The sequence below is a fragment of the Parabacteroides sp. AM58-2XD genome (assembly GCF_003463685.1).
GTDB lineage: Bacteria > Bacteroidota > Bacteroidia > Bacteroidales > Tannerellaceae > Parabacteroides > Parabacteroides segnis.
In genome coordinates, this window is record NZ_QSDP01000011.1 from 1 (window position 1) to 56,635 (window position 56,635).

The 56,635-nt window shown below is 42.8% G+C and carries 67 protein-coding genes, 1 tRNA gene and 4 pseudogenes (1 of these 72 cut by a window edge); 15 read left to right on the forward strand and 57 right to left on the reverse strand.

The genetic code is table 11. The features are described from left to right. Nucleotides 1-410 precede the first annotated feature (410 nt). On the reverse strand, nt 411-1,043 hold the full coding sequence (locus tag DXA15_RS04090; protein ID WP_128133220.1) for a hypothetical protein: 633 nt from the start codon (nt 1,041-1,043) through the stop codon (nt 411-413). Between the two features lie 130 nt (nt 1,044-1,173). Here DXA15_RS04090 and DXA15_RS04095 point away from each other — a divergent pair, with 130 nt between their 5' ends. Beyond that, complete coding sequence (locus tag DXA15_RS04095) at nt 1,174-2,607, forward strand: sensor histidine kinase KdpD (protein WP_233566794.1); 1,434 nt, start codon at nt 1,174-1,176, stop codon at nt 2,605-2,607. Next, entirely contained in the window at nt 2,604-3,287 is a 684-nt protein-coding gene (locus DXA15_RS04100) for a response regulator transcription factor (protein WP_128133221.1), read from the forward strand. Before DXA15_RS04095 ends, DXA15_RS04100 begins: the two co-directional genes overlap by 4 nt. Before the next feature lie 5 nt (nt 3,288-3,292). Here DXA15_RS04100 and DXA15_RS04105 read toward each other — a convergent pair whose 3' ends face one another. From DXA15_RS04105 to mltG, 5 genes are all read right to left on the reverse strand, one after another. Beyond that, a complete protein-coding gene (locus tag DXA15_RS04105; RefSeq protein WP_128133222.1) occupies nt 3,293-4,081 on the reverse strand; it encodes a 4Fe-4S binding protein in 789 nt (262 codons plus the stop codon). A gap of 5 nt (nt 4,082-4,086) precedes the next feature. Next, entirely contained in the window at nt 4,087-4,593 is a 507-nt protein-coding gene (locus tag DXA15_RS04110) for a peroxiredoxin (RefSeq protein ID WP_128133223.1), read from the reverse strand. 5 nt (nt 4,594-4,598) lie between these two features. Continuing rightward, complete coding sequence (locus tag DXA15_RS04115; protein WP_048314590.1) at nt 4,599-5,180, reverse strand: indolepyruvate oxidoreductase subunit beta; 582 nt, start codon at nt 5,178-5,180, stop codon at nt 4,599-4,601. After that, complete coding sequence (locus DXA15_RS04120; RefSeq protein ID WP_128133224.1) at nt 5,177-6,775, reverse strand: thiamine pyrophosphate-dependent enzyme; 1,599 nt, start codon at nt 6,773-6,775, stop codon at nt 5,177-5,179. Before DXA15_RS04120 ends, DXA15_RS04115 begins: the two co-directional genes overlap by 4 nt. Before the next feature lie 83 nt (nt 6,776-6,858). Next, a complete protein-coding gene (gene mltG / locus DXA15_RS04125) occupies nt 6,859-7,902 on the reverse strand; it encodes an endolytic transglycosylase MltG (protein WP_128133225.1) in 1,044 nt (347 codons plus the stop codon). 145 nt (nt 7,903-8,047) lie between these two features. On the opposite strand from mltG, the gene DXA15_RS04130 reads away from it, so the two are divergent. After that, nucleotides 8,048-8,134: transfer RNA gene (locus DXA15_RS04130), tRNA-Ser, on the forward strand. A gap of 250 nt (nt 8,135-8,384) precedes the next feature. Continuing rightward, nucleotides 8,385-8,693, forward strand: coding sequence for a hypothetical protein (locus DXA15_RS04135; protein ID WP_128133226.1), 309 nt, complete (start codon nt 8,385-8,387; stop codon nt 8,691-8,693). A gap of 76 nt (nt 8,694-8,769) precedes the next feature. Here DXA15_RS04135 and DXA15_RS04140 read toward each other — a convergent pair whose 3' ends face one another. The 10 genes and pseudogenes from DXA15_RS04140 to DXA15_RS04180 form a co-directional block, all read right to left on the reverse strand. Then, on the reverse strand, nt 8,770-9,027 hold the full coding sequence (locus DXA15_RS04140) for a hypothetical protein (protein WP_128133227.1): 258 nt from the start codon (nt 9,025-9,027) through the stop codon (nt 8,770-8,772). A gap of 96 nt (nt 9,028-9,123) precedes the next feature. Further along, a complete protein-coding gene (locus tag DXA15_RS04145) occupies nt 9,124-9,867 on the reverse strand; it encodes an alpha/beta hydrolase (protein ID WP_128133228.1) in 744 nt (247 codons plus the stop codon). A 49-nt stretch (nt 9,868-9,916) separates the two neighbouring features. Then, nucleotides 9,917-10,774, reverse strand: a complete 858-nt coding sequence (locus DXA15_RS04150; protein WP_233566795.1) for an AraC family transcriptional regulator — start codon at nt 10,772-10,774, stop codon at nt 9,917-9,919. Between the two features lie 292 nt (nt 10,775-11,066). Further along, the gene (gene fumC / locus DXA15_RS04155; RefSeq protein WP_128133230.1) at nt 11,067-12,467 is read right to left on the reverse strand and encodes a class II fumarate hydratase; all 1,401 of its coding nucleotides are present in this window, start codon (nt 12,465-12,467) and stop codon (nt 11,067-11,069) included. A 56-nt stretch (nt 12,468-12,523) separates the two neighbouring features. Next, the gene (locus DXA15_RS04160; protein ID WP_128133231.1) at nt 12,524-13,843 is read right to left on the reverse strand and encodes an MATE family efflux transporter; all 1,320 of its coding nucleotides are present in this window, start codon (nt 13,841-13,843) and stop codon (nt 12,524-12,526) included. A 380-nt stretch (nt 13,844-14,223) separates the two neighbouring features. After that, on the reverse strand, nt 14,224-14,592 hold the full coding sequence (locus DXA15_RS04165) for a VOC family protein (RefSeq protein WP_010800538.1): 369 nt from the start codon (nt 14,590-14,592) through the stop codon (nt 14,224-14,226). Nucleotides 14,593-14,681: 89 nt separating this feature from the next. Beyond that, on the reverse strand, nt 14,682-14,924 hold the full coding sequence (locus DXA15_RS25910; protein ID WP_233566796.1) for a helix-turn-helix domain-containing protein: 243 nt from the start codon (nt 14,922-14,924) through the stop codon (nt 14,682-14,684). A 20-nt stretch (nt 14,925-14,944) separates the two neighbouring features. Beyond that, nucleotides 14,945-15,520, reverse strand: a complete 576-nt coding sequence (locus tag DXA15_RS04170) for a DUF6597 domain-containing transcriptional factor (RefSeq protein ID WP_233566797.1) — start codon at nt 15,518-15,520, stop codon at nt 14,945-14,947. A gap of 42 nt (nt 15,521-15,562) precedes the next feature. Beyond that, complete coding sequence (locus tag DXA15_RS04175) at nt 15,563-15,934, reverse strand: DUF4907 domain-containing protein (RefSeq protein ID WP_128133232.1); 372 nt, start codon at nt 15,932-15,934, stop codon at nt 15,563-15,565. Then, a pseudogene (locus DXA15_RS04180) lies at nt 15,909-16,909 on the reverse strand (Kelch repeat-containing protein). The gene DXA15_RS04175 and the pseudogene DXA15_RS04180 overlap by 26 nt, the downstream one beginning before the upstream one ends. Nucleotides 16,910-17,327: 418 nt before the next feature. Between DXA15_RS04180 and DXA15_RS04185 the strand changes: the two are divergent. Together DXA15_RS04185 and DXA15_RS04190 are read left to right on the forward strand one after the other, a co-directional pair. Continuing rightward, a complete protein-coding gene (locus DXA15_RS04185) occupies nt 17,328-18,650 on the forward strand; it encodes a DUF4270 family protein (protein ID WP_128133233.1) in 1,323 nt (440 codons plus the stop codon). Further along, nucleotides 18,637-19,839, forward strand: a complete 1,203-nt coding sequence (locus DXA15_RS04190; RefSeq protein WP_128133234.1) for a hypothetical protein — start codon at nt 18,637-18,639, stop codon at nt 19,837-19,839. Before DXA15_RS04185 ends, DXA15_RS04190 begins: the two co-directional genes overlap by 14 nt. Nucleotides 19,840-19,850: 11 nt before the next feature. On the opposite strand, the gene DXA15_RS04195 is transcribed toward DXA15_RS04190, so the two are convergent. The 6 genes and pseudogenes from DXA15_RS04195 to DXA15_RS25440 form a co-directional block, all read right to left on the reverse strand. Continuing rightward, on the reverse strand, nt 19,851-20,897 hold the full coding sequence (locus tag DXA15_RS04195) for a DUF2776 domain-containing protein (RefSeq protein ID WP_128133235.1): 1,047 nt from the start codon (nt 20,895-20,897) through the stop codon (nt 19,851-19,853). A 102-nt stretch (nt 20,898-20,999) separates the two neighbouring features. Beyond that, nucleotides 21,000-21,436 (reverse strand): annotated as a pseudogene (locus DXA15_RS27875) (LytR/AlgR family response regulator transcription factor). 150 nt (nt 21,437-21,586) lie between these two features. Then, entirely contained in the window at nt 21,587-22,345 is a 759-nt protein-coding gene (locus DXA15_RS04205) for a LytTR family DNA-binding domain-containing protein (protein ID WP_128133236.1), read from the reverse strand. 18 nt (nt 22,346-22,363) lie between these two features. Continuing rightward, nucleotides 22,364-23,548 (reverse strand): sensor histidine kinase, encoded by a 1,185-nt coding sequence (locus DXA15_RS04210; RefSeq protein WP_128133237.1) that lies wholly within the window; start codon nt 23,546-23,548, stop codon nt 22,364-22,366. Between the two features lie 185 nt (nt 23,549-23,733). Then, nucleotides 23,734-24,081, reverse strand: a complete 348-nt coding sequence (gene rplS / locus DXA15_RS04215; RefSeq protein ID WP_009859510.1) for a 50S ribosomal protein L19 — start codon at nt 24,079-24,081, stop codon at nt 23,734-23,736. Nucleotides 24,082-24,385: 304 nt separating this feature from the next. After that, entirely contained in the window at nt 24,386-24,748 is a 363-nt protein-coding gene (locus DXA15_RS25440; protein ID WP_199676215.1) for a DUF1016 N-terminal domain-containing protein, read from the reverse strand. Between the two features lie 254 nt (nt 24,749-25,002). Between DXA15_RS25440 and DXA15_RS04225 the strand changes: the two are divergent. Together DXA15_RS04225 and DXA15_RS04230 are read left to right on the forward strand one after the other, a co-directional pair. Next, nucleotides 25,003-28,001, forward strand: a pseudogene (locus tag DXA15_RS04225) (glycoside hydrolase family 3 N-terminal domain-containing protein). A gap of 52 nt (nt 28,002-28,053) precedes the next feature. Continuing rightward, nucleotides 28,054-29,082, forward strand: coding sequence for an aminotransferase class I/II-fold pyridoxal phosphate-dependent enzyme (locus DXA15_RS04230; RefSeq protein ID WP_128133238.1), 1,029 nt, complete (start codon nt 28,054-28,056; stop codon nt 29,080-29,082). A gap of 512 nt (nt 29,083-29,594) precedes the next feature. On the opposite strand, the gene eno is transcribed toward DXA15_RS04230, so the two are convergent. Beyond that, nucleotides 29,595-30,881: a phosphopyruvate hydratase gene (gene eno, locus DXA15_RS04235; RefSeq protein ID WP_128133239.1), complete on the reverse strand. Its 1,287-nt coding sequence runs from the start codon at nt 30,879-30,881 to the stop codon at nt 29,595-29,597. A 235-nt stretch (nt 30,882-31,116) separates the two neighbouring features. Here eno and DXA15_RS04240 point away from each other — a divergent pair, with 235 nt between their 5' ends. The 7 genes and pseudogenes from DXA15_RS04240 to DXA15_RS04275 all read left to right on the forward strand — a co-directional run bounded on the left by DXA15_RS04240 (nt 31,117) and on the right by DXA15_RS04275 (nt 36,919). Next, nucleotides 31,117-31,515 (forward strand): hypothetical protein, encoded by a 399-nt coding sequence (locus tag DXA15_RS04240; RefSeq protein WP_128133240.1) that lies wholly within the window; start codon nt 31,117-31,119, stop codon nt 31,513-31,515. Nucleotides 31,516-31,643: 128 nt separating this feature from the next. Next, a complete protein-coding gene (locus tag DXA15_RS04245; protein WP_128133241.1) occupies nt 31,644-32,453 on the forward strand; it encodes a MotA/TolQ/ExbB proton channel family protein in 810 nt (269 codons plus the stop codon). 5 nt (nt 32,454-32,458) lie between these two features. Next, the gene (locus tag DXA15_RS04250) at nt 32,459-33,067 is read left to right on the forward strand and encodes a biopolymer transporter ExbD (protein WP_128133242.1); all 609 of its coding nucleotides are present in this window, start codon (nt 32,459-32,461) and stop codon (nt 33,065-33,067) included. Nucleotides 33,068-33,079: 12 nt separating this feature from the next. After that, on the forward strand, nt 33,080-33,754 hold the full coding sequence (locus DXA15_RS04255) for a biopolymer transporter ExbD (protein WP_009859519.1): 675 nt from the start codon (nt 33,080-33,082) through the stop codon (nt 33,752-33,754). 37 nt (nt 33,755-33,791) lie between these two features. Further along, nucleotides 33,792-34,606, forward strand: a pseudogene (locus tag DXA15_RS04260) (energy transducer TonB). Nucleotides 34,607-34,804: 198 nt separating this feature from the next. Next, complete coding sequence (locus DXA15_RS04270; RefSeq protein ID WP_128133244.1) at nt 34,805-35,743, forward strand: PstS family phosphate ABC transporter substrate-binding protein; 939 nt, start codon at nt 34,805-34,807, stop codon at nt 35,741-35,743. Between the two features lie 21 nt (nt 35,744-35,764). Beyond that, nucleotides 35,765-36,919 carry a tetratricopeptide repeat protein gene (locus tag DXA15_RS04275; protein WP_233566804.1) on the forward strand — a complete coding sequence of 385 codons (1,155 nt, stop codon included), beginning with the start codon at nt 35,765-35,767 and terminating at the stop codon, nt 36,917-36,919. 512 nt (nt 36,920-37,431) lie between these two features. Here DXA15_RS04275 and rplQ read toward each other — a convergent pair. The 34 genes from rplQ to DXA15_RS04445 form a co-directional block, all read right to left on the reverse strand. Further along, a complete protein-coding gene (gene rplQ / locus DXA15_RS04280) occupies nt 37,432-37,929 on the reverse strand; it encodes a 50S ribosomal protein L17 (protein WP_010800551.1) in 498 nt (165 codons plus the stop codon). Nucleotides 37,930-37,937: 8 nt separating this feature from the next. Then, nucleotides 37,938-38,930, reverse strand: a complete 993-nt coding sequence (locus DXA15_RS04285) for a DNA-directed RNA polymerase subunit alpha (protein ID WP_009859525.1) — start codon at nt 38,928-38,930, stop codon at nt 37,938-37,940. Nucleotides 38,931-38,942: 12 nt separating this feature from the next. Further along, on the reverse strand, nt 38,943-39,548 hold the full coding sequence (gene rpsD, locus DXA15_RS04290) for a 30S ribosomal protein S4 (RefSeq protein ID WP_009859526.1): 606 nt from the start codon (nt 39,546-39,548) through the stop codon (nt 38,943-38,945). 123 nt (nt 39,549-39,671) lie between these two features. Then, on the reverse strand, nt 39,672-40,061 hold the full coding sequence (gene rpsK / locus DXA15_RS04295) for a 30S ribosomal protein S11 (RefSeq protein WP_005634781.1): 390 nt from the start codon (nt 40,059-40,061) through the stop codon (nt 39,672-39,674). Nucleotides 40,062-40,072: 11 nt separating this feature from the next. Continuing rightward, nucleotides 40,073-40,453 (reverse strand): 30S ribosomal protein S13, encoded by a 381-nt coding sequence (rpsM, locus tag DXA15_RS04300; protein ID WP_009859527.1) that lies wholly within the window; start codon nt 40,451-40,453, stop codon nt 40,073-40,075. A gap of 34 nt (nt 40,454-40,487) precedes the next feature. Further along, entirely contained in the window at nt 40,488-40,604 is a 117-nt protein-coding gene (gene ykgO / locus DXA15_RS04305) for a type B 50S ribosomal protein L36 (RefSeq protein WP_005645768.1), read from the reverse strand. A 12-nt stretch (nt 40,605-40,616) separates the two neighbouring features. After that, nucleotides 40,617-40,835, reverse strand: coding sequence for a translation initiation factor IF-1 (gene infA, locus DXA15_RS04310; protein ID WP_009318521.1), 219 nt, complete (start codon nt 40,833-40,835; stop codon nt 40,617-40,619). Nucleotides 40,836-40,845: 10 nt separating this feature from the next. Next, nucleotides 40,846-41,631 carry a type I methionyl aminopeptidase gene (gene map, locus DXA15_RS04315; protein WP_128133245.1) on the reverse strand — a complete coding sequence of 262 codons (786 nt, stop codon included), beginning with the start codon at nt 41,629-41,631 and terminating at the stop codon, nt 40,846-40,848. 4 nt (nt 41,632-41,635) lie between these two features. Further along, a complete protein-coding gene (secY, locus tag DXA15_RS04320; RefSeq protein ID WP_122357143.1) occupies nt 41,636-42,976 on the reverse strand; it encodes a preprotein translocase subunit SecY in 1,341 nt (446 codons plus the stop codon). A 3-nt stretch (nt 42,977-42,979) separates the two neighbouring features. Further along, nucleotides 42,980-43,426 carry a 50S ribosomal protein L15 gene (gene rplO / locus DXA15_RS04325; RefSeq protein ID WP_128133246.1) on the reverse strand — a complete coding sequence of 149 codons (447 nt, stop codon included), beginning with the start codon at nt 43,424-43,426 and terminating at the stop codon, nt 42,980-42,982. Between the two features lie 29 nt (nt 43,427-43,455). Beyond that, entirely contained in the window at nt 43,456-43,632 is a 177-nt protein-coding gene (gene rpmD, locus DXA15_RS04330) for a 50S ribosomal protein L30 (RefSeq protein WP_009859531.1), read from the reverse strand. 16 nt (nt 43,633-43,648) lie between these two features. After that, on the reverse strand, nt 43,649-44,167 hold the full coding sequence (gene rpsE, locus DXA15_RS04335) for a 30S ribosomal protein S5 (protein WP_128133247.1): 519 nt from the start codon (nt 44,165-44,167) through the stop codon (nt 43,649-43,651). A gap of 5 nt (nt 44,168-44,172) precedes the next feature. Beyond that, entirely contained in the window at nt 44,173-44,517 is a 345-nt protein-coding gene (gene rplR, locus DXA15_RS04340; protein WP_009859533.1) for a 50S ribosomal protein L18, read from the reverse strand. A 21-nt stretch (nt 44,518-44,538) separates the two neighbouring features. Next, complete coding sequence (rplF, locus tag DXA15_RS04345; protein ID WP_128133248.1) at nt 44,539-45,090, reverse strand: 50S ribosomal protein L6; 552 nt, start codon at nt 45,088-45,090, stop codon at nt 44,539-44,541. 16 nt (nt 45,091-45,106) lie between these two features. Continuing rightward, nucleotides 45,107-45,502 carry a 30S ribosomal protein S8 gene (rpsH, locus tag DXA15_RS04350; protein ID WP_009859535.1) on the reverse strand — a complete coding sequence of 132 codons (396 nt, stop codon included), beginning with the start codon at nt 45,500-45,502 and terminating at the stop codon, nt 45,107-45,109. A gap of 54 nt (nt 45,503-45,556) precedes the next feature. After that, nucleotides 45,557-45,826, reverse strand: coding sequence for a 30S ribosomal protein S14 (rpsN, locus tag DXA15_RS04355; protein ID WP_009859536.1), 270 nt, complete (start codon nt 45,824-45,826; stop codon nt 45,557-45,559). 3 nt (nt 45,827-45,829) lie between these two features. Continuing rightward, on the reverse strand, nt 45,830-46,387 hold the full coding sequence (rplE, locus tag DXA15_RS04360; RefSeq protein ID WP_046146312.1) for a 50S ribosomal protein L5: 558 nt from the start codon (nt 46,385-46,387) through the stop codon (nt 45,830-45,832). Further along, a complete protein-coding gene (gene rplX / locus DXA15_RS04365; RefSeq protein WP_009859538.1) occupies nt 46,387-46,707 on the reverse strand; it encodes a 50S ribosomal protein L24 in 321 nt (106 codons plus the stop codon). Before rplX ends, rplE begins: the two co-directional genes overlap by 1 nt. Before the next feature lie 18 nt (nt 46,708-46,725). Then, nucleotides 46,726-47,091: a 50S ribosomal protein L14 gene (rplN, locus tag DXA15_RS04370; RefSeq protein ID WP_010800553.1), complete on the reverse strand. Its 366-nt coding sequence runs from the start codon at nt 47,089-47,091 to the stop codon at nt 46,726-46,728. Between the two features lies 1 nt (nt 47,092). After that, nucleotides 47,093-47,350, reverse strand: coding sequence for a 30S ribosomal protein S17 (gene rpsQ / locus DXA15_RS04375; RefSeq protein ID WP_009859539.1), 258 nt, complete (start codon nt 47,348-47,350; stop codon nt 47,093-47,095). A gap of 9 nt (nt 47,351-47,359) precedes the next feature. Continuing rightward, entirely contained in the window at nt 47,360-47,557 is a 198-nt protein-coding gene (rpmC, locus tag DXA15_RS04380) for a 50S ribosomal protein L29 (RefSeq protein WP_009859540.1), read from the reverse strand. A 5-nt stretch (nt 47,558-47,562) separates the two neighbouring features. Continuing rightward, entirely contained in the window at nt 47,563-47,997 is a 435-nt protein-coding gene (rplP, locus tag DXA15_RS04385) for a 50S ribosomal protein L16 (protein ID WP_005634742.1), read from the reverse strand. A gap of 19 nt (nt 47,998-48,016) precedes the next feature. Continuing rightward, complete coding sequence (gene rpsC / locus DXA15_RS04390) at nt 48,017-48,754, reverse strand: 30S ribosomal protein S3 (RefSeq protein WP_009859541.1); 738 nt, start codon at nt 48,752-48,754, stop codon at nt 48,017-48,019. Between the two features lie 6 nt (nt 48,755-48,760). Then, the gene (gene rplV, locus DXA15_RS04395; RefSeq protein ID WP_046146310.1) at nt 48,761-49,171 is read right to left on the reverse strand and encodes a 50S ribosomal protein L22; all 411 of its coding nucleotides are present in this window, start codon (nt 49,169-49,171) and stop codon (nt 48,761-48,763) included. 53 nt (nt 49,172-49,224) lie between these two features. Beyond that, nucleotides 49,225-49,494, reverse strand: coding sequence for a 30S ribosomal protein S19 (gene rpsS, locus DXA15_RS04400; protein ID WP_005634738.1), 270 nt, complete (start codon nt 49,492-49,494; stop codon nt 49,225-49,227). Between the two features lie 20 nt (nt 49,495-49,514). Next, entirely contained in the window at nt 49,515-50,339 is an 825-nt protein-coding gene (gene rplB / locus DXA15_RS04405) for a 50S ribosomal protein L2 (protein WP_009859543.1), read from the reverse strand. 8 nt (nt 50,340-50,347) lie between these two features. After that, on the reverse strand, nt 50,348-50,641 hold the full coding sequence (rplW, locus tag DXA15_RS04410) for a 50S ribosomal protein L23 (RefSeq protein ID WP_128133249.1): 294 nt from the start codon (nt 50,639-50,641) through the stop codon (nt 50,348-50,350). A gap of 11 nt (nt 50,642-50,652) precedes the next feature. Further along, nucleotides 50,653-51,282 carry a 50S ribosomal protein L4 gene (gene rplD, locus DXA15_RS04415; RefSeq protein ID WP_128133250.1) on the reverse strand — a complete coding sequence of 210 codons (630 nt, stop codon included), beginning with the start codon at nt 51,280-51,282 and terminating at the stop codon, nt 50,653-50,655. Further along, on the reverse strand, nt 51,282-51,899 hold the full coding sequence (gene rplC / locus DXA15_RS04420) for a 50S ribosomal protein L3 (protein ID WP_009859546.1): 618 nt from the start codon (nt 51,897-51,899) through the stop codon (nt 51,282-51,284). Before rplC ends, rplD begins: the two co-directional genes overlap by 1 nt. Nucleotides 51,900-51,920: 21 nt before the next feature. Beyond that, nucleotides 51,921-52,226, reverse strand: coding sequence for a 30S ribosomal protein S10 (gene rpsJ, locus DXA15_RS04425; RefSeq protein WP_005634728.1), 306 nt, complete (start codon nt 52,224-52,226; stop codon nt 51,921-51,923). Nucleotides 52,227-52,247: 21 nt separating this feature from the next. Then, the gene (gene fusA, locus DXA15_RS04430) at nt 52,248-54,377 is read right to left on the reverse strand and encodes an elongation factor G (RefSeq protein WP_128133251.1); all 2,130 of its coding nucleotides are present in this window, start codon (nt 54,375-54,377) and stop codon (nt 52,248-52,250) included. Between the two features lie 29 nt (nt 54,378-54,406). Continuing rightward, complete coding sequence (gene rpsG / locus DXA15_RS04435; protein ID WP_009859548.1) at nt 54,407-54,883, reverse strand: 30S ribosomal protein S7; 477 nt, start codon at nt 54,881-54,883, stop codon at nt 54,407-54,409. 154 nt (nt 54,884-55,037) lie between these two features. Next, nucleotides 55,038-55,439, reverse strand: coding sequence for a 30S ribosomal protein S12 (rpsL, locus tag DXA15_RS04440; protein ID WP_009859549.1), 402 nt, complete (start codon nt 55,437-55,439; stop codon nt 55,038-55,040). Between the two features lie 474 nt (nt 55,440-55,913). Next, nucleotides 55,914-56,635, reverse strand: partial view of a DUF6383 domain-containing protein gene (locus DXA15_RS04445; RefSeq protein WP_128133252.1) — the final stretch only. It continues 2,608 nt past the right edge of the window; the window shows 722 of its 3,330 coding nt (coding positions 2,609-3,330); its start codon lies beyond the right edge, outside the window; its stop codon occupies nt 55,914-55,916.

Consider the following 56,635-nt stretch of genomic DNA (forward strand, 5'->3'; position numbering starts at 1 on the left):
ATGCGGGTGCAAAAGTAGTAGATTACTACATACGCTCCAAACTTTTTACAAACTATTTTTCATTTATTTTTTTACCGGAGACAATGTTATATAATGTACGCACAAAGAAGACTGAAATAATATTCCTCACTTACCGATACAACTCAAATCTTTCGATTCTACAATACGATTACTTTAGGTTTTTGTCAACTTATTTCAGGACACGACTTCCCTTTCTTTTATTCTTTCAATATATATTAAACGAATAAAGAACAATTATCAAATGAATAAAGCATATATGTGTTCTTTGCGTTTGATATATATCAAACGAATCACTTATACTGTAATCGGGCTGAGTTCGATACAAGTCTACGCCGAAAATTAAGGAAAGGAAAAAATATCTATACATAACCCTAAAAAACTCAGGATTACTAAATATTTTTCTTCCCATATTTAAAAATATAACTAAAACCAATCCCTATTTCTATAGGAGTCGATGTTTTCAGTTTCTTATCAGATTCAACAATTCCTGATTTATAATAATCCAACGTACTATATCCCAACCAAGCGGCTATAGAAAAAGAACGACCTACCGGATACTGATAACCAGCCTTTATCACATATTCAAATTCGTGATGAATAGATTGCCCCTTATTAGCCAAACGATCGAAATTCCAATTCAGTCGGTTGTAAGCAAATTTATTTTCAATAAAGATATAATGGGAACGGTCAATTTTTTCTTCGTATTTAATTGGCAAATAAAACTTCGGAGCGATATGAAGAGAAAAAAAAGAACCTTTATAGACTAAATTATCCCCTCTTAATCCTCCCAACCCAACTCGCTGTGTAAAACCACCTCCACCAAAACCAGCATTAACCCCAAAGAAAGGGACAAAATCAAATTCATATCCGATATCAGCGGCAATAACTCCAGGATTACCTATTTGGCTCAATGTGTAATGCCAACCGAATAAATATTTGAAACCGGCATTAATCTTCTGTCCTTCCTGAGCATAAGATGCGACAACAGGCAATAGCAATAATAAAACCAGTATCTTCTTCATATTATTCTTTCGTTTAAGACAATACAAATATAGAAAGAGCCCCCTAATCAAACCGTTACCACATTGCCTTCTTCTGTTATTTAGTGTTACCACCGGAATGAACGAAGACAAATCAAGTTATATTTGTAATATGAAATTACAAATGCGTCTTATACTGATCTTCGTTTCCTTATCGGTCCTGGGAATATTCTTTTTCCAGGGATATTGGTTATGGAACAGTTATAACATAGAAAAACAACAAATCAGAAGAATTATCAACGAAACACTTCAGCAAGCAATCAATGAAGATCTGACAGACCGGATGGAAAAAATGAAAAACGACACGACACCCGGTGCACCACATGGCCAAGTGGAATTTGGTTTTTTTATGGACAGTACTTCCCACACAGCCTCCCAACAGACACCCCGGAAATATTATTCCCGTACCCGGCTCCAATTATTCAATGAAACTGACAGTACCGTTTTTCAGGCTTATAAACCGGAAAATACTCCCATGATGAGAATGGCATTCAAAGGAATCTGGCAAGCTATTAACGGGATTTCTCCTGTAAACATTGAAAAAACCGACAGCCTATGGTCAAGCTTTCTTCGTGCAGAAGGTATATACAACCGACATTTTATCGACTTTACACTAGGCAATGACACTCTCCTAGCCTCTTCTTTGCCGGATAACCAGAATCCGACCAATTTGCTTGCCACCCAAAAAATAGGCGTTAACAGTGACGATAGTATCGGCATGCAAGGATTTATCATTGCACCCGGAGAGACAGTACTCAAGCGGATGGGGCCACTGTTTCTCGCCTCATTCTTTCTGATTATCATTACGACAGCTTGTTATATCTACCTGATACGAACCATTTTACGCCAGAAAACGATCGCCCAGATAAAAAATGATTTCGTCAACAACATGACCCATGAACTGAAGACTCCGATCACCATTACTTACTCGGCTATCGACGCTTTGCAAACATTCAATTTCGTCGAACAAAAAGAGACACGGGAGGAATATTTCACACTTTGCCGCCAACAATTAAAGCATCTTTCCGGCCTGGTTGAAAAGATACTTAGCATGGCTGTCGACGAGCGCAAAAACTTCCGGCTGCAAAAAGAGACTTTCCGGATAAAACCGGTCATAGATATTCTGGCACAACAGTTTACGCTAAAGACAGATAAACCTGTTTCTTTTCAGATCGTCTGTGAACCTGAGGAACTGACGATATATGCCGATAAACTGCATTTCACCAATGTAATCAGCAATATGCTCGATAATTCAATCAAGTACTCCGGAAAAAGCGTACAAATCTCCATTCAGATAAACCAAATAGAGAAAGGGACTCAAATCGACCTGACAGACAACGGTATAGGCATCCCTACCGTTCAACTAAACCGCATATTCGAACGTTTCTATCGTGTCCCCAAAGGGAATATACATGACGTGAAAGGCTTCGGACTCGGACTCAGCTATGTCAAAGACATCATAGAGCGGCATAACGGGACTATTTCCGTTGAAAGCAAAGAAAAAGAAGGAACTACATTCACTATTATAATACCGGAAAAGAAATGATACATGTATTATTAGCCGAAGACGAAATAGCATTAGCTAAAATAATCAAAGACAGCCTGGAAAGCCGCCGGAAATTCCAAATTACAATTGCGGCAAACGGCAATGAAGCAATGTCTTTATATCACCGTTCAAAACCGGATATCCTGGTATTGGATGTGATGATGCCTCAAATGGATGGATTCACGCTTGCCAAAATGATTCGTCAAACCGACACACGGACACCGATCTTATTCCTTACCGCACGCTCATCGGTCGATGACCTGGTAACCGGTTTTCACCTGGGAGGAAATGACTATCTGAAAAAGCCATTCGATATGGAAGAGCTTATCGTCCGCATCCTTGCCTTATTGAACCGTCCGATAATCATAGAAGAAGAAAAGCGACCGGAGGTTTTCAGCATCGGTCAATATACGTTCGATTATCCCCGTCAGACGTTACAGATAAGCGACCAAACAGAAACATTATCGCATCGGGAAGCCGAGATTCTACGCATGCTTTGCCAACATACGAATGATGTATTGCACCGTAAACCGGTTTTACTGGAGTTATGGGGAGACGATTCCTTTTTCAATGCCCGCAGCATGGATGTTTTTATCACCAAGCTACGTAAAAAATTAAAAGCCGATCCCTCGGTTCAGATTGTGAACATCCGGGGGATCGGCTATAAACTGATCATATAGTAAAATCAAATAAACAATTCAGGTTCGCGGCGTGCGCTGAAGTTTTTATGAAGCATAGCCGTATAGGGGGTATCGAAAGTACGGGCCCCTTCCGGACATTCTTTTACGCAGGCACAGCATTTAATACAAAGCAACGGATCACTGAACATACGATCATCGACAATCGATATCGCTGCAACAGGGCATACATCGATGCAATACTCACATTGTGTACACAAATCCTCATCCGTCACAGGAGCCTGTGGAGTGGAAGGACCTTTTACCTTGTACGGGAAATTTCCTTTTACCTCCAACGGCTGTAAATCCGTCAACGTCGATACGTTATCCAGCTTCTTCAGAATTTCGCTACCGAATTCGGATGCTTTCAACAAATCGTCCTTATCCGGCCGACCGGCGGCAATAGGCATATCTTTCCGGCTGTATGAATGCTCACCGATAAAGGCACCGGCACTCACCGGCACGAATCCCTGAGCGGAGAGCGCATCGCTTAATTCCTTTAAAGCGTCTTCGTAATCGCGGTTTCCATAGACTACGACAGGAATAACCGGAGTTGCGTTTCCCTTAAACATACGGATGCGCTCCATAGCCGTCTCCGCAACGCGGCCTCCATATACAGGAGCCGCAACGATTACCAGTTCATTCCCTCCCATCGAAAGCGGTTCCTTCAATCCTTCATGGGTAATATCCGATTCAGACAAAGTATCCGCTTCCAACGCTTCGGCAATTGCATAAGCTATTTTTGCCGAAGTATGCGTCGGAGAGAAATAGATTAAATGTATATTCTGATATTGCATATCGTTTACTTTAAAGATGCACCAATCTTATCCATCAATCCGGCAAACTCATCTTCGGTATATCCCTTGCCGGCATAAATCACTTTTCCGTCTTTACCTATCAGATAAGTACGGGGAATCAGGTTCTTTGCAAATGCTCCGAAGATGGCACGGTTCTTATCCGGATACAACGGGAAGGTGAAACCTTTTTTCTCATTATACTTTGCCAACTCGGCATCTGTATGTTCACGTCCAATCACCAACATCTGAAAGTTTTTATTATCCTTAAACTTCGGCCACAACTTCTGCTGTACTTCCGCCAGTTCTTTCTGACAGGGAGGACACCAGGTTGCAAAGAAATTTATCAGCACTACTTTCCCTTTCAGGGAAGCAGACGAGATTTGTTTACCATCGTCGGAAACGATCGTGAATGCAGGCATCTGGTCGCCCACTTTTATAATATCACCATCGTTCTGAGCACGGGCTACAAACGCGAAAATTGCAAGCAGGACGGTTAAGAGGTACTTCTTCATAGGCTTTATTTTATTCTTTGGGCAACATCGTAACCGGCTTTCAGAGCTTTCAGGTTCATCTCAACCACTTCTTCCCCTTTACGACCGAAGATACGACGGATACCGTCTTCTATTTTATTATACTCAATTCCAATAAAAGGAGCAGCAGCACCCAACATCACGATATTGGCGGCACGGGCCGTAGCGACTTCCTTAGCTATAGCTTCCACATCCAGGATAACCTTATGCGGCAATTTATCCAGCTCTTCGTTTACTTTCTCCATATCCGGATAATTAGGGATATTGACAAACGGCTGTGAATTAGTCACCAACCAACCATCTTCTTTCAGATAAGGAAGATAACGGAGACTTTCCATCGGTTCCAGGGAAATGATCAGGTCGGCATGTCCCTTCGGAATCAGGTCGGACGCGATCGGCTGATCAGACAAACGCAGGTTCGACTGTACATCGCCACCACGCTGGCTCATTCCGTGAACTTCCGCCTGCTTCATATACAAACCTTCTTTCAAAGCGGCTTCTCCAATAACGGCGGCAATAGAGAGGATACCTTGTCCTCCTACACCTGACAATATAATATCTACTCTCATTTCTTGCTTGCTTTTTTCTTTTTTGTTAATGTCTGGATACATTCACGACGCGGGATCAGGACAGATACGCCTTTATATTCGATCTCTTCGCGGATGATCTGTTTCATTTCTTCGTAATTCTTCTTCAACGGGATCATGACACGGATATGGGCGGGATCGACACCGATACCTGCACAGATAGCTTCCAGGCGTCCTGTTCCGGCTGAATCCTGACCGCCGGTCATAGCCGTTGTTTCATTATCGGAAATAACGATTGTGATGTTTGTATCCTCATTGACACAATCCAGCAAACCGGTCATACCGGAATGCGTGAAAGTAGAATCACCAATTACCGATACGGCCGGGAATACACCGGCATCAGAAGCCCCTTTCGCCATTGTAATGGAAGCCCCCATATCGATACAAGAGTCGATTGCACGGAACGGAGGCAAAGCTCCCAACGTGTAACAACCGATATCGCCGAATACTTTCGGGTCTTTATATTCAGCCAGCACCTCATTCAATGCTTCATACACGTCGCGGTGACCGCAACCCTGGCATAATGCAGGCGGACGCTGTTCCACCACTTCGGGGATAGCATAGTAACTGGTAATATCTTTGCCTAAAGCCTTGCCTACGGCATCCGGAGTCAACTCGCCGTCACGTTGTAAAGTCCCGTCCAAACGACCGTGAACAGTTATCCCTTTACCCAAGAAACCTTTCAATTGCTCTTCCACAACCGGATAGCCTTCTTCAAGCACCAGAATTTCCTTACATTCGCCGGTAATCTTTTCTACCAACTTGCGTGGCAACGGATATTGAGTAATCTTCAATACCGGATATTCGAACCCGTCAGGATAATTCTCCGCCAGATAGTTGAATGCAATACCGGTTGTAATGATACCCATCTCTTTGTTGGGAGCATCGAAATACTGGTTATATTTTGAACTTTCAGCCGCTTCGGTAAACCCTTTCTGCGCTTCCAGCAATACTTTGAAACGTTTGCGTGCCAAAGCCGGAAGCAAGATAAAACGCTGACGGCCGTCAGGCGGACAACTCATCGTATTTTCTTCCTTGATCGGACGCGTTACCACACCGGCACGAGAGTGCGCCATACGGGTAGTAATACGCATCAGGATCGGATAACCCAGTTTTTCCGAAAGTTCGAAACCTTCATATACCATATCGTATGCTTCCTGCTGGCTGGATGGTTCCAGCATCGGGATCATAGCAAAATTTCCATATACACGGTTATCCTGCTCGTTCTGTGATGAGTGCATGGAAGGGTCGTCGGCCGTAATAATAATCATACCACCGTTGATACCGCTCATTCCGGCATTCATAAAGCAGTCTGCCGCCACATTCAGTCCGACATGTTTCATGCAGCAAAGTGAACGCTTTCCGGCATAACTCATACCTAAAGCTGCCTCCATTGCTGTTTTTTCATTCGTACTCCAACGGCTGTGTATCCCCCGTTCTTTCGCTACTGCCGAGCCTTGTATATACTCGGTAATTTCAGTTGAAGGGGTACCCGGATAGGCATAAACACCGGAAATACCGGCATCGATCGCAGCCTGTGCGATAGCCTCATCCCCCAAGAATAGTTGTTTTTCCATGTATATTTGTTTTCTTAAATTGATTTTTATGTTATACCAACAGCCAAAGATACAGCTTTTACCATAAACAAAAAGCAAAAAGCCTACCGAATCTTTCTCCTGTTCAGTTCAGCCCGGTAACGGTTTGCATTGCGATTATGCTCTGCCAACGTTGCCGCGAAATTATGCCGGCCCGAAAAATCTTCTTTGGCACACATATAAAGATAATTATGCTTCATATAATTCAAAACGCTGTCCATCCCCTTGATAGTCGGGATACGCAGCGGTCCGGGCGGCAACCCGGCATATTTATATGTATTATATGGAGAATCTATTTCCAGATGTTCGAACAGGATACGTTGCAAGGTAAAATCACCCACTGCAAATTTGACGGTAGGATCGGCTTGTAACGGTATGCCACGATGCAAACGGTTCAGATACAAACCGGCCACAATCGGATATTCATCTGCCGCAGCCGTTTCTTCCTCTACGATGGAGGCCAGGATGGCGACTTCCGCAGGTGTCAGATCAATCGCTTTTGCCTTCTCCATACGTGCTTCCGTCCAGAAGGCTTTATATTCACGATTCATACGCTGCATCAGTTTTTCTGCGGGAATATTCCAATAGACCTCATAGGTGTTCGGAATAAACATGGAGAGGATTGTTTCGGTAGTAAATCCCAGCGAATCGCAATAAGCCGAATCGTTCAGCAAGACAAGCAGGTCCTCTGTATCCAGCATCAACTGTTCGTCCAACCGCTCCACCAGATCATCTTTAAAGCGGATATTATTAAAGGTAAGACGGGTTGCCACCTGATGACCGCGCCGCAGATCGTTCAACAGTTCCAGGTTGCTCATTCCCGGCGATACCGCATATCGGCCGGTCTTCATATTTCCCTGGTATTGCAGGAATCCGGCCAACTGTTTAAAACTTCCGATACGATTGCAGCCGGCCGAATCAATCAACTGACGGCAAAGTTCGCCGAAATCCTTGTCTTTTCCTATATACAGATAAACCGTTTCTTTGGGAGTAAAGTTAGGCGCCCATGCCAGACGGTATCCCCAGAAACCTGTACCCGCCAGCAAAAAGATCAAAAATACGACAATCCCAATTAGTATATTACGCTTCCCCTGTTTTTTCTTATTCATTTTTCCTCCAATAAAATACTGATTATCAGAACAGGTCACAAAAGTAATACCTTTTTCCGAAAAAATAGATGCAAAATCCTTTGTTTATTTAAAAACATCCGCCTATCTTTGCAGCGCAATTCTAAGGAAGAAGCACAGAACACATGGAAGTGTGGGTGAGTGGCTGAAACCACCAGTTTGCTAAACTGACGTACTCGTAAGGGTACCGGGGGTTCGAATCCCCCCGCTTCCGCTCCAAAGGCTGTTAGTCGAAAGATTGACAGCCTTTGTTGTTTTATCCCTAAAACGAACCTGCCATTGAGGAAAATTTCATCACATTTCCCCAATTCCACATCCCCATTCTACAGTCTGGCACAATCACAAATACACATAATTTACTGATTATCAACAATTACGCAATCAGACCATCCGTTTGGCACACAAATTGAATTACATTAAGCGTATTAGTAATAAAAGATTGTTGAATTAAAAAAATTAAGATCATGAAAAAGGTATTAGTAGTAATGGCAATGGTTATGGGTGTTGGTTGTATGAGTGCTATCGCAGCAGAAACAAGTGTTGATTCAGTAGCTTGCTGTCAGTCTACTCAGGATGAGTACACAAAGATTGAAGTGGCAGATGTTCCTGAAGTAGTGAAAACAGCAGTTGAAAAAGCCTATGCAGGCCAGACCATCAAAGAAGCCTCTGTAGCAGAAAAAGACGGAGCCAAGACTTATAAACTTGTTATCGCTACAGCCGAAGGTACGGAAAGCACGGTTACCTTCAATGACAAAGGCGAAGAAGTAAAATAAAATTTAATAACAACAGTTATGTCGGTTAAGACAAACGTCCGGACGTCCCCAGGGAAGTCCGGACGTTTTGTTGTTTTTAGTTCTCATGTTTTTCAGCCCATTCAAATATAACCGGACTCTGCACATCCACACCGAACTCCGCTGCTTTTTGCAGGATACGGTAAGCCAGCAACGGCTTCTTATCCTCGGGTGCATATCTGAAATAAGATTCGGCAGCCCTTACATGGGCCGCATCGGGCATAGGAAACTCACGGGTTTCCGGAAGGCCAAAATCAGAGGAAGGAAGTTCCTTGCGTTCCTCTGTCGTCAACTTGTCACTAAACCTGTTTGCCATAATCATTTATTTTTGATTGTTCAGTATAACCCACTCAACAACCAAAAGGCTCATTTCTATTGCCAGATTTAGCAATTATTCTATTAAAACAGGGAATCAATCCTCTTTCTTCAGCAAGATGATATCCAGAATGGAACTGACTGTATCCGCCTTTTTGACCACCATCAGATGATCGCCTCCCTCAACGGGAAAGACATTTTCAAGCCGGTCATAAGGAAAGATCTGATCGGACGTGCCATGAATATGGTAAAGGTGTTCGCTCTTATTGTCCGGTACCCAGTCAGTGATCTGTTCTACCGCCCACTTGATATATATGGGATCGGTAACAGTCATATACTCTGCCAGATCGGAATTGGAGGCATTATATACCAGGCGGTTAAAGGCATTGGTAATAAAGTCGGTCGACGAGAAAAGCCGTTTAGGCATAAACTCCATCAGATTGACTTTCCGGACTGCCTGGAAAAGAATAGGGATTTCCCTTTTGCTTTTAAAGGAAGAAATGATAACGCACTTCTCCGGTTTCAGGAAAAGTGTCATCTCCTGCATGATAACGGCACCAAAAGAATAACCGATCAGGATAAACGGACGCGAGGTGTCGATCGTCTTTGCCATCTTATGAGCATACTCCGACAATGATTCGTCGGGGCTGGGAATAAACCATTCGATATAGGCTTTTTTATACCCCTTCGGAAGCCGCAGTTTGTCAAAGACCTTACAGTTATAGCACATCCCGGAAATAAAATAGACAGTAATATCTTCCGCCTCCTTTTTCCAAAGCCAGTTTACCAACGACGACAAACGTCTCCATAGTCCGGGTGATTGCACTTTACTTCCTTCCATATATCATTTTTACTTTATAAGCATAAAGATAGTGGTTTTGTTCAAATGATCATCTATCGGCTTTCAGCTGACGTAATAATTCGGAAGGAGTGCAGCCAAACTGCTGCTTGCAGAAACGTGTAAAATGAGTCGCCGAGTTAAACTTATACAACTGCATAACATCACTCAGCGTATTTCCCGGTTCGGCCAGTTTAAAACGCACATGTTTTGCTTTTTGTTTCAATAACCATTGATGGGGAGAGATTCCAAACTCTTCCCTGAACTTATTATTAAAATTCGTACGTCCCATACCGGCTATTTTTGCCAACCCGTCCACCTGGTCCACCTTCAGATAATTTTCAAGTATAAGGGAACGGAAATCCAGCGATTTTCCAACGATAGGATGAAATAAATAAGCCAACTCTTCTTTTCGATAAAATCCCCGAAACAGCAAAAACAGCTCCATCGACTTTATCTCATGCAAATGCTTGCAGTTCATCTTCGACTCCAGGTATTCTATGATAGTCTCCAGGAATAAACGTAAAGGCGGATATATAACAGTCGGCTGATAATCATATTCGATCTCACGACTAAGGGGAGCCAGCGATTGAAGTTCCAGTTTATTGCAAGCACCGGGGAAACGGTCAAACGTAAATATAACAAGGTTGGAATCAGATACTATCTTACAGAAAAAATCAGAGGACTTCGGGATCAATATAAACTCATCCGACCGGATGATTCTGTTTCTTTGCTCATTACAACAAATAACAGCTTCACCTTCCAGGAAAAAGATCAGATGATGGCAATCCTTGTCCTGCTCTTTCAGTTCACTCTCCTCTCTTACTATACGATGTTTAAATCCAACTAAAATATCCGGAGAATAATCTTTACAAGATATATACTCTTCCAAATAAAGTAACTTTTTCATTACATCCCCCATTTTTAATTCCGACATTAGTGTTTCCTCATATTTACCTTTACAACGGTATCGCATTCAGTCGGTTATTCACTCACTATACAAAAGGCTCATTTCACAATTTGAAACAAATGTATAACTTTTTCCGGTTAAACAACTCACATATCCATCGTTAATGTTTACATATCTGCTACGGAAATACGGCGAGGCTATTATTGTCCGGCGCTTTCCGAAAATAAAAAAGCGCAGTTCCTGCATATACTACAAAAACTGCACTTTATCAATCACTTACAAGAAGATTAAGTTACTCAATCCTGCCTACCATTCCGGAAGGATCTACCCATTCATCGAACTCTTCGGCCGTAAGCAACCCGGAATCAACGGCTGCCTGCTTCAACGATTTGTTTTCACGAAATGCTTTCTGGGCAATCGAAGCTGCTTTATAATAACCGATCTTCGGATTGAGTGCCGTCACCAGCATCAGGGAGTCGTCCAGATGTTTCTTTATAGTCTCTTTTACCGGCTGGATACCGACAGCACAATGGTCGTTGAAACTCCGGCAACCATCACCGATCAACCGCGCGCTGTGCAGAAAATTATAAATAATCATCGGCTTGTACACATTCAACTCAAACTGTCCCGACGCACCGCCTACAGAGATCGCCACATCGTTCCCCATGACCTGCGCCGCAATCATGGTGAGAGCTTCGCACTGGGTCGGGTTCACTTTCCCCGGCATGATAGACGAGCCCGGCTCATTTTCCGGCAAGCGGATTTCACCGATTCCCGCACGCGGACCGGAACCCAGCATACGGATATCGTTGGCTATCTTCATCAGGCTGACTGCGACACCTTTTAACGCCCCGTGCGTTTCAACGATCGCATCATGAGTTGCCAGCGCCTCGAATTTATTGGGTGCCGTGACAAACGGCAGACCGGTTAGTTCCGATATTTTCTTTGCCACCTTCTCCCCGTAGTTTTCCGGAGTGTTGATACCGGTACCGACAGCCGTACCTCCCAGCGCCAGTTCCGCCAGATGCGGCAATGTATTCTTTATCGACTGGATGCCGTATTCCAGTTGGGCGGCATACCCGCTGAACTCCTGCCCCAAAGTCAAAGGAGTCGCATCCATAAAATGGGTACGCCCGATCTTGACGATCGGCATGAACTCCCGGCTTTTCATGACGAGGGTACGGTGCAACAACTCCAGAGACGGAATCGTATTCTCCCGAAGCATCTTATAAGCGGCGATATGCATAGCCGACGGGAACGTATCATTAGACGACTGCGATTTATTCACATCGTCGTTAGCCATCAGAACCTTCACCTCATCGGTCAGTTTTCCGCCATTCAGGACATGTGCACGGTTAGCAATCACTTCATTCACATTCATATTGGTCTGCGTGCCGCTACCGGTCTGCCAGACCACCAGGGGAAACGCCTCATCCAGGTGGCCCGCCAGTATCTCATCGCAGACACGTACTATCAGATCGCACTTTTCCACCGACAGCACACCCGCATCCTTATTGGCCAGCGCAGCTCCTTTTTTGAGGTAGGCAAAGGCATAAATAATCTCTTTGGGCATACGGTTTATATCTTGTGCAATCTCAAAGTTTTCGATACTACGTTGCGTCTGCGCTCCGTAATAAGCATCCGCAGGAACCCTGACGGTTCCCATGGTATCTTTTTCTATCCGACATTCCATAACTTCTTCTTATTAGTTTTTCTTATAAAACCATTCAGATTATGAATTGTTTACGATTACAACCGGTATGTCTTTTTATATACACACTTCATGTACCAATAAGATAAGACGAAGAGAGACAGAACATAAAGATGTTCCGTCGTCCAATACACAGCGAGAGGGAGATTCGGGGTCGCGGACAATACATACAGGTATATCACATAGAAAACCGTCGTGACCACTTCAAAAAGGAAACCCGTACGGGTCCTTCCGGTTCCGGTAACGGCATTGCAATAAATATGAGCCGGAACCGAAAAGAGGTAATTAGCCAGCATGACCGTAAAAGGCCAGAAGGCAATCCGGATCAACTCCTCATTCTTCGTGTAGACGCCCAACACCGCATCGGAGAAAAAGAAGGTCAGCACAATCAAAGGAAGTCCTACAAAATAACCCAGGCAAACCATTTTACGGCACAAAGGCATCACCTTTCCGTATTCGCCTGCCCCTATCAGATTGCTGACCAACGATCCCGTTGTTGTCGAGAACGAGCAGACGATCACAAAAAAGACCGTCGATATGCTCCGGATGATATTGGCTACAGCCAGTATGTTTTCTCCCAGATGTTCAATCATCACGAAAAAGAAGAACCAGGGAGCCACACTGATAAAAGCATGCATCATACTCCACACGGAGAGATGAAGCAAACGGAGCAATAACCGCCCGTCATACACAGGCCGCAAGCCATACTGACGTTTGTCTACCTCCCGGAAGATATAGACAAGAAAGACGATTAAAAAAGACAATTCAGACAAGGTCGAAGCCAGAGCGGCACCGGAAATACCCAATCGTGGAAACCCTGCATGACCAAATATCAACAGGTAATTCAGTAGAATATTGGTCGTCACCATAACCACAGCCCCGACAGTCAGCACCCTGGTTTTGATAATCCCGACAAAGAAAGAACGGAAAGCCAGCGCCGGGAAAGTAAACAGAAGCCCGAATGTCCGCCAGTCGAGATAATCTATTACAGCACCATAGACCTCATCCGAAGTGACCAATCCAGATAAAATAACCGGTGCAATCCATTTGGATAACAAGAACAGGAAAGCCGCCAGCACTACCAGGAAAAACAATCCCTGAAAAAACACCTTTCCTGTTTCATCGTATTTCTGTTCGCCGTTACGGCGTGCCACCATGACCTGCAATCCGAGGCTAAAACCAAAACCCAGCATATAAAGAATCAGGTAATACATGCCGGCCAGGGCGGAAGCGCCCAGCTCAACCTCCCCGTAATGCCCCAGAAATATAGCGTCGGTAATATTGATCAGTTGTTCCATTAAAATGCTCATCATCACGGGATAGTTGATGAGCCAGATCTGTTTGTATGTGAAATTCATAATTCAACTTAATATATAGCGTCGGCATACGTTCCCGCCAGAGAACATACCGCGACCATGAATACTAAAAAATAAATAGATTGTACCCTGTATAAAATAGGATAGCGAAAGTCAGGCAAAACAGTTTTTTGCCTTATGTCCGGGAGAACGACGCTATATACAGAGTTGCCACTTCATAAGTTGAATAATCGGATTATTTGATTCGGGAACAAATGTAGGAGTTTTTTCAGGAAATAACAAGGAGGTGCCCAAAGTCTCTATCCTGTCATCCCGGGCTTGACCCGGGATCGCATACTAAACATTGTAATCAATATAGTATAAGTTGTCGGACCAAGTTCGCCATGACAAAACAGATTTTGCAGCACCTCCTTCAAGCATGTTTACTTATCAGAATACAATCCCAGCGTATTTCCTTCGCTATCGGAAAACATTGCGAAATAGCCGCGGTCTTCGGATTCGATCTTTGTCTTTTCGCGGACGATGCTGCCACCGTTGGCTTTGATCAGAGCAAGCGTTGCATCCATGTCGTCCACATTCAGATGGACAAGCACACCGTTCTTTGCCGGAAGGAAGTCGGCCGCCCATGAGATAGCACCCGGAGCCAAGCCGTCCTCGTCGGGGAAGAAAGCCATCTTTTCGGATTCGCATTCCATCACGCTCAATTCCAGGTTCAACACTGTTTCATAAAACTTCACGGCTCTGCCAAAATCTGCCGTAGGGATCTCGAAGAAAGAAACTAACTTTTTCATGTTCACTTTTTTTGTCGTTAAACTATTTCTGCCAATTGACAATGCAAAGGTAGGACACGCCGAAGGGGCAAACTTGGAAAAAAAGGACATTAGTCGTTTTCGGTAGAAAAATAATCGGAATAGGGTGCACAGAGGGACAGGTATTCCTTCGGCGTATAGCCGGAGAATATTTTAAACTCGCTGATAAGATGGGGCTGGTCGTAGAAACCGCATTCGCAGGCCAGCCGCGAAAAGGTCATGCCCGGAACAGACTGCAACATATACAAAGCATGCTGGAAACGGACTATACGCAGGAAATCTTTGGGACTGATCCCTATATGCCCGGTAAACACACGCTGAAACTGCTTGGTACTTAAAAAGACGGAAGATGCCAGGTCGGATACACGTATCTCCCTTTTTCACGGTCGATCGTCGAGACCACAGAATGCATGCGCTCCAGGTTATACGATTTCAGGGGATTTAACCGGCGAAGGAGGAATTGTTCGACCAGACGGATACAATTCCGGTCGTCTGCTTCGTATAGGAGGCGGTCTTCCAGTTCCAGCAGTTCGCGGTCGCCTGCCTCATCGGCAGTAACCTTCCGGTCGCAAAATTCGCTGACCGGCATACGAAAAAATGCATTGGCGGCATAGGTATGGAAAACGACAGCCAGTATCTTTATATTTCCGGTATAGCTTAGGTCGGAGAAGCCGACGAACTGCCCGCACAGGACGGACTGGCTATCCAGGCGGCGGGTATCCTGCCGGGAAGAAAGCGAGACCGGATTTCCACGGTAGAAAAGCATCTGGATATTACCACACGGAATAATACGCTCGGTACTCCGGGCAATGCTATCCGTTTCCAGCAACCAGTAATGCCTGATATAAGGAGCAAGTGCCGGCGATGGTAATATGAGTTGAAAGGATTCCACGCCGGCAAATATACTCATTAAAAAGAAAGGGCGACCATCACTGGCAGCCCTTTCCGACGTTCACGTTGAATTATCGTTTGTTTCTAAATCAGAGAGTGAATGTTTAATATCATCCATTGTTATTGAAAAATTTTCATTGTTGTTGAGCCTTTCCAGGACCAGCGCGCCGATCTTACGGGCACTGGCCTCATCAGGGAAAGACCTTAGCGTGTCAATTGCAGGAATGGTGGGCTGATATATCAACACCCTCTCATTCATCACGATCCGATAGCCCCAGCCATCCTCCAATTGAAACGTTTGCAACTCCGGTTGCCGGCCGTCCGGAGACCCCTTTTCTCCGGGACGGAAATAAATAAGTAAAATAAGTACCGGTAGCAGCACCAAGCCCCAAAGAGCTTTTCTACCTTTAATAGTCATCATCGTCGTATTCATAAGGGTGAAGTTCCCAAACGTCATCAAAACGGTAAGTGCTGCTTTTACCCGTTGCCACAAATCCCCTCTCACCATTGGAGAAGCCGACCGCAACCGTACGGGCCGTACCTTTGAATTTGGCTACATTCTCCCACAAATCGGTTGCAGGATAATATTTCCAGGTGTCAGAACGTATGCTCCCGCTTTCACCGCAGGTCAGGTAGACAGCTCCGTCGATCACGAAAGCCGTACCATATTTACGTACTATATTATAATCATCGTCATAATCATCATCCGATGTATCGGCAATGTCGCGCAACTGGTCCATGATTGCGTGGACGGGTCAAACATCCAGAAATCGTCCACATAAGTCCCGTTGTTCACGCCGCAGCAAACGTATGCCTTGTTGTCCAGAACAAAACTGGTGGCACCCTGCCGCTTCGTACCTCCGATGCTGACGATCTGCTGCCAGCTGTTGGAAGAAGGATTGAAGGCATAGAAATCTTTCAGATAATTTCCGTCGTAACCGCAACCGATATAGGCCTTTCCGCTGACACCGAAAGCCACCGCATCGTAACGCGCCGTTCCGGGAAAGTCGGCTTTCTGCGTCCAGTTATTGGCTGTAGGATCATATTCCCAGAAATCATTCAGCTTATTCGCTCCGTCATAGCCGGTTCCAAAATAACCCTTACTATCTACGGTCATAGCCACCCCTGAGTTTCGGGCCGTACCGGGGAAGGTTGCTTTTTGTGTCCAGGAATCCCGGTCCATATCATACTCCCACAAGTCCGACAGGCGGTTTGTTCCATCATACCCGCAGACCAGATACCCTTTATTTCCGATTGAAAACGAAGAAGCATCACTACGTGCCAGACCGTCGAAGTCGGATACGCGATACCACTTACCCATCAAATCATCATCATCGTCATCCCCACAGGATACCATTACCAGAGGCAGCAAGGCCAGCAGGAACAGAAATAATCTTTTTCGTGTCATCATATAACGTGTTACTGTTTACGGTTGCAAAAGAATAAAGTATCCAAAACACCGGCAAATTAAATCGACAAATGGCGGTTCCTGTCCGATGAACGGGTATTTATGGGAGGTAAAAGGCTTTTTCGGACATTGTTTCCGGCTTACCGCCGACTAATCTGCGGAATCAGGCGATTAACAGAGAAATCCGGGGCATTGGCAGGTTATTCTTGCACAGAAGATATCAAATATAGTTCTTTGCCCCCAAAAATGAGCTATCCAATTATAGTCATGGGAGTAACCTTTCCCCTCTTGAGAGGGGGCAGGGGGTGTGTTAAAGCTTGCTGATAAGGCGAAAAGATAACACACCCCTTATCCCCTCTCGAGAGGGGAAACAGTTACCATCAGTCACTATAAGTCAACGAAACAAACAAATTCAAATATGAAAAGAAGCCTTTTTCTGCTATGGATATGCCTGGCAACAGCCGGTTGCCTCTTCCAATCCTGCTATGACGAGAGTAATAAGTATGGTAACGGATTAGTATCTTCGGCATTCCGCAATATCAGTACCGACACCAGTACGGTGACAGTCGCAGCCATGCTGATCGACTCGCTGGAAACCTCCAGCAAGGAGCTCGTCTTGCTGGGTGAATATACGCATCCGGTATGGGGCAAAATGTCCTCCTCCGGTTATGTATCCTATAACCGTCCTTCCTATAATACCGATATAGACGAGCGCGTCGTACTCGATTCGCTTATGCTCACCTTCAGGTACGGAGGTTATTATATCGGCGACACGCTGAAGGCCCAACGCTTCAACGTACACAGGCTGACCCAGAAACTCAGGCTGGGAGACAACGGTTATCTTTATAACACCTCGTCGTTCACCTATGAACCCGAACCATTGGCAAGCCATAGCTTTATCCCGCGGCCGAACAGCGGGGAAGAGGTGGAAGTGCGCCTCCCGGACGAAATGGGCCAGGATTTCCTGACCCGTTTCCACAGCCGCGACGTACAGGTGAACTCCGATTATTTCGAAGATTATTTCAAAGGGCTGGTCGTTATTCCCGAAGGGGCCGACAACCAGTCGCTCCTCTCCTTCCAGGTGGCCGACAGTTCAGCCGTGCTCGTTCTCCATTACCATATAATAGATGAAAAGGAAAACGAACAGGAACTGACCTTTACGCCCAATACCAGCACCCAGTTCAACCATTACGAGCATGACCGGAGCGGTACGGCGATGAAACCGTTTCCTCCCGGCCAGAAGGAAATCCCTTCCTCCCAACTGGATAACAGGGGTGTTTTATTTGGCGGACTGGGATGGTATGCCCGCCTGGAATTTCCTTATATCAATAATATCCTTATGCAGGGAGAGCAGGTGGCGATTGAAAGCGCACTGCTAAAGATTTATCCTGAACCGGGCACGTTTTCGGCAACGAATGCCCTACCCGACAGCCTTTATCTTTATATCGCCGACGAGAACAACGTGGTTACCGATGCCGTGACCGACTATCTCGGTGAAGAGGTGCAAAGCGGAACACTGGTAAAAGACGATACGTATGATGAAAATACCTATTATTACTTCGACATTACCAGTTTTATGCAACAGGAACTGGGAACTTTCGGTATGTATAAGCATAACCTGCAACTGGTATTCAACGAAGATACTTATACAAAGACATTCCGCAACCTGACCTTCAGCGACCAGCAAGGCCGTTCGCCCATTGTTTTACAGCTAATCTACAAAGTATATGAAAGTTATTAAGCATCTGACTCTATTCCTTTTACTGACCCTTCCCGTCCATGCACAAAATATAATGACCTCGTCGCCTTACTCGATGTTCGGGATCGGCGAGATCGTAACGGGATTGTATGGCTCCAATTCGGCAATGGGAGGTGTATCGACAGGTATGCGCGGCACCTGGTTGCTCAATACGGAAAATCCGGCTGGCCTGACGGGGCTCGACACGCTCCGGTTGTTTGCCGAGACATCCGCCTTTATGAAAAGCGAGTCATACCAGTCGAAAAACGGCAACAGCAATGCTTTCACCGGGAATATGTCGGCTTTCACGCTGGCAGGACGTATCATGCCGCACTGGTATATGGCAGCGGGATTGACCCCTTATTCATCGGTCGGCTATTATTTCCAGAGTACGGAACCGCTGGAAGGTTCACCCGGTTCATACTATACAAGTACGTTCGAAGGATATGGCGGGCTGTCGAAGGTTTACCTGACCAATGCATTTATGTTGGGCAAGAATCTATCGGTCGGCGTCAACGTCAGTTACATCTTCGGAAACACCAAACTTACGGAAAGCCAGAGCAGCATTTCCGTAGAGAACAGAATGTACACGCATGCGTTCTATGCTGATTTCGGATTGCAGTATCACCGCCAGATCGGAAAAGAGACGGCTTTTACAATCGGGGCCGTTTACGGATATAAACAGCGTCTGAGCATTGAAAATTCGATCGCGATCGTTTATAGCAGCAGCGAAACGGAGGAGAGCAAAAGGAATACGACCCAATATCTGCCCCAATTTGCCGGCATAGGCGGCTCGCTGGCCTACAAGAAATGTACTTATGCGCTCGACTATGATTTCCACCAGTACAGTAGCCTTTCATCGGGCGACAGCCGGGTAAAATTCAGGGATTCGCATAAGTTGCGGCTGGGGTTCGATTATTCGCCCAACGGTTATTCGTCTTCGAGTTTCTGGAAACGCAGTTCATATAAGGCCGGGGTAAACCTGTCGACTCCTTACTTGCAGATCAACGGGCAAAAAGGTTACGCTTACCGCTTCAGTGCCGGAATGGGACTTCCGGTAACGAACGGACGGATCAACGTAGCCCTTTACTACGACAAGACCCAACTAAACAATGATGTATACGGACAAAGCACTTTCGGGATGACGGTTTCGTATACGCTGAGTGAGTTGTTTTATAAGTTGAAACTGTAATCGGGAGCCTTCTATTTCGAAGATGTCCCGCTCTCCAGAATGCTGACAATGGAGAATAAAGTAAAGCAGATGCCACCCAAGCCGGCTAAAACTCTGGCCGGAACAAAATAGTAAGCATGTGCGGAACCCAGTTCGAACAGGAAGGCGGACAGGAACAAACAAGTCAATGCCGTAAATATAGGTATCAACGGAATACGGTTTGATAATTTGAATTCGTGCCGCCATATTTTGGATAGCAGGATCACTTTGCTGGAAATGCTATAGCATACCAGTCCCAGTCCGATCATGATATAGCCTGTTGTACCGTTTGCCGGATTGATGGTAGCCAGGATCAGGATAATTCCCCATACAACACAAATACTACCCATGACCAATACCATAATAGGCCAGAATTCGCGTTCGGTAGGAGAAAATATATTCCTGATCTGCCGGGCAATAGTCGCTACCAAGGCAATCAGACTCGTACAGATACAGGCCAGGCCGATCATCACATGTCCGGCCACAAAATATTTCGAGCCTTGGTCGCTATGGGCTAACAGGCAGAATGCCCATATCCAGGCGGTCAAGGCGATCAGTCCGGCAATAGCAATCAGGGTCAGTCCCTGGGCACGGGTAAAAGCCTCGGGCGGAATATCATGGCCTGTCTTTTTCGAATTGACGGTAATCATGGTGAACCGGGTGGAAGAGGTAGCTGTTGTGGCTACACAAGCGGTAATCAGTCCCACTCCGCAGATTACATGACCGGCTACAAACGATGCCGTATCGGGCGACCGCATAATCCATATCCCTGCAACGACCGTCAGGATAGCCGACAAATATCCCAATGCCGGAAGCGCATACCGGCTGATCTCTCCGAAAGTATTAATGATCTGCCTGATAATGGTTGCCGCCGTTGAGAACAGGGCTATACAAATCATACCCAAAGAAAATACGACCGGGCCGGCCACAAAACGGCTCGGGTCGGTTCCATATTCATACACGAACCAGCCGTAACCGAAACAGAACAGGGCCATCAACAAGGGTATAGCCCTGAAAAGAACACTAATGCCGTAATTCATAGTCTATTTGTTTTTAATTTCCCTCCAAACAGACAGGATTACGGCATTGTTCCTCAAATTACATTTTTATAGAATCTTTTTAGTTATCAGGGACAGGGAGACCTATTCCTGCAAGGCCAACCGCCCCATAAGTGCCGGAAGGTAGGAGTCGCTGATCGGGATCAACTCGTCACCGATGCGGATACGTTTCCGTTCAATATAACTGATGTGGGAAAGAGATACGATATAAGAACGGTGCACACGGCAAAACAAACTGTCGGTGAGGTTTTCTTCAAACCGCTTCAGGCTGACCTGCGAAAGCAGCGGTTTGCCGTTCGTGCGATGAATCTTCACATAATCGCCATAGCCTTCCAGAAAAAGAATCTCTCTTTACGAAGGCGAATGATCTTACTTCCTTCCCGAACAAAAACAGGTTGTTCAGTCTGTTCTTTGTGCAACACTTCATGCACATCAGCCAATGCTTTATCCAACTTCTCAAAATAGCCCATCAGAGCATTCAACGTAGAAGCATCTCCATCGAAAGTAATACATTTCAACATAGTCGCTTTTCTTTTAAGTTTACACTACAAATAAATAAGAATATTCGGTGAACAAAGGTTAAGAACCGATAAATGGTAGAATTGGGTCGGTGAATCGCCCGGAGGAAGAGGGTGAAAAAAATCACCTCGATGATGCAGTATTTCACCGGATCATTCTTCCATTAATATCCATTTCTTGAATACCGGGGTTTTCGTTTTACTGATAATGATACGTTCCGGAATAGGCAATGTGAGGTTGACCGACAAGCGGCTGCCGAACCAGAGGTCAATATCCTTAATGGCTTTCCGGGAGATAATGAACTGGCGGTTGGCACGAAAAAAATGCTTTTCATCCAGTTGGTCGCCCAGGGCATCCAGGGTGCGGTCTACCGGATGCAGCTTGCCGTCGGAAGTATAAGCAGTAACCTTTTCATTCATTGTATAAAAATACAGGATATCTTCTACCTGCAACGGGTAAAATTTGTCGGTGAGCATGATCAGAAGGCTCTTTATGACATGCCGTCCCTGTATGGTATCGTTCGTTCGCCGGATATGGGCCAACCGCTCTTCGGGGCTGAAGAGGCGCAATTTGCCTAACGCCCGTTCAAGGGAAATAAGCGTGATCGGTTTCAGCAGATAATCGATACTGCTGACCTGAAAGGCTTGCAGGGCATACTCATCATAGGCCGTCGTAAAAATGACCGGTGCAGCGATTTCCACCTGTTCGAATATTTTGAAGGCTGAGCCGTCAGCCAGGTGGATATCCATAAAGATAATATCCGGCTGGGGATAGTTATGGAAATAAGTAACGCTTTCCTCTATACTCTCCAGTTCGGCCACTACCTCGACAGGCATCATGGTGTTTTGCGAAAGAATTGCTTTCAGGCTACCAACAGCAGCCGTTTCATCCTCGATAATTACAGCGTTCATACAGTTTAATCTTTTTTGTTATACCCGTCCGGTACCGTTCAGCAAAGGAAGGGTTACCTTAAAATAATCTTTCCGGTTGGAGATATGGATATCCTTTCCGGTAAGCATCCGGTAGCGTCCCCAGAGGTTCTTCAACCCGATGCCGCTCCCCGTGCTCTCTTCCACCTTCGGCTGTACCCTGTTGGATACGACCAGTTGGCTCTCTTTAGTAGTATAAACGTCGATTTGCAGCGGATACTGCTTACTGATCACATTATGTTTAACCGCATTTTCGATCAGCGGCAGAATACTCAGGATGGGCAAATGCCATAATAAAAGTGCCGGAGCCGCTTGAATAGAGAAGAATAGCTTCCCTTCATAACGGACGCCAAGGAGATAAGTATATGCTTTCACAAACTGCAATTCTTCTGCCAGCGTAACCATTTCTTTCTTGTTGCTCTGCAAGATATAACGGAAAACATTCGACAACTCATCCAGATAAGTCAATGTCTGCTCCTTCTCCCCGCTCCTGATCAGGGAGTTCAGCCCATTCAGGGAATTGAAAAAGAAATGAGGGTTGATCTGTCCCATCAAAGCATTGTATGAAGTCTGGAGTTTTTCAGTCTTCAATTGTTCATATTCAAGCATCATCTGTTGTTTTCCATTCAGCAGGCGTATCAAAAGGACACTCAGCAAAACGGTTAACAGTATAAACAGATGCTCCGTCAGAAAAGGTTTCGGGAAATCTGTCGCCCGACTGAGAACCATAGACATATGCGGATCAGGGGATGTAGGGGGTGCCGCTTTCTTTCTTGCTGCATCTTCCATTATAACAAAACCATCAGAACGGAACATTTGATCAACTTCCAAAAGGTCGATCATCACAAAACGGTGTATGACCGGATACATGAAAAAGAGCGCAATGCCACAGACGATTGTCACACCAGCAGACAACAGGATTGTTTTATATTCTTTATTACAAAACAGACGGTCGCCCAACTTATACATTTGAGAATCCAGTATAAACAGCAGAAAGGCATATACGAAAAACCAAAATAAGGAATAATAAAGAAATTCATCTCCGGACGGATGGTTCCCCGGGAAAGGGACTCCCAGCGACTGCATTTTATAAGTATGCATCAACATGGTAAAGTTGACGAATAGGCTTAACAGCACTGACACGATAAAACCAATCAGCAGATTGTTTTTCACGGAATGTTGCATAAGTGTTTTATTTATAGGTGACAAAGATAACCCTATTCCCCTGCCGGAAAAACACAAACCGACGAAACGGCTAAAAACATCGGCGAATCGCCTGCCCCTGCTTATAAAGCATTTATCCCTACCCAACAAAAAGCACCCGAAACGAATCGGATGGCTTTTTTGTATGGCAATTAAATCCCGAAGGATTAGAATCTTCTTTCTTTGATTCTTGCTTTCTTACCTGTAAGAGCACGCAGGTAATACAATTTAGCACGGCGTACTTTACCCAGTTTGTTTACAGTGATGCTTTCGATGAACGGTGATTCGATCGGGAAAATTCTTTCTACACCAATGTTCTCAGACATCTTACGAACAGTAAAACGTTTTTTGTCACCATGTCCTGAGATACGGATAACAACGCCTCTGTACTGCTGGATACGTTCTTTGTTACCTTCTTTAATACGGTAAGCTACTGTAATAGTGTCACCACTCTTGAATGAAGGATATTCCTTCTTTGTAGCAAACGCTTCTTCTGCAATCTTAATTAAATCCATTGTTTTATAGCTTTTTAATTGTAATTTTAAATGAAACGCAATTTAACGGGCTACTTCTCCCGACAGAGATTGCGCAAAGCGGATGCAAAGTAACGAAAGATTTATTTGATACGCAAATTGTTTACGGAATAATTCATTTGGTATCACTTAATTCTTTTCATCCAAATGATTATTTAATTTCGCTTTCGCCCGCTCTATTGAAAGTCTAAATTTCTTTTCCAGTAGTTTTCTATCCGGTAACTTTGTTAAATAATCAGCTACTCTTATATTACATTTATCCAGTTGCATCAATTCTATATGCTCTTCACTTTTGTTCCGGTTTCTGACTGATAGCAGTACGTTCATACAACATGGAATCAATGCGTTCACGGAGGGTACGGACGCTCCAACGTTCTATTTTACACATTTCAATATAGAACTCCCGCCTTAAATCATCTTCGATAAACATTATCATACGAAGATGTGACCAAGTCAATTGTCTACACAATGTGTATACAATTCGCTCTTCAGGAAATATCTGATAGAAGCGCATACAATGACGCAATTGCTTTTCGCCCCAGCCTTTGCCATATACTAATGTAAGTTCTTGCGACAAAGTAACAACGATCTGTTTGCCATATTCTGCACGTTCATTCTTCAGTACATCTTCACTGATCCGTTTACCAATAAAGCATACTTATTTCTGAATTTACAACGGAAGCAACACGAAGACGGCTTTGTTCGATTAATTGTCTGACATCTGTCAAAAGAGTGGAAGATTTGAATAAACGTTCTTTATTTCCCATTTAGATCTATTATTTCATAGTTAATAATATTATTTCTTTGATCAATCGAATACAAAGATAGGTAAAACATTACTCCACTCATACAAAACTTCAGCTTATTTTCTTATTTTTGGTGGATAATAATGATAACGTGAAGATGAGGAAGATACTTACAATGCTGTTATGTTCTGTGTGTTTACTAACGGCCAAAGCACAGACTATTCCCAATATGTACCGTAACGTCGATCAGGCAAAAATGAATCATTGGGTTGATTCTGTGTTTGATAAGATGAGTTACGATGAACGGATCGGGCAACTCTTTATGGTGATTTCCGAACCGAAATCGGATAACCGCACCATGCAGCGGCTTATGCGATACGTCAATGAAATAAAGGTCGGAGGAATCCTCTTTCATAAAGGGAACCCTGTTACCCAGGCTGAGGTAACCAACCGGTTGCAAAAAGCATCACGCGTCCCGATGTTCGTTTCGCTGGACGGAGAATGGGGCTTGTCCATGCGCCTTAGCGGAACGACCCGTTTCCCTAAAAACATGATGCTGGGAGCTATCGAAGATGATAAACTGATTACCGAATACGGGAAGGAAGTAGCCCGCCAATGCAAAGAGATGGGCATTCAAATTAACTTTGCCCTGATATAGATGTAAATAGTAATACCGATAACCCGGTGATAGGCCTCCGTTCGTTCGGAGAGAATCCCCGTGCCGTCGCCGATAAAGGAATAGCCTATGCCCGCGGACTGGAAGCTGCCGGTATCATCTCTGTAGCCAAACATTTCCCGGGTCATGGCGACACTTCGGAAGATTCGCATAATACATTGCCTGCCGTCCATCATGACCGGGCACGCCTGGACAGCGTTGAATTGTATCCTTTCAAACGTTACATCTATGATGGTTATGCCGGAGTTATGACCGGACATCTTTATGTTCCGACACTGGATAAAACCCGCAATCTCCCTTCCTCCTTTTCCCGTCCGATTGTAACGGGACTGTTGCAGGAAGAACTTGGTTTCAGAGGCCTTTGCTTCACAGATGCACTGGCCATGAAAGGTGCTACGACTAAAAAATCGGATAACCCGTCAGTAAAAGCATTACTGGCAGGGAATGATATATTGCTGGCCCCCGCTGCCCCGATTAACGATTTCACAGCGGTGAAAGAGGCGATCGACGAAGGTATTTTATCCATAGAAGACATCGAAGCCAAATGTATCAAGATACTCCAGTATAAATACATTACCGGACTGGATAAATACCGACCGATTGAAACAAAAGAGTTAAGCAAACGGCTGAACTCACCGCATGCAGCCTGGCTAGCCGCCAAACTCAATGCAGAAGCAATTACATTATTAAAGAACGAATCCGACATGGTCCCGCTCAGACAACTGGATAAAAAGAAGATTGCCGCCTTGTCAATCGGTTCGCCTGCCGGAAATGAATTTCAGGAAATGTTGGGGCGTTACGACAGTATTGCCTGCTTCAGCATCAGCCGTAGTTCAACTGCTGCACAAATCCAACATGTTTACAGGCAGTTGGAGAAATACGATGTAATCATCTGCGGCATACACACAGTCCGCATCCCTGAAAGCCTGCAACTCCGTCAGCTGGCGACTAAGAAAGAGCTCGTTTATGCCTTCTTTACCCTGCCCTATTTCTGTAAGGAATATAAAAGTTCCATTATGAAAGCGAAGGCGGTAGTGATGGGATACGAAGGTACGCCTCTTGCCCAGGAATATGCCGCCCAGGTCATCTTCGGGGGGATTCCAGCTAAAGGCAAACTACCGGTTACCATCCCAGGCGTATTCCATGCCGGAGCCGGCATCTTCACGGAAAAAACACGGTTAGGTTATCACGAACCGGAGGAAGTCGGAGCCAATCCCATACGCCTCGATGTAATCGGATCCATTGCAGAAGAAGGGCTTGAAGAAAATGCCTATCCGGGTTGCCAGGTGCTGGTTGCCAAAGACGGCATGATTATTTACGACAAGGCCTTTGGTTACTTTGACTACGACCAAAGCCGGAAGGTACAGGAAAATTCCGTCTACGACCTGGCGTCTGCCTCCAAAGCGGCCGGGACTTTACTTGCCGTAATGAAAGCGTACGATGAAAAGAAATTCACCCTCAATAATAAAATAGCGGACTTTCTCCCCGAACTGAAAGGTTCCAACAAGAAAGACCTGAATATAAAAGAATTGCTTTACCATCAGTCGGGAGTTGTCTCCACAATCAATTTCTATCTGAATGCCATCGATAAGGACAGTTACAAAGGCAGTCTTTACAGCAGTGTAAAAAATGTGACCCATCCGGTACGCTTCGATGCCAAAACATACGTACGCAATGATTTCAACTATCTGCCCGACCTGGTTTCTACCGAGAAGAAACCGGGATTCACCACCGAGGTAGCCCGCAACTTCTACCTGCACGATTCCTTCAAAGACAGTATCATGCAGGAAATAAAAGACTCCCGCCTCGGAACACGCGGCAAATATGTGTATAGCTGCGTCAACTTCATCATGCTGAAAATGATGGTGGAAAACCAGATGAAGCAACCGATGGACCAGCTGTTGCATAACGACTTTTATAGCCGGCTGGGAGCCTGGCACACCACTTATAATCCGCTGAAAAGAATAGACAGTCTCCAGATTGTCCCGACCGAGAACGACCAGTTCGTGCGCCGCCAGTTACTTCGTGGCTATGTGCACGACGAAGCTGCCGCTTTCCAGGGGGGCGTCTCCGGCAATGCCGGCCTGTTTTCGAATGCCAATGACCTGGCGAAAGTATTACAGCTTTTCCTTAATCAAGGCACTTATGGCAACGAACAATACTTATCAACAGAAACCTGTCGTCTTTTCACCCAAAGTAAAAGCCCGACAAGCCGCCGCGGACTGGGTTTCGATAAGCCTGCCCCGGGAGCTCATAAAGGTTCTCCTTGCAGCAGCCTGACGCCACCTTCCGTCTATGGACACACCGGCTTCACCGGGACTTGTTTCTGGGTGGACCCGGACAACCAGTTGCTTTATATCTTCCTTTGTAACAGGGTCAATCCGTCGCGTGCCAATAATAAACTCAGCCAGTTGGATATCCGCAAACGAATACAGGATGCAATCTACAAGGCAATTGATAGGAAAAGCCAAAAAGATTAGTATTTTTGCACCACCTTTTAGAACAACATTAATTACATAAAACAAATAAAGTATGCTATTCGGACACGGTGATGACTTTTACAATTCGCAGAACGAAGTAAAGATTAACTTCAGTTCTAACGTATGGCACGGTGCTAACCTCGATAAACTCAAGGAACATCTTAATGAGCAGTTCAGTAAGCTGACACGTTATCCGGAACCGGATGCTGCTTCACTTAAAAGGTTGCTTGCCCGTCGATATGAGATAAAAGAAGAAAATGTAGTTGTAACCAATGGTTCGATTACCGCCTTCTATCTGTTGGCACAGGCTTGGAGAGGGGCTAAATCCACGATTGCCGTTCCTTCCTTCTCTGAGTATGAAGATGCCTGCCGACTACACGAACACGAAATCAATTTCTTCCCAACCTCCGACGACCTCTCGGAGCTTTCTCTGGAAGGACAGGATTTCTGCTGGATATGTAATCCTAACAATCCAGATGGCAAACTGATTCATCGTACGGAATTGCTCCGGTTGATTGCAGCCAACCGCAATACAAAATTCATCATCGACCAGGCTTATGTTGCCTTTACCACCGAAGACATGCTAAAGCCTTCAGACGTTAAGAATCACCCGAACCTGATTCTTATCCAGTCTATCTCTAAGGCCTACAACATTCCGGGATTACGTATCGGTTACCTGGTTGCTTCTCCTGAAATAACAGCCGAAGTAAATAAGTATATCATCCCCTGGTCGGTAAACGCTATTGCGCTTGAAGCCAGTAAATATATCCTGATTCATCCGGCCCAGTTTACTTTGCCTATCCGTAAGTGGCAGCGTGAAACAGCCGAATTGATTTATCAGTTAAGCAAATTCGATAACCTGGAAGTCATTCCTACTTCAACAACCTTCTTCCTTGTCCGCCTAAAGAAAGGCACAGCGGCAGAACTAAAGAAATACTTGTGGGAGAAGAATGGAATCCTGATTCGTGATGCCTCCAACTTCCGCGGACTGGATGAAACATACATCCGCCTGTCCACCCAAACAAGTGCTGAAAATCAGATATTGATTGATGCTATCCGTGAATGGTTCGCTCAATTATAACACTATTATAGAATAGCCGGAGCAAAGAGATTGTTTTTACTCCGGCTATTTCATCTCCTACATGCATTAATTCGAATAAAAACCATTCACCCTTCACCTTTAGCATATATCAGCCTAAACACCAATCACTTATACAGGTGAACGATTAATAAAACGAAGAAAATCAAACCCTTCACCTTTCACCTTTTATCTGCCTGCCAACTATCGCTCCCCCTACTGACTATTCCTGCATAGCATGCTGTCTTTTACTATAAAAGATATGACTCATTCTCTTTTCCATCGCCGTCGCAAAGCTTACCGACGGACGTCAGCAAGCTTATCCACCTCCGTCGATAAGCTTTGCGACGGTCGTGAAAAAGACAAGATATAATATGCTTTCGATTAGAAATAAATAACCTCCGGGGTAGTTGCTACTAGCCTTTCTGATAAAGGTAAGGGACATAAACACAAAAAGGCCGCCTCTTTAAGAAGCAGCCCTTCAGTCATTACATCTGATTCTGTAAGTGTCAGAATTATTTTTTGTACGTCTTATAGCCATAAACAGCCAGATCGCCCAATTCTTCCTCGATACGAAGCAACTGATTGTACTTAGCCATACGATCCGAACGGCTCAATGAACCGGTTTTGATCTGTCCTGAATTAGTAGCTACGGCGATATCGGCAATCGTTGCATCTTCCGTTTCGCCGGAACGGTGCGACGTCACTGAAGTATAGCCGTTACGGTGAGCCATTTCAATAGCATCCAGTGTTTCACTTAATGTTCCGATTTGATTTACTTTAATCAGGATAGAGTTGGCGCAGCCTTCTTCGATACCTTTCTTCAGGAATTCAACATTAGTTACAAACAAGTCGTCACCAACCAACTGAACACGGTCACCTAAAGCTTTAGTAAGATGCTTCCATCCTTCCCAGTCGTTTTCGTCCATACCGTCTTCGATAGAGTCGATCGGATATTTGTTAACCAAATCCAACAGGTAAGCAACCTGTTCGGCAGCAGTCCGTTTGGCACCGTGGGCACCTTCAAACTTCGAATAATCGTAGATACCCTTCTTATCGTAAAACTCGGAAGCGGCACAGTCCATAGCGATTGTCACATCTTTACCCGGTTCGTATCCGGCAGCTTTAATAGCGGCCATAATAGAACCCAAAGCATCTTCCGTACCATTGAGAGCCGGAGCAAAACCACCTTCGTCACCAACTGCCGTACTTAATCCGCGGTCGTGCAACACCTTCTTCAAGGCATGAAATACTTCTGCTCCCATACGCAAGCCTTCACGGAAACTCTTTGCACCTACCGGGCGAATCATAAATTCCTGAAATGCTATCGGGGCATCACTGTGAGAACCACCATTGATAATATTCATCATCGGAACAGGCAATACATAAGTATTGGTTCCGCCTATATAACGATATAACGGCAAATCGAGATAATTGGCAGCCGCTTTAGCTACGGCCAGCGAAACGCCTAACATGGCGTTGGCACCGAGTTTCGACTTTGTCTTTGTTCCGTCCAACTGAAGCAGTTTATGGTCGATTGCACGTTGGTTCAATGCACTCATTCCGATGATAGCCGGTGCAATTACATTGTTAACATTATCCACAGCTTTCAGTACACCTTTGCCTCCGTAGCGTTTTTTATCACCGTCACGCAGTTCTATTGCTTCATTTTCACCAGTAGAAGCACCGGATGGAACGGCCGCACGACCAAAAGCGCCGCATTCAAGAAGCACATCTACCTCTACTGTCGGGTTACCACGGGAATCAAGAATCTCTCTACCTATTACTTTTTCAATTTTCATAACCTAAATATTTAGTATTCTGTATTTTTTTCACTCAGTACAAATATAACAAACGGTTCACTAAGATTGTTGCCAAACCCTTATAAAGATTTTCAATGAATAAATAGAGGACTTCATTTCTCAATTCAATATTTTATCTATATTTACACCCCGAATTGATAGGTATTTTTTCTTAAAAAGTTTCAACCTTTTGCATTAACAATGTGTTTTAACATAAAAAGTTTATTGTTGAATCATGAAAAAAGTTCTGTCCATATTAACACTCCTTATCCTGATCTTTATAGGTCAGGAGGTTACGCTTAATATAGATAGTGAAGAGACGGTTCAACAATGTAACCAAAATGAGAAAGAAAAGAGCCTCTCCTACGATAATACTCTAAAGAAGTTTGAATTAGGGAAAATCCCTCTTGAGTCTCTTGATATAACTGCACGCACCAAACCGGCTTTCGATAATTACGAACGGCTATTCAAATTATCGAACAGCAATAAGAGTCTTCTTCTCTTGAAGTTGAAAGAGCAGGCCTCACAATATAAAATATCGGAGACATTATCTATTATCCATACAATAAATTACCTCTCGCTTCGCAAATGCGGAAATCAATGGATCTACGTTTTGCGAAAACTCATTATTTGATATTATTATAAGACATTTATAATTGTTGATTGTGCCTTCGAATACGGCATGATCCGGGTGTGCATTCCCTTTTTTGTACACTAAGACTATTATTTTCTGTTTTTTATCTCTTTAATAATATCAAAATTATGAAAACAAATCAATCTGTTATATCAAAAACATCTAATGGCGTTTCAGCCGGCATCGTCATTATCATTTGCTTTATCCTGGCAGTATGCTTCTTTCATTTCGTACTGGGCAATCCTTCCAACTTTATGGATAATAATCCGGATAATCATCCGCTTCCCGGCAATTATGCAGGAACAATTTATAAAGGCGGTTTCATTGTCCCCGTTGTTATCACTCTTTTACTTACTGTAATCACCTTGAGTGTAGAACGTTTTATTGCCATCAACCGGTCTAAAGGGAAAAAAGCCCTGCTAGGGTTTGTACGTACTATAAAGAAAGACCTTGAAGACGGAAATCTGGGCGCAGCTCAAAAGGCTTGTAAAGAACAGCAGGGTTCTGTGGCCAATGTCGTTAACGCCGCATTGACCCGTTACGCTGATGTAGAAAACAGGGCGGATCAGACCAAAGAACAAAAGATGGTCATCATACAGAAAGAGATCGAAGAGAGCACGGCACTGGAATTACCGTCTATGGAACAGAACCTGCCGGTTATTGCTACGATCTCGACATTGGGAACTCTGTTCGGGTTGCTTGGAACCGTACTGGGTATGATCCGTTCGTTTGCCGCCCTGGCCAATGCCGGAGCTCCCGACTCAGTAGCATTGTCGACCGGTATTTCCGAAGCTCTGGTCAATACGGCCTTAGGTATCGCCACCGGTGCCATGGCTATTATCTCGTACAACTATTTCACCAGTAAAATAGATAATATCACCTATGCCATCGATGAAATAGGTTTCTCTATCGTACAAACATTTGCGGCTAAACACTGAAACATATGCCTAAGATTATAGTAAAACGAAAAAGCACATTCATCGACATGACGGCGATGAGTGATGTAACGGTGTTACTGCTTACTTTCTTTATGCTGACATCTACCTTCATCCAGAAAGAACCGGTCGTGGTTACTACCCCGGCTTCCGTTTCCGAAATAAAAATACCGGAAACGAATATTCTTTCCATCCTGGTAGATCCGGAAGGGAAAGTGTTTATGAGCATGGACAAACAGGAGGATAAGGCAAACGTATTAAAGAAGCTGGGACAAGACTACGGTATTAACTTCAGCGACAAAGAAATATACGAATTCAGCCTTCTTCCTTCCTTCGGTGTTCCTATCCAGAATATGCAGGAATTTCTGAATCTACCGTCTTCCGAACAAGACCGTCTGACGCAGAATTACGGAATCCCCGCCGATAGCACGAACAACCAATTCAAAGCCTGGATACAACATGCCCGCGAAGTGAACCGCGACCTGGTGATCGCCATCAAAGCCGACCAACAGACGCCATATCCTAAAATCAAAAATATAATGAACACATTGCAGGACCTGAGAGAAAACAGATATAATCTCATAACAACTCTCAAGAATGTGCCCGACAATGTTTAAACAACAAGCAGTATGGCAGAAGTAAATACAGATAAAGGAAAAGGCGACGGCAAGAAAGGTAAACAAAAGAAAGTCAATATCCGTGTCGACTTTACGCCGATGGTGGATATGAATATGTTGCTGATCACGTTCTTCATGCTTTGTACTTCGCTGAGTAAGCCGCAGACCATGGAGATCAGTATGCCGTCGAAAGACCATGTCACGGAAGCCGAACAGACAAAAGTGAAAGCCTCTAAAGCCATCACCCTTATATTGGGTGAAGACAGCAAGGTGTACTACTATTTCGGTGAACCGGATTATGAACATGTAGAATCACTGAAAACAACCGATTTTTCTCCTACCGGATTACGTAATATCCTACTGGAACGCAATTCCGACGCTGTACAACAAATATCGGAGTTGAAAGTGAAAAAGCTAAACAAGGAAATTTCCGAAGATGAGTTTAAAAAGCAGGCTACAGAGATAAAAGGTGGCAAAGATGCCCCGGTCGTACTGATCAAGGCGACCGACGATGCTTCCTATAAAGACCTGGTAGATGCGCTCGACGAAATGCAGATATGCAATATTGGTAAATATGCAATCGTTGATATAACCGACGGAGATAAATTTCTGGTCGACAACCTGAAAAGTGGCGGAGAACTCGCTAAACAAATAGCAGAGGCTAATGCCGGCCCTAAAAGAAAATAATTCGTATCACCAATAAAAAAGAACGATCATGATTAATATGAACAATATAAATCTGAATTCACCGGAGTGGTGCGAATTGATCTTCAACGGGAAGAATAAAGACTACGGAGCATACGAGTTGCGTAAAAATTCTTCCGGCAGACATATCCGCGCATTGATCATTGTAGCTATCGGAGCTATTCTGGTCATGACAATCCCGGCTTTGATCAAATCGGTTATTCCCCAGCATACCAAAGAGCAGGTACTGGAAGTAACGACACTTTCCAACCTGCAAATGGAAACGAGGTACCGGAAGAAAATCAAATCCGTAATTTAGAGGCTCCACCTCCTCCCGTACTGAAAAGTACAATCAAATTTACCCCTCCTGTTATTAAGGCGGATAAAGATGTAAGGGATGAAGAGGAAATCAAGACACAGGAAGAACTGACAACCTCAAAACTGGCTATCTCGGTGGCAGACGTAAAAGGTTCCGAAAGTGAAGATGCTATCGACATTGCAGACCTGAAAGACAACAAGGAAGTGATTGAGGAAGAAACCGAACCTTATGTTGCCGTTGAACAAATGCCGCAATTCCCTGGTGGAAACGAGGCTTTGCTAAAGTTCATCAGTACACATTTGAGATACCCGGTAATCGCTGCCGAAAATGGCATTCAGGGAACAGTTACCCTCCGCTTCGTTGTAAGCCCAACGGGAGAGATCACGAAAGTGGAAGTTCTAAGGCAATTGGATCCGGCTTGCGACAAAGAAGCATTACGCGTTATCAAGTCTCTGCCACAATGGGTTCCAGGGAAACAGAATGGTAAACCGGTACCGGTCTACTTTACAGTTCCGGTACGATTTAAATTGCAATAAGATGGAGGTAAAGTGTATAAATATGAAGTTTGTCTGGGGTATATTCATGGTCATGATATACCTCGGCATGACTTTCCTGTTGGTTTTCACAAACTTGTTTAATGAGAATATGTCATTCCCTATGCGAATAATAGTTGGTATTCTGTTCTTCTGTTACACTTTATTCAGAGGTTACAGGCTCATAAAAGACAGCAAACGATGAAAAGTTTATTCTATATAACAGTATGTATAGTTCTGTTGGTTTCTTGCGGAAACAAGAAAACAGAAACTCCGGATGATACACCGACCAGTGGTGTTATCGCTATTGCTTCCGATGGCTGCTTTACCCCTGTCGTAGAAGAAGAAATCGCCGTTTTCGAAAGTATTTATAAGGAAGCCGGGATTGTTCCTTACTTTTCCGGTGAAACAGAAACTATCAACAGTTTACTGCGTGATAGCATCCGGCTGGCCATTACTTCACGCCCGCTAACCAAAGAAGAGACGGAATTTATGAACACTAAAAAATTATTCCCCAGAAACATTCAAATAGCAACAGATGCCATTGCATTGATTGTGAATAAACAAAATACAGATTCTCTGATCGGTATCCCTGTTTTGAAAGATATACTGACCGGAAAAATAAAAGAATGGAAAGAACTCAGTTCCGATAACCAATCGGGAAAGATCGAAGTTGTATTCGATAATCCTAATTCCGGAACAGTACGTTACGCCATCGATTCAATCTGTAACGGAAAAACATTTTCCGGGGATTTACATGCAATGAAAGAAAACCGGCAAGTAATAAACTATGTATCCCAAAACCGTGGAGCGTTAGGTATTATCGGAGTAAACTGGATCAGTAATCCGTCCGATACAAGCAACATGAGTTTCTCTGAGAACATAAAAGTAATGGCAGTCAGTCCTTACAGACATGCCACTGCAACAAATAGTTTTAAACCGTATCAGGCCTACATCGCATTAAAAAAGTATCCGATGAGCAGACCTGTTTATCTGATATTATCAGAACCCCGCATGGGCCTGGCTTCCGGTTTTACAACTTTCATAGCTAGCGACCGGGGACAGCGGATCATTCTTAAATCAGGTATTCTTCCGGCTACACAACCTGTAAGGTTGGTTAATGTCAGAGATCAGTTATAAACCCTATAAATATTTACAGTCATGAAAAAGAATTTATATATAATCATTTTAAGTTTTATCGCTATTGCCGTTTACGCAGATAACCGGCAAGGCATTGACTTTTACAAAGCCGGAGAACCAACCATAGCAAGCCGGCTTTTTGAGAAACAACTGAGCAGTTCTCCTGCCGAGCAGGCTGAAGCCTTATATTATCTGGGAGAAATTGCCTTTGATGAGAATAAAACTTCCGAAGCTCTGGCTAATTACCAGAAAGGATGGACGACATTTCCTGATTATGCCTATAATAAAGTAGGTGAAGGTAAAGTGCTACTCAAAACAGATAAATCTACAGCGCAAAAAGCATTTGATGCAGCAATCAAAATCAATAAAAAAGATGCTTCTGTTTATGTCGCTATTGCTAAAGCCTATTCAATGAACGGAATGGAAGCAGAAGCCCAGGCGGCTCTCGATAATGCTAAGAAATATAATGCTAACGACCCCGCCATTTATTTGTATGAAGGCGATTTACTTATCAGCAAAGATAAACCAGGAGATGCCGCCGGAAGATATGAACAAGCTATCCACTTCGATCCGGCCTGCAAAGAAGCTTATATCAAATATGCAAACGTATATCAGGGAGTCACTCCAACATTATCAATAGAAATGCTTCAGAAAGTAATTTCAAACTATCCGGATTACTTACCGGCATACTGCTATTTGGGAAACATCTATTCATTACAAGGGAATTATCCTAAAGCTGTAGCAGCCTATAAAACCTACATGGCAGGAGGTCTTTACTCAACAGACAATCTGGTTCATTATGCCTCTGCATTGTTTTTCAATAAACAATACGCTGAATCCGGTAAAATAATCAGTGAAGGCCAAGCAATTGATCCTGATAACTTTTTATTGAAACGTCTGGCCATCTATAATGATTACGAAAGCAAAGCCTACGAAAAAGGACTGGAAGAAATAAAGACATTCTTCAATAATCCGGATGCTAAATATATCTGGCAAGACTATTTATATTACGGTCGCCTGCTGAACAAAGCAAAACAATATGATCAGGCAGCAGATGCATTACAGAAAGCTATAAAAGAAAATTCTTCGCATACAGAAATCTATAAGGACCTTGCTGAAGTTTATAGTAACAGCGAAAATAATGCTGAGCCATCAAGGCTTATACACAGTATATAGAGGCTCTTGGAGAAGAATCGGAAGCTGCTGATTACTATCAATTAGGTAAATATTACTATACAGCAGCTGCAAAAGATAGTATTGCAGCCCAAAAGTACCTGTTCAAAGCTGATAGCCTATTTGCTATTGTAAAAGAACGTGTACCGGATAGCCACCTGGGTAGCCTATGGCAGGCACGTACACAATCTCAACTGGACCCCGAGACAGAACAGGGTTTAGCCAAACCCTATTACGAGTCTTGCATTCCCATTCTTGAAAAAAACAAAGAGAAATATAGCAATGAATTAACCGAATGTTACCGTTACCTGGGCTACTATTATTACTTGAAACAAGATATGGATAACTCCAAAATTTACTGGAACAAGATTTTATCAATCGATCCATCTAATACAACTGCGCAGGAAGCTCTGAAAAATATCAAGTAAGTAAACAAATAAATTGATTCGTTTATATACAAAAACAGCCGGCATAAAAATGTCGGCTGTTTTTGTATCGTATATAAGTTACAGAAATTATTCTGCAGCTTTTTCTTCTGTTGCTTCTGCTGCAGGAGCTTCAGCAACCGGAGCAGCTGTTTCAGCAGCTGTAGATTTCTTACGAGAACGTCTTGTTTTCGTAGTTTTCTTAGCTGTAGTATCCTTCAGCATGTTTTCGTTGTAATCAACTAATTCAATGAAGCACATAGCAGCGTTGTCACCTAAACGGTTACCAGTCTTAATAATTCTGGTATAACCACCCGGACGATCACCGATCTTCTGAGCTACTTCCTTGAAAAGTTCTGTTACAGCGTTCTTATCCTGTAAAGTACTAAATACCACACGTCTTGAGTGAGTTGTATCCTCTTTGCACTTTGTGATCAGAGGTTCAACAAACTTACGAAGCGCTTTAGCTTTTGCTGTTGTCGTAAAGATTCTCTTATGCTTGATCAAAGAAGAAGCCATATTAGACAGCATTGCTTCACGGTGAGTATTTGTACGACCTAAATGATTAAATTTCTTATTATGTCTCATCGCTTTACTTACTCTTTATCTAATTTATATTTCGTGATATCCATACCGAATGAAAGGTTCAGGCTTTCAAGCAGTTCATCAAGTTCAGTGAGCGACTTCTTACCGAAGTTACGGAATTTCAACAAATCATTCTTGTTGAATTTAACCAGTTCACCCAATGTTTCAACATCTGCAGCTTTCAAGCAATTCAAAGCACGAACGGAAAGGTCCATATCTGCTAGCTTGCTCTTAAGCAACTGGCGCATGTGAAGTACTTCTTCATCGAATTCTTCATTGCCGTCAGTATCTACTGTCTCGATCGCAATCTTTTCATCTGAGAACAACATGAAATGATGTATCAGAATCTTAGCAGCTTCTTTCAACGCTTCCTTCGGATGAATAGAACCATCTGTGGCTATTTCAAGAACCAACTTTTCGTAGTCCGTCTTTTGCTCAACACGGAAGTTCTCAATTGAATACTTAACATTACGTATAGGAGTATAAATAGAGTCAATGGCAATAACGTGAACGTCTGCATTCGGATCTCTATTTTCATCAGCGGGAACATATCCGCGTCCTTTATTTATTGTTAATTCAATCTGGAAACCAGCGTTCGGATCCAAACGGCAAATAACCAAGTCTGGATTCAATACTTCGAATCCGGTCAGCTGTTTACCTATATCACCGGCTTTGAACACTTCCGAACCCGAAACAGTAATACTTACTTTCTCATTCTCTATGTCGTCTACAATATGCTTGAACCGTACCTGTTTCAGGTTCAAGATAATGTTTGTTACATCTTCAATAACACCGGGAATTGTACCAAATTCATGGTCAACACCTTCGATCTTAATGGATGTAATAGCAAAACCTTCAAGCGACGACAGGAGAATACGGCGCAGAGCATTACCTATAGTAATACCATAGCCGGGTTCCAACGGACGAAATTCAAACTTTCCGAAGAAATTGTCCGCTTCCAACATTAATACTTTATCGGGTTTTTGAAATGCTAATATCGCCATGGAAATCAATTATTATTTAGAATACAATTCTACGATCAACTGCTCTTTAATGTTTTCAGGAATGTCAGTTCTTTCCGGCAGATGCAGTAATTTTCCGCTTAAAGAAGACTGATCCCACTCAATCCAAGGATATTTGCTGTGGTTGAATCCTGATAATGCATCAGCAATCACTTCCAAAGACTTGGATTTCTCTCTAACACCAACGATCTGACCGGCTTTCAAAGAGTAAGAAGGAATGTTTACAACCTTACCATCAACCGTAATGTGACGGTGAGAAACCAACTGACGAGCAGCAGCTCTTGTAGGAGCTATACCCAAACGATAAACTACATTGTCCAAACGACCTTCCAGTAACTGAAGCAGAACTTCACCGGTAATACCTTTTGAACGCTGCGCTTTGTCGAACAGGTTTCTAAATTGTTTTTCCAATACACCATAAGTGTATTTAGCTTTTTGCTTCTCGCGAAGCTGAATTCCGTATTCAGAAGTTTTTCTTTTTCTGGCGTTACCATGTTGTCCGGGAGGATAATTCTTTTTAGAAAGAACTTTATCCGGTCCGAATATAGCCTCACCAAACTTACGGGCAATTCTTGTTTTTGGTCCAGTATATCTTGCCATTTTTTTATTGTTTTAATTTTTCTGTCTGAATCTGGAACCGTGCAGCCGCGATTACAGAGAGGATAAGGTCTTTATGCAATCTATTCACAATTCCGGATTCAATGTTCAAGAAACTATAGTTAATTATACTCTTCTCTTTTTCGGAGGACGACAACCATTGTGAGGCAGCGGAGTAACGTCTACGATTTCAGTTACTTCGATTCCGGCACCGTGGATAGTTCTGATAGCAGACTCACGTCCGTTACCCGGTCCTTTTACGAATACTTTTACTTTTCTCAAACCAAGATCATAAGCTACCTTTGCACAATCTTGTGCTGCCATCTGAGCGGCATACGGAGTGTTCTTTTTAGAACTTCTGAATCCCATCTTACCTGCAGAAGACCAACTGATTACCTGACCTTCACTGTTGGCAAGAGACACAATAATGTTATTGAAAGAAGAATGAATATGAGCTTGACCGTAAGCGTCAACTTTTACGTTTCTCTTCTTTGCTGCGACTGTTTTTTTTGCCATATCAACTCTTATTATTTAGTAGCTTTTTTCTTATTTGCAACAGTTTTCTTCTTACCCTTACGAGTACGAGCATTGTTTTTAGTGCTCTGGCCTCTCAAAGGCAAACCAATACGGTGACGAACACCTCTGTAACATCCGATATCCATCAGACGCTTAATGTTAAGTTGAACTTCAGAACGAAGATCACCCTCTACCTTGTACTCAGCGCCAATGACTTCACGTACTTTTGCAGCTTGATCATCTGTCCAGTCTTTTACTTTGATATCACGATCAACGCCTGCTTTCTCTAAAATAGATTTTGAAGCACTCCGACCGATACCGTAGATATAAGTCAAAGCGATTTCTCCTCTTTTATTTTGTGGCAAGTCTACACCAACTATTCTTATAGCCATATTACTTACTTAATTATTTTGCAAAAATAATAAATTATCCCTGACGTTGTTTATACTTAGGGTTTTTCTTGTTAATTACGTATAAGCGACCCTTTCTTCTTACAATCTTACATTCAGGTGTACGCTTCTTTAAAGATGCTCTTACTTTCATATCTAGTTATTTTTATTTATATCTAAAAGCAATTCTACCTTTTGATAAATCATACGGAGACATTTCTACTCTGACCTTATCACCAGGAAGAATTTTAATATAATGCATACGCATCTTTCCTGATATGTGGGCAGTAATTTCATGTCCGTTCTCTAATTCTACACGAAACATTGCATTAGACAATGCTTCCACTATAACTCCATCTTGTTCAATAGCTGCTTGTTTAGCCATATAAATCAAATTAAATTGCGTTACTTCCTAGAACTTCTTCTACAAATTCAAATGAAGATAAAATCTGAGGACCATCGGGTCGTATCGCTATACAATGCTCAAAGTGAGCTGAACATTTTCTGTCCTTTGTACGCACTGTCCAACCGTCCTTTTCAAAAACGACATTTTTGCTTCCCATATTGATCATAGGTTCAATGCAGATGCACATGCCACTACGCAATAAAGGTCCGCAACCATATCTTCCATAATTGGGTACTTCAGGTTCCTCATGCATCTTGCGTCCGATACCATGTCCCACCAGTTCCCTTACAACAGAGTAACCTTTCGATTCACAGTATGTCTGCACCGCATGACTAACATCTCCTACTCGTTTTCCTTCTACAGCTTGTTGAATACCTTGATAAAGAGATTCCTTTGTCGTCTTCAACAAATTCTTCACTTCCGGTGCCACTTCACCTACACAAAAAGTATAGGCTGAATCACCAACAAAACCATTCAATATTGTACCACAGTCAACAGATATGACATCGCCTTCTTTTAAAACTGCTTTTGAGGAAGGAATACCATGTACTACCTGCTCATTTACAGAAGCACATATTGAATTGGGAAAACCACCATACCCTAAAAAAGCTGGAACTGCTCCATTATCCCTAATGAATTCTTCAGCAATCTTGTCGAGTTGAAGAGTTGTAACCCCGGGAGCAATATGCTTTGCCAATTCTCCCAGTGTCCGACCTACCAATTGATTGGCCGAACGCATCAACTCGATTTCTTCATCTGTTTTTAAATAGATCATCCTATTAATAAGCGGCAACTGAGCCTGTACGGCCTTTAATTCTTCCTGACTTCAACAAACCGTCATAATGACGCATCAACAAATGACTTTCAACTTGCTGCAATGTATCCAACACTACACCAACCAAAATCAACAAAGATGTTCCTCCAAAGAACTGAGAGAACTCCATACTCACACCAGCGATTCTTGCAAAAGCAGGCATAATAGCTACCAATGCCAAGAAGAATGCACCCGGAAGAGTAATGCGGTCCATGATTGTATCCAGATAGTCTTTGGTACTTTTTCCCGGTTTAACACCCGGAATAAATCCATTGTTTCTCTTCAAATCATCAGCCATCTGGGTCGGATTGATCGTGATAGCTGTATAGAAATAAGTAAAGAGGATAATCAATACTGCAAAGACAAAATTATACCAGAAACCAGTATTATCCATAAATGCAGCCCAAAAACCACTCTGATCACCAGTACTAGAAAATCCTACAATAGAAATAGGAATAAACATAATTGCCTGGGCAAAGATGATAGGCATTACGTTAGCAGCATTCACTTTTAAAGGAATATACTGACGAGCGCCACCATATTGTTTGTTACCTATAATTCTCTTAGCGTACTGTACGGGTACTTTACGAGTTCCCTGAACCAATAAAATAGCACCGGCAATAACAAGTAAAAGAAACAGCATTTCAAACAAGAACATAACCAGACCACCAGTTTTTTCACTTGTTCTTGAAATAAATTCCTGGAACAATGAATGCGGCAGACGGGCTATGATACCAATCAAAATGATAAATGAAATACCATTTCCAACACCTTTATCTGTAATTCTTTCACCTAGCCATAAGATAAACATACTTCCTGCAGCCAGAATAATAGTAGAAGATACAGTAAACAGAATACCCGGAGGTAAAGCTGCACCAGCGGCCTTCAACTGAACACTTAAGTTCACCAGATATGTCGGTCCCTGGAATAACAGGATAGCTACTGTAAGGTAGCGAGTCCATTGATTGATCTTTCTACGACCACTCTCCCCTTCTCTCTGCAATTTCTGGAAAGAAGGAACTGCAATGGCTAACAACTGCATAACAATTGAAGCGGAAATATAAGGCATAATACCCAATGCAAAAATAGAAGCATTAGAGAATGCACCACCTGAAAACATATCCAACAGTGCAAGCAATCCGCCTCTTGTCTGCGCCTGTAAAGCGGTTAACGCTTGAGGATCAATACCAGGAAGTACTACATACGTTCCGAAGCGATATATAGCCACCAATAAAAGAGTGGTGAGGATCCGATTTCTCAGATCCTCAATCTTCCAGATATTTTTTATTGTTTCAACTGCTCTCATGACTTAGAGTTTAACAACAGTTCCACCTACGGCCTGGATAGCTGCTTCTGCACTTTTAGAGAAAGCGTGAGCTTCAACTTCTAATTTAACAGTCAGGCTACCATTACCAAGAATCTTAACCATTTGAGATGATGAAATAAAACCAGCTTCGATCAATTCGTTAACACCGATTTTAGTTAAGTTCTGAGATTCAGCCATTAACTGTAATGTAGCGATATTGATAGCTTTATATTCTACACGATTAATATTCTTGAAACCAAATTTAGGCAAACGTCTCTGAATAGGCATCTGACCACCTTCAAATCCGATCTTTTTTGAATAACCAGATCTTGACTTTGCTCCTTTATGACCTCTTGTTGAAGTTCCTCCTAATCCTGAACCCGGACCACGGCCGATTCTTTTTCTGGTCTTAGTAGATCCTTCAGCAGGTTTTAAATTTGATAAGTTCATATCTTATAATTTATTTTTTCAACCAATTATTACTTTTCTACTGAAACCAAATGTTTCACTTTCTCAACCATGCCTAAGATAGCCGGAGTAGCTTCATGCTCTACTACACGGTTCAACTTTGTCAGGCCCAGTGCATCAAGTGTTCTTTTTTGGTCTTTCGGGCACTTAATTCTACTCTTAACTTGTTTAATTTTAATAGTCGCCATAATTTTTCCTCCCTAATTAACCTCTAAACACTTTTTCTACAGATACACCTCTGTTCTGAGCTACAATAAACGGACTTCTCAATTCACCCAGCGCAGCAATAGTAGCTTTTACCAAGTTGTGAGGGTTTGATGATCCTTTTGATTTAGCTAAAACGTCAGTAATACCAACACTCTCCAATACAGCACGCATAGCACCACCTGCTTTTACACCAGTACCATGAGATGCCGGTTTGATCAGCACCTGTGCACCACCGAATTTAGCAAGCTGTTCGTGAGGGATAGTACCTTTATGAACAGGAACCTTGATCAAATTCTTTTTAGCAGCTTCTACACCTTTAGCGATAGCTGTCGTTACTTCACCAGCTTTACCTAAGCCCCAACCGATGATACCGTCTTCGTTTCCTACTACGACAATAGCAGCAAAACTAAAAGTACGTCCACCTTTCGTTACTTTAGTTACGCGGTTGATTGCAACTAATCTGTCCTTCAACTCTAAGTCGTTGGTCGATTTAACTCTATTATTAACTCCTGCCATCTTCATTAAAATTTAAGGCCGCCGTTACGTGCAGCATCTGCTAATTCTTTAATTCTTCCGTGATACAGGTAACCATTACGGTCGAAAACAACAGCCTGAATACCTGCTTCCTGAGCGCCTTTAGCGATCAATTCACCAACTTTGGCAGCGATTTCCTTCTTTGGAGCCTTTACATCTAATTTCAAAGATGAAGCAGCAGCCAATGTCTTACCTGTAGTATCATCTATAACCTGTGCATAGATCTGCTTATTGCTTCTAAACACAGTAAGGCGCGGACGTTCAGGTGTTCCTGCAACTTTTCCACGTATTCCTCGTTTTATTTTTAATCTTCTTTCTTCCTTCGTTGTCATGATAATTTCAGTTTACGTAGATTACTTACCTGCTGATTTACCAGACTTTCTGCGAATTTCCTCACCCACAAACTTAATACCTTTACCTTTATACGGCTCCGGCATTCTGAATGAACGAATCTTAGCACAAATCTGACCTAATAATTGTTTATCAGCTGATTCAAGGATAATAAGAGGATTCTTATTTCTCTCAGTCTTCGTTTCAACCTTCACCTCTTTAGGTAACTGCAAATAGATATTGTGAGTATAACCTAAAGAAAGATCCAACAGCTGTCCTGTGTTAGCTACACGGTAACCAACACCGACCAGTTCCAGTTCTTTTTTGTATCCTTCAGATACACCGATCACCATATTGTTGATCAGAGAACGATACAAACCATGTAATGCACGATGGTTCTTATCATCTGTCGGTCTTGTTAAATGAATAACTCCATCTTCCAGAGTTACATTAATATCAGGATTAACAGCCTGAGTCATTTCGCCCTTAGGACCTTTTACAGTCACCACGCTATCCTTAATCGTAACCGTTACACCGGCCGGCACATGAATTGGTAATTTTCCTATTCTTGACATTCTTCTTTCCTCCTAATTAATAAACATAACATAATACTTCACCACCGATCTTCAGATCGCGGGCTTCTTTGTCTGTCATCACACCCTTAGAAGTCGAAAGAACGGCAATACCTAAACCATTCAATACTCTCGGCATTTCTTTGTAACCAGTGTACTTACGCAAACCTGGAGTAGAAACTCTCTCAAGTTTCTTGATTGCATTCACTTTGTTTACCAGGTCATACTTCAAGGCAATCTTAATTGTTCCCTGAGGACCTTCTTCTACAAACTTAAAATTAAGAATGTAGCCCTTTTCGAAAAGGATCTTAGTGATCTCTTTCTTTAAATTTGACGCCGGCACTTCAACAACTCTGTGCTTCGCTTTAATTGCATTACGCAATCTTGTCAAATAATCTGCAATAGGATCTGTCATATATTAATGAATTAAATTGATCCGGCCACCCGGACAATATTTAAATAAAAAAACTTACCAACTTGCTTTCTTTACACCCGGGATTAAACCATTGGATGCCATTTCACGGAATTGAATACGTGAAATGCCGAACTGGCGTACATACCCTTTCGGACGACCTGTAATTTTGCAACGGTTGTGCAAACGTACAGGAGAAGCATTTTTAGGTAAAGCCTGCAAAGCTTCGTAGTCACCAGCAGCTTTCAGTTCAGCTCTTTTAGCGGCGTATTTAGCTACTAGTTTTGCTCTTTTAACCTCGCGGGCTTTCATTGATTCCTTAGCCATAACTTAGTCTTTTTTTGCATTTTTAAAAGGCAACCCAAATTCTCTCAACAGAGCATACCCTTCTTCATCTGTTTTCGCAGAGGTCACAAAGGTAATATTCATTCCCAATATTTTAGTAATATTATCGATATTTATTTCAGGAAAAATAATTTGTTCCTGAATACCCAAGGTATAATTACCTCTACCATCTAACTTACTTTCAATACCTTTAAAGTCACGAATACGCGGAAGAGCGATACGTACTAATCTTTCCAAAAATTCGTACATCTGCTCACGACGCAATGTTACCATCACGCCGATAGGCATTTTTTTACGCAACTTAAAGTTTGAGATATCCTTTTTAGATACTGTCGCAACGGCCTTTTGACCAGTAATTGTAGACAATTCGCTGATTGCGATATCGATGATCTTCTTGTCGGCAGCAGCCATACCCAAACCTTGATTGATTACAATCTTCTTTAATACGGGTACCTGCATTACTGATTTATATCCGAACTCTTTTGTCAAAGCAGGAACAATTCTGTCCTGATATTCTTTTTTAAGACTGGCAGTATTGCTCATTACTTAATTTCCTCCCCAGATTTTTTAGAATAACGAACTAAAGCTCCTTCAGCATTTTCTTTACGTCCGATACGTGTCGGTTTACCTGATTTCGGGTCAACCACGTTCAGGTTTGAAATATGAATAGGAGCTTCCTTCTTTTCAATTCCTCCTTGCGGATTCTTTGCATTAGGCTTGGTATGCTTTGATACCATATTAACGCCTTCAACAATAGCACGGTTCTCGTCTACGAGCACCTGTAAAACACGACCTGTTTTACCTTTGTCTTCGCCGGCATTAACAAAAACTATATCGCCTTTTTTGATATGTAATTTACTCATTACCTTAAATTTTACGAATTAAAGTACTTCAGGTGCAAGTGAAACAATTTTCATATTTGTTGCACGAAGTTCTCTGGCAACCGGACCGAAGATACGGCTTCCACGAATATCACCACCGGCATTCAACAATACGCAAGCGTTATCATCGAAACGGATGTATGAACCATCCGGGCGACGGATTTCCTTTTTAGTGCGAACAATGATAGCCTTAGAAACAGCACCCTTCTTCACATCACTTGACGGGATTACACTCTTAATTGCTACTACAATTACATCCCCAACAGAAGCGTAACGTTTTCTGGTTCCGCCTAATACACGGATACATAAACATTCTTTTGCGCCACTGTTATCTGCTACTACTAGTCTTGATTCTTGTTGTATCATGTTACTTAGCTCTTTCGATTATTTGAACTAATCTCCATCTCTTTGTTTTGCTCAAAGGACGAGTTTCCATAATTTTTACGGTATCACCGATATTGCACTCATTCTTTTCGTCGTGAGCATGATATTTCTTCGTTTTGTTAACGAACTTACCATAAATGGGGTGTTTTTCCTTCCATTTAATAGCAACAGTGATGCTTTTATCCATCTTGTTGCTAGTAACCACGCCCGTTCTTTCTTTTCTTAAATTTCTAGTTTCCATCAGGCTCAATTATTTGTTGTTAAGTTCTCTCTGGCGCAATTCTGTTCTCATGCGCGCAATCATCCTGCGTTGTTGTTTAATCTGTGCAGGGTTGTCTGTCGGAGAGATAGTGTGGTTAATAACCTTCTGATCGTAGGCAGCAACCTCAGCATCTACTCTTTCAAGCAATTCTTTTGTGCTTAATTCTCTAATTTCTGCAATCTTCATAACAATTACGCATTTTGATTAGCCATATCATAATCACGTCTCACAACAAATTTCGTTGTTACCGGAAGCTTCTGTGCTGCTAAGCGCAAAGCTTCTTTCGCAATATCAAAGGGAACACCTTCAATTTCGAAAATCAGACGACCTGGAGTAACAGGCGCAACAAAGCCTTCCGGGTTACCTTTACCTTTACCCATACGTACTTCGGCCGGTTTCTTTGTAATAGGTTTATCCGGGAAAATCCGAACCCAAACCTGACCCTGACGTTGCATATAACGAGTTACCGCGATACGGGCAGCTTCAATCTGGCGACCGGTAATCCATTTATTCTCTAACGCTTTTATACCGAACGAACCGAATGCCAGCTGGTTGCCACGTTGAGCTTCACCCTTCATACGACCTTTCTGCTGTCTTCTGAACTTGGTTTTCTTTGGTTGTAACATCTCTTCTTAATTCTAACGTTTAACGATTAGCTTTTTTTCTCTTGAAGTTCTTATCTCCTCTGTTGCCACCGGCATTGTCATTTCTGCGGCCTGAATCTTTAGAGGCAGTGAATGAAGGAGCAAGATCTCTCTTACCATAAACTTCACCACGGCAGATCCATACCTTGATACCCAGCAAGCCAACTTTCGTCAACGCTTCAGCCAAAGCGTAATCGATATCTGCTCTCAGAGTGTGTAACGGAGTTCTTCCTTCTTTGTACATTTCAGAACGAGCCATTTCAGCACCGTTCAAACGACCAGATACTTGCACTTTAATACCTTCTGCACCCATTCTCATGGTAGAGGCGATAGCCATCTTAATAGCACGACGGTAAGCAATTTTTCCTTCAAGTTGACGAGCAATATTGTTTGCAACAATGACTGCGTCTAATTCGGGTCTTTTTACCTCAAAGATGTTGATCTGAACTTCTTTGTCGGTAATTTTTTTCAACTCTTCTTTCAATTTATCAACTTCCTGACCACCTTTACCGATGATGATGCCCGGACGTGATGTGCAAACTGTTATTGTGATCAACTTAAGCGTACGTTCAATAACGATACGAGATACACTAGCTTTAGCAAGACGAGCATTCAAGTATTTACGGATTTTGCTATCTTCCAGCAAAGTATCTCCGTAATTTTTGCCGCCATACCAATTGGAATCCCAACCACGGATGATTCCTAAACGATTACTAACCGGATTAACTTTTTGTCCCATCTACAATTAATTTTGACTATCGTTTTTACTAAGTGTATCAACAAACAAGGTTACATGGTTCGAACGTTTACGAACTCTGTATCCTCTACCCTGGGGAGCCGGACGCATTCTCTTCAATGTTGTAGCGCAATCTACGCTGATTGAAGAAACAAACAACTCACCAGTTTCTGCTTTACGTTCATTTTTCTGCTCCCAATTAGCAATTGCTGAACGAAGCAATTTTTCTACTCTTGCTGCAGCTTCCTTGTTAGAAAACTTCAAAACACCAAGTGCACGGAATACTTCCATACCACGGATCATGTCTACAACGAGACGCATCTTACGCGGAGAAGTAGGTACGTTACGCAACTTTGCGAAGTACATGGTCTTTTGGGCTTCTTTTCTTGCTTCAGCTGATATTCTTTTTCTAGCACCCATTTTTATTGATTCTTTTTATTTTCAGATTCCTGAATTCCTGTTACTACCGATAATTATTTTTTCTTGTTACCGGCGTGACCACGGAACGTACGAGTTGGTGAAAATTCTCCCAACTTGTGACCTACCATATTTTCGGTTACAAAAACAGGAATAAATTTATTTCCATTATGAACTGCAATAGTATGGCCTACAAAGTCAGGCGAAATCATTGAAGCTCTTGCCCATGTCTTAACTACGGCTTTCTTTCCTGACTCATTCATAGCCAAGACTTTCTTTTCCAGCTTTACGTTAATATACGGGCCTTTTTTTAGTGAACGACTCATAGTTTACTTAATTAATCAGATTATTTCTTTCTTCTTTCAATAATATACTTTGAAGAATGCTTCTTCGGAGCTCTTGTCTTCAAGCCCTTAGCATACAAGCCTGTACGAGATCTTGGATGACCTCCGGAAGCACGACCTTCACCACCACCCATTGGGTGATCAACCGGGTTCATAACAACACCACGGTTGTGAGGACGACGACCTAACCATCTAGAGCGACCGGCTTTACCTGATTTTTCAAGACCATGGTCTGAATTACCTACACTACCAATTGTAGCCTTACATGCAGCAAGAATCTTTCTGGTTTCGCCAGAAGGCATCTTAATAATTGCATAAGCACCTTCTTTAGAAGTCAACTGAGCAAAAGCACCAGCAGAACGTACCATTTTGGCACCCTGTCCGGGACGAAGCTCAATATTATGAATAATAGTACCAACGGGAATATTTGCCATAGGCAAAGTATTACCTACCTCAGGAGCGGCATCGCTACCTGAAACCACTGTCTGGCCAACTTCCAAGCCGTTCGGAGCGATAATATAGCTCTTTGCTCCGTCAGCATAATACAATAAAGCGATACGAGAAGTACGGTTTGGATCGTACTCGATAGACTTTACTGTTGCAGGAATGCCATCTTTATTTCTCTTGAAATCGATAATTCTGTACTTTTGTTTGTGACCGCCACCAAGATAACGCATTGTCATCTTACCTGTGTTGTTACGACCACCAGTACTGCTCTTACCTACCACAAGAGACTTCTCTGGTGTACTTGCAGTGATTTTATCAAATGCACCAATAACTTTGTGTCTCTGCCCCGGTGTTGTGGGCTTTAATTTACGTATTCCCATTTCTTTTTTTAGATATTACTAAAGAAATCAATTGTTTCTCCTTCTTTCAACGTTACGATTGCCTTCTTAAAAGCTGCCTGTTTACCATTGATAATACCTGATTTTGTATAACGGCTTTTCCGCTTGCCGGAGTAGTTGATGGTGTTAACATCAACTACAGTTACATTATACATATCCTGTACAGCTTTTTTGATCTCCAACTTGTTGGCATCAGGAGAAACACGAAAACCATAGCGATTAGCCATTTTTTCAGTAATCGCTGTTTGCTTCTCTGTTACTATAGGTTTAATAATAATTCCCATTTCCTTACTCCTTATGCATTAAAAAGTTTTTCTATAACAGCAACAGAACTTTCAGTCAAAACCAAATTAGCTGCATCAAGCACTTTGTATGTGTTTAATTCAGAGGCTGTTATAACATTTGTCTTTTCTAAATTACGAGCCGACAAATATACAAAATTATTTTTCTCCGGTAAAACCATAAGTAACTTTTTATCAGCCACTTTCAGGTTTTTAGCAATTGTTACAAATTCTTTAGTTTTCGGAGCTTCCAGAGCGAAATCTTCTACAACTACAATTGCATTGTTTTTAGCTTTATAAGTCAATGCAGACTTACGAGCCAGACCCTTTACCTTCTTGTTCAATTTGAACTCATAATCTCTCGGTTTCGGACCGAAAACGCGAGCACCACCAACCAATACAGGAGAGTTGATATCACCACGACGAGCTCCACCACCACCTTTCTGACGGATCAGTTTGCGTGTACTACCAGAGATCTCACTTCTTTCTTTCGATTTATGAGTACCCTGACGCTGGTTTGCCAAATACTGCTTTACATCCAGGTAAATGGCATGATCATTGGGTTCAATGCCGAAGATAGCATCGTTTAAAGTTACCTTTCTTCCGGTATCTTCACCTTTAATATTAAATACGCTCAGTTCCATTACTTTTCAATTAATACGATTGAACCTTTTGCTCCTGGAACAGATCCTTTAACCAATAAAAGATTATGTTCCGGCATTACCTTGATCACTTCCAGGTTCTGAACTGTTACACGTTCATTACCCATCTGTCCGGCCATACGCATGCCCTTGAATACCTTTGCAGGGTATGAACAAGCACCGATACCACCGGGAGCACGCAAACGGTTATGCTGACCGTGAGTAGTCTGACCTACACCACCGAAACCATGACGTTTTACTACACCCTGGAAACCTTTACCCTTTGATGTACCAACTACATCAACGAAACCTGCATTTTCCAGATAATCCACAGTGATCACATCACCCAGATTGTATGCAGTTTCAAAATTCTTGAACTCGGCCAAGTATCTCTTGGGAGTTACACCGGCTTTCTTGAAGTGGCCCATTTCCGGCTGAGTTGTATGTTTCTCTTTTTTGTCTTCGAAACCCAACTGTACAGCTTCATAGCCATCTTTTTCCAAAGTCTTAATCTGTGTAACAACACAAGGACCCACTTCGATAACAGTGCATGGAAGATTTTTTCCCTCGGCACTGAAAACGGATGTCATTCCGATTTTTTTTCCTAATAATCCTGGCATTTCACTTAATTTTTAAATAACTCACACTTTAATTTCTACTTCAACACCACTGGGTAATTCCAGCTTCATCAAGGCGTCAACTGTTTTTGCAGTTGAGCTGTAAATGTCTATCAATCTTTTGTAAGATGACAGTTCGAACTGCTCACGAGATTTCTTATTAACGAAAGTAGAGCGGTTCACAGTAAAGATACGCTTGTGTGTAGGCAGAGGAATCGGTCCGCTAACAACAGCACCTGTAGCCTTTACCGTCTTCACGATCTTCTCGGCAGACTTGTCCACCAGAGAATAATCGTAAGACTTTAATTTAATTCTGATCTTTTGGCTCATATTGTTATATATGTTTCTAAATTATTTGATCAAATCAGCACGACCCTGTACTTCTGTCAGTACCTGCTTAGCAATAGAAGAGGATACCTGAGCATAGTGAGAGAACTGCATTGAAGATGTTGCACGACCTGAAGTGATAGTACGCAGTGCAGTAACATAACCGAATGTTTCTGCCAAAGGCACTTTAGCTTTTACAACACGTGCACCAGTACGGCTTGTTTCCATACCTTCTACCTGTCCACGACGTTTGTTCAAGTCACCGATAACATCACCCATGCTTTCTTCAGGAGTAACAACTTCCATCTGCATGATCGGTTCCATCAAAGCAGGACCTGCCTTTTCTGATGCACTCTTGAATGCCTGGATAGCACAGATTTCGAATGACAACTGGTCAGAGTCAACCGGGTGGAATGAACCATCGATCAATGTAACCTTCAGCTTATCTAACGGATAACCGGCAAGGATACCATTTTTCATAGCCTTTTCGAAACCTTTCTGTACTGAAGGGATAAATTCCTTAGGAATGTTACCACCCTTTACTTCATCAATGAACTGAAGTGTTCCTTCAAAGCTTTCGTCAGCCGGTTCAATACGAACGATGATATCAGCAAACTTACCACGACCACCAGACTGTTTCTTATAAACTTCACGAAGTTCAACTGATTTAGTGATAGCTTCTTTATAAGTAACCTGAGGTTTACCCTGATTACATTCTACCTTGAATTCACGACGCAAACGGTCAACAATGATATCCAAGTGAAGCTCACCCATACCGCTAATTACAGTCTGACCTGTTTCTTCGTTAGTCTGAACACGGAATGTAGGATCTTCTTCAGCCAGCTTAGCCAATCCCATACCCAGTTTATCCAGGTCTTTCTGAGTTTTAGGCTCTACTGCGATACCGATAACCGGATCCGGGAATTCCATAGATTCCAGTGTAATCGGATGTGCTTCGTCACAAAGAGTATCACCAGTACGGATATCTTTGAAACCAACACCAGCACCGATATCACCACAACCGATAGCTTCCATCGGGTTCTGCTTGTTTGAATGCATCTGGAACAGACGAGAAATACGTTCTTTCTTACCTGAACGAGTATTGTATACATAAGAACCAGCCAATAAAGAACCTGAATATACACGGAAGAAACACAAGCGGCCTACATACGGGTCGGTTGCAATCTTAAATGCCAATGCAGTCAACGGCTCTTCGAACAACGGTTTACGTACAACTACAGTATCAGGATCACGTGGGTCTGTACCTTCGATAGCTTCTGCATCTGCAGGGCTAGGCAGGTAAGCACAAACAGCGTTCAATAAAGTTTGAACCCCTTTGTTCTTGAAAGAAGAACCACAGATCATCGGATTGATCTGCATAGCGATAGTACCTTTACGGATAGCTACTCTGATTTCATCTTCTGTAATAGTTGCAGGATCATCAAAGTATTTTTCCATCAAAGCATCGTCGCACTCAGCCAGAACTTCCAACATTTTATCTCTCCATTCTTCAGCTTCATCCTTCAGGTCTGCCGGAATTTCTTCAACAGAATATTCTGCCCCCATAGTTTCGTCGTGCCAAAAGATAGCCTTCATTGTTACCAGGTCGACTACACCTTTGAAAGTTTCTTCTGCACCGATAGGTATCTGAATAGGACAAGGATTAGCACCCAATACATCCTTCACCTGACGAACTACTTCAAAGAAGTTTGCGCCGGAACGGTCCATTTTATTTACATAACCAATTCTGGGTACATTATATTTGTCAGCCTGACGCCAAACTGTTTCTGACTGGGGTTCAACACCACCAACCGCACAGAATGCAGCAACGGCACCATCCAGAATACGCAGTGAACGCTCTACTTCAACAGTAAAGTCCACGTGCCCCGGGGTGTCAATCAAGTTGATTTTATATTTGTCATTAGCGTAATTCCAGAAAGTAGTAGTCGCAGCAGAAGTGATAGTAATACCACGTTCCTGTTCCTGCTCCATCCAGTCCATTGTTGCAGCACCATCGTGAACCTCACCAATTTTGTGAGTCAGACCTGTGTAGAAAAGAATACGCTCAGAAGTCGTAGTCTTTCCCGCATCGATGTGCGCCATGATACCGATGTTTCTGGTATATTTTAATTGTTCGTCAGCTTTTGTTGCCATCTTTCTTTTATTCTCCTAAATTTGCTAAATTAAAATCTGAAGTGTGCGAATGCACGGTTAGCTTCAGCCATACGGTGCATATCTTCTTTTCTTTTGAATGCGCCACCCTGGTTGTTGTAAGCATCTACAATCTCTGCAGACAACTTATCAGACATAGTCTTACCACCTCTCTTGCGTGAGAAGATAATAAGGTTCTTCATAGAAATTGATTCTTTACGATCGGGGCGAATTTCAGTAGGTACCTGGAAAGTAGCACCACCAACACGGCGTGACTTCACTTCGACTTGAGGGGTAATATTATCGAGTGCAGCTTTCCAAATTTCGAGAGCAGACTTTTCTTCGTTAGGCAATTTAGCCTTAACGTTTTCCAGAGCGGAATAGAAAATTTCGAAGGCAGTATTTTTCTTGCCATCATACATTAAATGGTTTACGAATCTCGTAACCTTTACATCACCGAAAACAGGATCCGGGAGGATCTGTCTTTTCTTTGGTTTTGCTTTTCTCATTTTGTTTTCAAAAATTTCGTTTTTGTCTTTGGTTGCCTTTTAATTTTGTCTTCAACGGTTCCGCTGAACCATTTACTCAACCTTGTAGCCTATCCAAATAACTCAAACCAGCTTTAATACTTAAATTTAAATTCTCAGTTTGAAAGGGTGATTTTTACTTCTTTCCTTTTGCTGGAGCAGCACCCGCTTTTGGACGTTTTGCACCGTATTTAGAACGACGCTGAGTACGACCATTAACGCCAGCTGTATCCAAGGTACCACGTACAATGTGATAACGTACACCAGGAAGGTCCTTCACACGACCACCACGTACTAATACGATTGAGTGCTCCTGCAAGTTGTGTCCTTCTCCCGGAATGTAAGAGTTTACTTCTTTACCATTTGTCAAACGAACTCTCGCTACTTTACGCATTGCAGAGTTAGGCTTTTTCGGGGTTGTAGTATAAACACGTACACAAACGCCACGTCTCTGAGGACAAGCATCCAATGCAGGTGATTTACCTTTTACCACCAAAGTTTCCCTTCCTTTTCTAACTAATTGCTGAATTGTAGGCATTTCTTTTCTTTTTTAAACTTTGAATGTGTTATAATTTTATTTATCTCTTTTTTTCTATTTCAGGCTGCAAAGATACGCATTATTTCCGTATAACCAACGAGTTACATCTGTTTTTCTGTATAATCTGCGCTAAAAACGGTGCAAAGTTACATAATAGTTCCCGTTTGTTTCTGTTCTACAACATGTGAATTCAAACTATTTATTATTATTTAACACGAAGCCCCGCCGGCTTAAAACCAACGGGGCTTGTCTTGTGTCTGTTTTCTCCCCTCACAGGGATACTAACAGAAGAACTTTATTTTATTACTTTAGTATTAAAACTACTCTTTCTTCCTCACGGAATACTTATTCAAGGATAGATACAACATAGCTACCTATCCTAAACGCGTAGTTTAAATTATTTTGATTATAAATTCTTATTAAGATAGAGAAGAACAGACATGCTGCCCTTCTCTATTTTATTTTACCACGTTATTATTTAACGATTGCTTTAACTGCAGCTTCACCGTCAACAGCGACAACCACAAGACCTGCCGGTATGTTAATCTTTGCATCATCAGATGTTGCCACTGTACTAGCTATAGTCTGACCTAATACATTAGATACTGTTACAGTCTTACCTGCAGCATTCAGAACTCTGATTGCACCGTTTTCTGCAATTATAGAAATTGTAGCCGGAGCATCAATACCTTCGTTACCTGTAGCTACTTCATCAAGACCTTCTTCAATATTGAAGATCTGAGCGTTGTTGATCAATTCTTCGATTGTACCAGCTTCATCAGCATGATCAGAACCTGTTGTGGTGAACTTAGCCAATACTGGACAAGAATTCTGTACCTTTACCCAAGCACCTTTGAAAGAACCGATTGCTGAGCCTTCACCCTTAGATTCGATTAAGAAATCTTTTTCAGGATCTTCGTTGATCAAACGCAGAGAGAATGCATAATTAGCGTGTTTGCCATCCAATTTTTTCTTATCGAATACAGTTGCATCAGCAAATGTTTCCGGAGCAACTACACCATATTCTGCCTGTAAGCCTTTCAGTGTATTACCACCTTTCAGGATATACAAATATTCGGTTCCGTTTTCTACACGATAGATAGCTTCAACAAAGCCAAGACGGTCATAACCTGCATATTTGAATTTATCAGCATTATTCAACATTCCGGTATTACCTTCGATAGAGTCTGTCAAAT

Bases quoted from the DNA above. Each gene is read 5' to 3' on its own strand.
- DXA15_RS04090 (WP_128133220.1), bottom strand. From the start codon at position 1,043: ATGAAGAAGATACTGGTTTTATTATTGCTATTGCCTGTTGTCGCATCT.
- DXA15_RS04095 (WP_233566794.1), top strand. From the start codon at position 1,174: ATGAAATTACAAATGCGTCTTATACTGATCTTCGTTTCCTTATCGGTC.
- DXA15_RS04100 (WP_128133221.1), top strand. From the start codon at position 2,604: ATGATACATGTATTATTAGCCGAAGACGAAATAGCATTAGCTAAAATA.
- DXA15_RS04105 (WP_128133222.1), bottom strand. From the start codon at position 4,081: ATGCAATATCAGAATATACATTTAATCTATTTCTCTCCGACGCATACT.
- DXA15_RS04110 (WP_128133223.1), bottom strand. From the start codon at position 4,593: ATGAAGAAGTACCTCTTAACCGTCCTGCTTGCAATTTTCGCGTTTGTA.
- DXA15_RS04115 (WP_048314590.1), bottom strand. From the start codon at position 5,180: ATGAGAGTAGATATTATATTGTCAGGTGTAGGAGGACAAGGTATCCTC.
- DXA15_RS04120 (WP_128133224.1), bottom strand. From the start codon at position 6,775: ATGGAAAAACAACTATTCTTGGGGGATGAGGCTATCGCACAGGCTGCG.
- mltG (WP_128133225.1), bottom strand. From the start codon at position 7,902: ATGAATAAGAAAAAACAGGGGAAGCGTAATATACTAATTGGGATTGTC.
- DXA15_RS04135 (WP_128133226.1), top strand. From the start codon at position 8,385: ATGAAAAAGGTATTAGTAGTAATGGCAATGGTTATGGGTGTTGGTTGT.
- DXA15_RS04140 (WP_128133227.1), bottom strand. From the start codon at position 9,027: ATGGCAAACAGGTTTAGTGACAAGTTGACGACAGAGGAACGCAAGGAA.
- DXA15_RS04145 (WP_128133228.1), bottom strand. From the start codon at position 9,867: ATGGAAGGAAGTAAAGTGCAATCACCCGGACTATGGAGACGTTTGTCG.
- DXA15_RS04150 (WP_233566795.1), bottom strand. From the start codon at position 10,774: ATGAAAAAGTTACTTTATTTGGAAGAGTATATATCTTGTAAAGATTAT.
- fumC (WP_128133230.1), bottom strand. From the start codon at position 12,467: ATGGAATGTCGGATAGAAAAAGATACCATGGGAACCGTCAGGGTTCCT.
- DXA15_RS04160 (WP_128133231.1), bottom strand. From the start codon at position 13,843: ATGAATTTCACATACAAACAGATCTGGCTCATCAACTATCCCGTGATG.
- DXA15_RS04165 (WP_010800538.1), bottom strand. From the start codon at position 14,592: ATGAAAAAGTTAGTTTCTTTCTTCGAGATCCCTACGGCAGATTTTGGC.
- DXA15_RS04170 (WP_233566797.1), bottom strand. From the start codon at position 15,520: ATGAGTATATTTGCCGGCGTGGAATCCTTTCAACTCATATTACCATCG.
- DXA15_RS04175 (WP_128133232.1), bottom strand. From the start codon at position 15,934: ATGAATACGACGATGATGACTATTAAAGGTAGAAAAGCTCTTTGGGGC.
- DXA15_RS04185 (WP_128133233.1), top strand. From the start codon at position 17,328: ATGAAAAGAAGCCTTTTTCTGCTATGGATATGCCTGGCAACAGCCGGT.
- DXA15_RS04190 (WP_128133234.1), top strand. From the start codon at position 18,637: ATGAAAGTTATTAAGCATCTGACTCTATTCCTTTTACTGACCCTTCCC.
- DXA15_RS04195 (WP_128133235.1), bottom strand. From the start codon at position 20,897: ATGAATTACGGCATTAGTGTTCTTTTCAGGGCTATACCCTTGTTGATG.
- DXA15_RS04205 (WP_128133236.1), bottom strand. From the start codon at position 22,345: ATGAACGCTGTAATTATCGAGGATGAAACGGCTGCTGTTGGTAGCCTG.
- DXA15_RS04210 (WP_128133237.1), bottom strand. From the start codon at position 23,548: ATGCAACATTCCGTGAAAAACAATCTGCTGATTGGTTTTATCGTGTCA.
- rplS (WP_009859510.1), bottom strand. From the start codon at position 24,081: ATGGATTTAATTAAGATTGCAGAAGAAGCGTTTGCTACAAAGAAGGAA.
- DXA15_RS04230 (WP_128133238.1), top strand. From the start codon at position 28,054: ATGCTATTCGGACACGGTGATGACTTTTACAATTCGCAGAACGAAGTA.
- eno (WP_128133239.1), bottom strand. From the start codon at position 30,881: ATGAAAATTGAAAAAGTAATAGGTAGAGAGATTCTTGATTCCCGTGGT.
- DXA15_RS04240 (WP_128133240.1), top strand. From the start codon at position 31,117: ATGAAAAAAGTTCTGTCCATATTAACACTCCTTATCCTGATCTTTATA.
- DXA15_RS04245 (WP_128133241.1), top strand. From the start codon at position 31,644: ATGAAAACAAATCAATCTGTTATATCAAAAACATCTAATGGCGTTTCA.
- DXA15_RS04250 (WP_128133242.1), top strand. From the start codon at position 32,459: ATGCCTAAGATTATAGTAAAACGAAAAAGCACATTCATCGACATGACG.
- DXA15_RS04255 (WP_009859519.1), top strand. From the start codon at position 33,080: ATGGCAGAAGTAAATACAGATAAAGGAAAAGGCGACGGCAAGAAAGGT.
- DXA15_RS04270 (WP_128133244.1), top strand. From the start codon at position 34,805: ATGAAAAGTTTATTCTATATAACAGTATGTATAGTTCTGTTGGTTTCT.
- DXA15_RS04275 (WP_233566804.1), top strand. From the start codon at position 35,765: ATGAAAAAGAATTTATATATAATCATTTTAAGTTTTATCGCTATTGCC.
- rplQ (WP_010800551.1), bottom strand. From the start codon at position 37,929: ATGAGACATAATAAGAAATTTAATCATTTAGGTCGTACAAATACTCAC.
- DXA15_RS04285 (WP_009859525.1), bottom strand. From the start codon at position 38,930: ATGGCGATATTAGCATTTCAAAAACCCGATAAAGTATTAATGTTGGAA.
- rpsD (WP_009859526.1), bottom strand. From the start codon at position 39,548: ATGGCAAGATATACTGGACCAAAAACAAGAATTGCCCGTAAGTTTGGT.
- rpsK (WP_005634781.1), bottom strand. From the start codon at position 40,061: ATGGCAAAAAAAACAGTCGCAGCAAAGAAGAGAAACGTAAAAGTTGAC.
- rpsM (WP_009859527.1), bottom strand. From the start codon at position 40,453: ATGGCTATAAGAATAGTTGGTGTAGACTTGCCACAAAATAAAAGAGGA.
- ykgO (WP_005645768.1), bottom strand. From the start codon at position 40,604: ATGAAAGTAAGAGCATCTTTAAAGAAGCGTACACCTGAATGTAAGATT.
- infA (WP_009318521.1), bottom strand. From the start codon at position 40,835: ATGGCTAAACAAGCAGCTATTGAACAAGATGGAGTTATAGTGGAAGCA.
- map (WP_128133245.1), bottom strand. From the start codon at position 41,631: ATGATCTATTTAAAAACAGATGAAGAAATCGAGTTGATGCGTTCGGCC.
- secY (WP_122357143.1), bottom strand. From the start codon at position 42,976: ATGAGAGCAGTTGAAACAATAAAAAATATCTGGAAGATTGAGGATCTG.
- rplO (WP_128133246.1), bottom strand. From the start codon at position 43,426: ATGAACTTATCAAATTTAAAACCTGCTGAAGGATCTACTAAGACCAGA.
- rpmD (WP_009859531.1), bottom strand. From the start codon at position 43,632: ATGGCGACTATTAAAATTAAACAAGTTAAGAGTAGAATTAAGTGCCCG.
- rpsE (WP_128133247.1), bottom strand. From the start codon at position 44,167: ATGGCAGGAGTTAATAATAGAGTTAAATCGACCAACGACTTAGAGTTG.
- rplR (WP_009859533.1), bottom strand. From the start codon at position 44,517: ATGACAACGAAGGAAGAAAGAAGATTAAAAATAAAACGAGGAATACGT.
- rplF (WP_128133248.1), bottom strand. From the start codon at position 45,090: ATGTCAAGAATAGGAAAATTACCAATTCATGTGCCGGCCGGTGTAACG.
- rpsH (WP_009859535.1), bottom strand. From the start codon at position 45,502: ATGACAGATCCTATTGCAGATTATTTGACAAGATTGCGTAATGCAATT.
- rpsN (WP_009859536.1), bottom strand. From the start codon at position 45,826: ATGGCTAAGGAATCAATGAAAGCCCGCGAGGTTAAAAGAGCAAAACTA.
- rplE (WP_046146312.1), bottom strand. From the start codon at position 46,387: ATGAGCAATACTGCCAGTCTTAAAAAAGAATATCAGGACAGAATTGTT.
- rplX (WP_009859538.1), bottom strand. From the start codon at position 46,707: ATGAGTAAATTACATATCAAAAAAGGCGATATAGTTTTTGTTAATGCC.
- rplN (WP_010800553.1), bottom strand. From the start codon at position 47,091: ATGATACAACAAGAATCAAGACTAGTAGTAGCAGATAACAGTGGCGCA.
- rpsQ (WP_009859539.1), bottom strand. From the start codon at position 47,350: ATGGAAACTAGAAATTTAAGAAAAGAAAGAACGGGCGTGGTTACTAGC.
- rpmC (WP_009859540.1), bottom strand. From the start codon at position 47,557: ATGAAGATTGCAGAAATTAGAGAATTAAGCACAAAAGAATTGCTTGAA.
- rplP (WP_005634742.1), bottom strand. From the start codon at position 47,997: ATGTTACAACCAAAGAAAACCAAGTTCAGAAGACAGCAGAAAGGTCGT.
- rpsC (WP_009859541.1), bottom strand. From the start codon at position 48,754: ATGGGACAAAAAGTTAATCCGGTTAGTAATCGTTTAGGAATCATCCGT.
- rplV (WP_046146310.1), bottom strand. From the start codon at position 49,171: ATGGGTGCTAGAAAAAGAATATCAGCTGAAGCAAGAAAAGAAGCCCAA.
- rpsS (WP_005634738.1), bottom strand. From the start codon at position 49,494: ATGAGTCGTTCACTAAAAAAAGGCCCGTATATTAACGTAAAGCTGGAA.
- rplB (WP_009859543.1), bottom strand. From the start codon at position 50,339: ATGGGAATACGTAAATTAAAGCCCACAACACCGGGGCAGAGACACAAA.
- rplW (WP_128133249.1), bottom strand. From the start codon at position 50,641: ATGGGAATTATTATTAAACCTATAGTAACAGAGAAGCAAACAGCGATT.
- rplD (WP_128133250.1), bottom strand. From the start codon at position 51,282: ATGGAACTGAGCGTATTTAATATTAAAGGTGAAGATACCGGAAGAAAG.
- rplC (WP_009859546.1), bottom strand. From the start codon at position 51,899: ATGCCAGGATTATTAGGAAAAAAAATCGGAATGACATCCGTTTTCAGT.
- rpsJ (WP_005634728.1), bottom strand. From the start codon at position 52,226: ATGAGCCAAAAGATCAGAATTAAATTAAAGTCTTACGATTATTCTCTG.
- fusA (WP_128133251.1), bottom strand. From the start codon at position 54,377: ATGGCAACAAAAGCTGACGAACAATTAAAATATACCAGAAACATCGGT.
- rpsG (WP_009859548.1), bottom strand. From the start codon at position 54,883: ATGAGAAAAGCAAAACCAAAGAAAAGACAGATCCTCCCGGATCCTGTT.
- rpsL (WP_009859549.1), bottom strand. From the start codon at position 55,439: ATGCCTACAATTCAGCAATTAGTTAGAAAAGGAAGGGAAACTTTGGTG.